Origin of the sequence: Bacillus sp. BR3(2024) (genome assembly GCF_039134555.1) — a bacterium.
Taxonomy (GTDB): Bacteria; Bacillota; Bacilli; order Bacillales; family Bacillaceae_G; genus Bacillus_A; species Bacillus_A cereus.
On the sequence record NZ_CP152438.1, the window covers coordinates 519,042 to 576,712 of the forward strand.

The window sequence follows — 57,671 nt, forward strand, 5'->3', positions numbered from 1 at the left end:
ATGCAATTGGATCAGCTATTAATGCTCTTACCTATATGTCAGCACAATGGCATGATTTAGATTCTCAATATTCAGGAGTACTTAATCATATTGATAAAGCATCCCAAAAGGCAGATCAAAATAAATTTAAATTTTTAAAACCTAACCTGAATGCAGCAAAAGATAGTTGGAAAACATTAAGAGCAGATGCATTTACATTAAAAGAAGGAATAAAAACATTAAAAATGGATCCTGTTTCTTCGAAAAAATAGGGAAGTATACTAAAAAGGTGGAGTTGTATCAAGAGCTTCACCTTTTTTTATTGTAGTTGAGTTGTAAGAGCAAGTTTCATCTTGTTTCAATTATGAAAGGGCTTATTTGAGCCGATTAGTGTATATATAGCTTATTTTGCTATGTACATATTTAATCGACTTGAAGAAGTTCTTTTTGTGTTGCCTTCAAGTTAGGAATCACTTGTATATAGAACATCCGAGGCTAATAGTACACTAAATGAAAAAAGCACATAATTTGTGCTCGTTTTTCTCATGAAACAATAGGGGTTTATTTAAAGGAAACGATCTATGATTGCAATTGTATGGAATATCTAAACATTCAAAAGTTAAATACATCCGAACAAATTAAATTTATGCATAATGGACAAATGGTATTAAGAACATTACAAGACATATGTAATGAGAGAAAATTTACTATCATCGCTTGTACCGTAGTAAAGATATTAAAATAAATAGGCACGAGGGCTTATATTTAGATATTACAACTAAAAAATAATGTGAGTAACTAGCACAGCTATTAAGCTTTTTTCATTTAGAAAAATACTATGGACATTATTAAAGATCATTATTATTAAATTTTTTTGATTAGATCTGACATTGTATTAACACTCATACTACTAATAATAAAATCTATTATAAATATATATCTTATATATTAAAAAGAAATAAAGATAAAACTATTATAGGTTATCAAAAATAGGGGGAAACTCTACTCCCACAAGGGAAAATTTGATGTTAGAACGTAAAAAATCATAAATAGTAAAAAATGTATCCGTAGATTCAATAATTATAAGACTTTCAATTCTACAAAAAAGCAGAAAGAAAATCATATGTTTCTACATGAAATCGGAAAGAAATTGATACAAATTACTTTATATTTATCCAACTATGGAAATAGGCTTCATTTTCTTTATTTTGGTAAATAAGCAGTATTTAACGTTCAATTATCCACATTTTATTCAGAAAATGTAGTTATTTGTTAACATAACTCACTATTTACACATAACTCACATTATTATTGATGATTTTTATTAGATATATACAACAACACTAGTAGTTACAATGATGTCAGAAAAATACTATTCACATTCGAGTATATTTGTCCTCATATCCACTGTTTTTATAATTTTATTTTTGATTTTTTGTAGGTATTATGAGATAGGTTTTATTACATTAGAAGAATACTCCCTAGTACTATGTGGAGAGTTATATAGTGCTAGAAGAGAATTTGTATAGAAGTGCATAAAAAAAGACTTCATTTTACATGAAGTCCTTCTGATTTTGTATTTATAAATAGAGTAGTAGAAAAGGAGTATGAATGAAACAACTACGAATAGCCCTCTACTTTCGATTTTTTCAAAAATAGAGAGCTCATTACTATTATTTTATTTCCATTGCGGTTAGCACCTGATCTGGAGTTGTTATTGTTATTCCAGCACGTACTAAACGTTCGAAGGTACGCATAAACTCTAGTAAATTAAACTGCTTTGGTAGTTCAATAACACGAAGTTTTTCTTGTGGCAGCTTATCAATTGCCTCGATAAACCATTCACGTACATCACTTGGAATCGTGCGTTCTTTATGGCCACGAACTTTTAGTTTTTCACGCATTTCAATTTCTAAAGCGATATATGCATGGAGATTAACGCCCTGATCATATGCATATTTTCTAAATAACGTTTCTTCCTGGTATTTTAGATAATTACGGTGATAAGACTCTTCCGTCACTGGTACCGCAAACTTCTGCTTCAGTAGTGCATGTACATTTCTAAACATCTTCTTAATGTTATGAAGAGAATACATAGAATAATGTAGACCAAAATTAAAGACAGCTTGCTCACGGTCACTATTTCTCTCTTTTGGTATATGCTGCGCAATAAGAGGGTAGATACCTTCTTTTGCCGCTGTATCGAGAATTTGATATTGAGATGTTTGATGCAATAGTTTCTTCAATGTATATACAATTTTCGTTGGATATCCTTCTTTTCGATCAACCATGTCACGTAGTCCGCGGATTACACTGCGAATTTGACGATGACAAGTATGCTTTAATACATGAATGAATTTATTCATGTCTGCAGACAATTCACCAATATTCATCTCTTGTAGGACTGCTTCGATAAATTTCGCTTTTCGAGCATAGGTAACTTTTGGTGTAAATGGATCCCTATGTTGTTCTTCTTCAGCTTCTTTCGAACATAAGAAGTCTGAATGGATAGACAGATATAATGTTGTATATCGTTTTGTATGCTTTACACCTTTTTGCATTTTGCAAATTTTGAATAGGGGATTCCCCGTACATGGTAATGCAGTTGTTAATTCCTCGATAACCGCACGAATCTGATGCGGATATTTTTTATGTAAGAAACGATACATCCCACCGAAGTGAGTTTTGTTTCCTCTTTCGTCCTGCTTGTCCAAAGAACGCTTTAATGTTGTTTCCGTATGTTGTTGCATCGCAATGTCTAAGAATAATTTCTTAGCTGCTACAGATAGTTTAAAGAAAGCCTTTGTAAATACAACAGGACTAATATATACGTATGGATTTGCTTTTTCTGTTTCCTCGTTCATAAAATGAGTTAGTTTGATTGTATATCGGCTATCTAAGCCATTTTCAATAGAGATAATGTTATGTAAGCTTAACTTTTTCAAAGCGATATAGAATTGAGAATGCTGAATGTATGCAAGCTCTTCTTTATATTGCTTGTAATCTTCCCACATCATATGTATGGTTACATTGGGAATAACACCATTTGTATAGCATTTCTTATGTAGATATAAGAACACTTCAAGATCAGCATTCGTGATGCCGTATAATCTATGCTTTCTTCCAGTTTTTTCTGCAAGTGCAGACATTGCGCGACGTGAAAAAGATGGTTTAGCTTTTTCAACAAAGCCTTCTACGTCAGCAATGCGATCTTCGTATGTCATGTGCTGTAGAATATCTTCTAAATAAGTATCTTTATAACTGTAGTACTTCTCTTCAAATGCTTCCACAAGCTTTTGCCAAGATTTGAGTGTTACTAAAACTGCGTTTGTTGTTTCCCCATTTAAGCTACGTTGATTACGTATCACAAATGATTTCCCCATCTTTTTCACCTCCGTTCTACAAATTCAGAAATATATGCCAAAATACTATAAAATATACCAATTTTGATTATAGCAAATCGAAAATTGATGAAAGGTGCTCCTTTAAGAAGAAAAATAGCAACTTGCAACACCTTATAAAGCTAGTTGTATCAAGGGATAAGAGAATTTCATGAATTTTTTTTGTGTTAAGGATACCGCAAACGTGTTGCATGTTGGATGATAAGTGTATGAGTACGTAAGAAATCCTCTAAACCCTTGATATATATGGATTTAGAGGGAATACGCTAAGTGATTTAGGGTGAGGATACCGCAAACGTGTTGCAAGTTAGTGAACGCAATCATTAAAAATGAATTGTAATAATTATCTTTGATATAAAAGGATTTGTTGGCATTTATAGAATGAAAGTAGGGAAAGGATACCGCAAACAGTGTTGCATCTTGTGAGGGAAATAAGGGCATGCATACCGCAAACGTGTTGCATGTTGGGTGATATGTATAAAAGTAAATGGAAAAGTACCTAAACCCTTGATATATAAAGGATTAGAGTGGAAATAGTAGGGTATTTAGGGAAAGGATACCGCAAACATGTTGCATCTTATGTATGTAACTTACTCAAAATATGAGAAAAATAGCTTAAAAACTTTAAAATGACATGATTTTTTTAAAATTACTTAGTTGAGAAATAAATTATACTGTTGCAAGTTGAAAGAAATAGGGAAAGGATACCGCAAACATGTTGCAAGTTGATTGAAAATAGGGAAAAGAAAGAGCAACCGTGTTGCAAGTTGAGAAATATAAGGCAAACAAAGCGCAAAAGAAGTGTAGGAAGTAGAAATAGGGAAAAGAAAGAGCAACTGTGTTGCAAGTTGAAGAATTAAGGAAAACAAGGCGCAAAAGAAGTGTAGGAAGTAGAAATAGGGAAAAGAAAGAGCAACCGTGTTGCAAGTTGAGAAATATAAGGCAAACAAAGCGCAAAAGAAGTGTAGGAAGTAGAAATAGGGAAAAGAAAGAGCAACCGTGTTGCAAGTTGAGAAATATAAGGCAAACAAAGCGCAAAAGAAGTGTAGGAAGTAGAAATAGGGAAAAGAAAGAGTAACCATGTTGCAAGTTGAAGAATTAAGGAAAGCAAGGTGCAAAAGAAATGTAGGAAGTAGAAATAGGGAAAAGAAAGAGCAACCGTGTTGCAAGTTAAAGAGTTAAGGAAAGCAAAGCGCAAAAAGTGTGCAAGTTGAAAGAAATAGGTAAGAGAAAGAGCAACCTGTTGCAAGTTGAAGAATTAAGGAAAGCAAGGCGCAAAAGAGATGTAGGAAGTAGAAATAGGGAAAAGAAAGAGCAGCATGTTGCAAGTTGAGAAATATAAGGCAAACAAAGCGCAAAAGAAGTGTAGGAAGTAGAAATAGGGAAAAGAAAGAGCAACCATGTTGCAAGTTAAAGAGTTAAGGCAAACAAAGCGCAAAGGGAATGTAAGTAGAAATAGGTAAGAGGAAGAACAACCTGTTGCAAGTTGAGAAATATAAGGCAAACAAAGCGCAAAGGGAATGTAAGTAGAAATAGGTAAGAGAAAGAGCAACTGTTGCAAGTTGAGGAGTTAAGGAAAGCAAGGCGCAAAAGAAATGCAGTAAGTAGAAATAGGGAAAGAAAGAAACAAAAATTTGTAAATATCTGTTACAATAAATTAAATATAATAGTGGTTAAGATTTTTATACTGAGAATTATTTTATTGTGATCCATGGTTTAGGGAGGAAAAGAAAGTGGATAACCTATTACAAATGTTTCGAGATGCGTTGTTAATCTCTGAGCCAATTTATAAAACTAACGAGCAAGTATGGAATAAGTGGAATGCATACTTTAAAGATGTTGAAAACAATAATAATAAAGTACTCACATCACCCCATGCTTCTCCATCATTTACTGCATTAGTATCTTGGTTAGAGAAAAAGCAAGAGTCCGGAATTACATTAGTACAAATTTATGCCAAAATTGATTCCTATAAGGAAGAAATATATAAAGAAATTGAAGGATTTATAGACAAAGAATTTCAAAATGTAGCATCTTCAAGTTCCATAATAGTAGAAAATGATCAAAGTATAGAAGAGACAAGCATAGTAAACCATGAGGATTATTATGAGGTAAATAACTCTGCTGTTTATTATAAGCTAAGAGATGGGATTGCAAAAAATCAATTTGAAGAGGACGAATTGAGTAAAGTTTTACAATATCCTATTGAAACAAAATCTTCTACTGGTGTAGCTCAGCTTTCTTCACACAAAGATGAAGACTTAAGACTTACCAATATAGAAGAAGCAGCTCGATGGAATACCCTTGTAGATGACGTAATGAGTAATATGGATGATTTAACGGCAGATTGCTTAGATGCAATCACAATACAGTGGATCAATGAAGCAAAATCTCCAGATGATTTTATCGACTTTTCTTATGAACAAGTTTTAGAAATGTGTAACATTCCAAAAACAGTTGTTAAAAATAAAGAATACTATAGAGCGGAAGATAAAATTAAGATAGCAAAGAGAATTGCAGCTTTAGCAAGTATTTTTATCTATTTAAATGATGATAATGAAGTCGTTGTATTAAATGACCGTGATGATGATGGAGAACGTTTAGAATTAAAGCGTGAAGTTATCAAAAGATTATTTGTATTAGATTCAGTTGTTTTATGGAGACATAGTGTTACTAATGAATACATGGGCATTGAATCTTGTCGTATTAAGCCGGGTAGCTTTTTAACTAATTATTTGTATGGATCAAATAATACAACAGCCCTATTGTCTAAAAAAGCACTTGAATACAATAGTTATAGACACAAATATCATAAAAGATTAATTCGATACTTAACATGGCAATGGAGAATTAGACAAATGTATTCATCATTGAAAAAGCCATATTCTATAGGTGGAGACAAAGGACTACTAGCAGTAATGGATATCCCAAAAGATTGGAAGCCGAATCGTATTAGAGAACAGTTAGAAAATGTTCTAATGGATTTAGAAAATGAAAAAGTAATCTCTCATTGGGAGTATAGTGATCCACTGGATGAACAACAAATTGGGAAACGTAATTGGTTTAAAAATTATTACACTAACTTAGGAATAACGATTTTACCACCTGAAGAAATGCTACAGTCAATGGATAGGGTAATAGGAAAGAAGAGTATAGAGGAACCACAAGAGCAGTTACCCGAAGTAACAGTTGTTAAAGAAATAAAGAAGACTGTAGAATCAGTCGAACAAATAGAGAAAAAGATCCGTGACCAAATACTGAAAGTACACAATGAAAAAAAGGTAAGCATTCGTGAAATAGCAGATGAAATGAGTATTTCTCCATCGACATTATCTAGATTTTGTAATTATAAAACAAAACGTTTATCTAAAAAGGCGTTAGAAAAGTTAACGAAATGGTGTGAAAGACAAGAAATATTAGAAAAGATGTAACATAGACTAAATATTTCTTTTAATAATATTCAAATTAAAAATACACATACATTATGTATGTGTATTTTACTTATTATTACTAATAAGAGTCTGAATTTTCTTTATTTATGGCGGTTTTGGCAGGTGAAGATCCTACCGAAAAGTCATTATAGTTATGCTGTTTAATCCACTGCAATTAAATTTCTTGTCTTATCGATATGGTTCAGTAACATACGATACTCTTCTTCATACATAGTTATACGTTGTAGAAGAGATTGATTCTCTGTTTCTAAATCTTCAATTTGATTTTGTAACTTTGTCAATTCATTCACATCTTTATAAGTTTGTAGAAAGAGAATAATATCATCTAATGTAATAGACAAAGAGTTTTTTTCTATTTGTGATGGGGAGAAGGGAATGTTGTTTCCCATTTTTCGGTCTTGTTTTGCTTGTTGTATTTCTTCTTGGTATTGTTTTCTCACATATGAATTCCAACGAAATCCACAAGCTGCAGGTGTTCTAGCTAGTAGTTTTGCTACTTCTTTGAATGCAGCTAACTGTGTTCCACCGTTACGAATATTCTGAAGTACTGTTGATGCGAGAAGTAAATCGTTATCATCAGTCCAGGAATCTTGTCTTGAGATTACCACGTTTTAACCCCCCTTATATGTTTTATATTATATATATGCAATTACTCAAAATGATAGAAGTTCAATTTCTCTTGAAATAATTGGGAGTCAGTTGGTAGAAGTATGTATGACTTTACATGCAAAATTGCATTTAAGGTTGACTATTCCATGAGGTGTAACTATACTAGTTACAGTAATGCGACTGAATTAATAAAGTTGTTGGTATGAATTGGTTGTATTAATGATGTATAAACAAATATTAAAGAATGAATGGAGTTGAAAATATAGTCCTACATATAAAACGTTTGTATAAAAAGAAATTAGGTAATATACATTTTTTTATAAGTATATATAAATAAAAAAGAGGTGTGCGTTTTGAAAATTTTTAAGGGAATTCTAGTTTCTTCAATTGCATTAACAGCATTTAATGGGGTGGGCGGACTACTCCCAAATGAAAAATCAGAAGTTGCTTATGCAGCTACTTACAATTATTCAAATAAGCAATTGAATTCTACTGTACATAAGCAAGTTACTAAACAATTAATTTTGAAATTTAAAAATGAAGCGAATTTACCATATCAGGATGGAATAGAAAAATTCATTAAAGAAGAAAAACAAGATCCTGAATTAATTGGAATTTTAGCTGAATATCCAAATGTAACTATAAATCGACTTTTTAATTCTTTAAATCCTAAAGAAATTAAAAATCTTGGTAAAGAAATAAAAGATTCCGATCAAATTTCTTCTAATTTGTTAAACTATTATATTGTAGAAACTCAAGATGATATTGATGTACAAGCATTACTTACAAAAATTGAAAAATCATCTCTTGTTGAAACGGCGTATTTACAGGAAGAAGAGGCGCCACCAGCAGAGCGTTTGCCAAATTTATCTGTTAATCCATATGATGAGCCTAGACTTACAAGACAAGGTTACCTTGAACCAGCACCATTAGGGATTAATGCACCTTATGCCTGGAGCATAAAAGGTGGAGATGGAAAAGGAACTACTTTCGTAGATATGGAGTATGGGTGGTTATTTAATCATGAGGATTTAGTGAATCAAAAGATTGAATTAATATCTGGACAGAATAAAAGCGAGCACCATGATCATGGTACCTCAGTCTTAGGAATTGTTTCGGCAGAGGATAATAACATAGGTGGAATTGGAATCGCACCGAAAGCTAAGGTAAAGGTTGTATCCCAGATTAGGGATAACGGAAATTATAATACAGCTGATGCTATTTTAAGTGCGGTTAACAATATGCAAGCTGGAGATATTCTTTTACTAGAGGCACAAGCAACTTACGATGGATATGGAGATAAGAACTATTTTCCTGTGGAAGTAAAACCAGACATATTTGATGCAATTCGTATGGGAACAAATAAGGGAATTATTATTATTGAAGCAGGTGCAAACGGCGGAAATGACTTGGATCAATTTAGAGACCGTAATGGTAAACAAGTTTTAAATCGTAATAGTCCTGATTTTAAAGATTCAGGGGCAATTATGGTTGGGGCAGCTTCTGCAAGGGTTCCTCATAAGCGTTCATATTTCTCTAATTATGGTAGTAGAGTGGATGTGTATGGATGGGGGAATGCAGTAGATACTACAGATGCTAAACCAAGTGAATTTATAACAAATCTATATACATCTAGTTTTGCTGGAACATCTAGTGCATCGCCTATTATTGCTGGTGCTGCAGCATCAATTCAAGGAATTGCAAAAAATAATCAGGGGAGAGTATATACACCAAGACAGCTTAGGGCTATTTTAAGTGATTCTAGCACCGGAACGAAATCCAATGATCCAACTTCTGATAAAATTGGTGTTTTACCTGACTTAAAAGCTATTTTATCTAAACTTGGTTTTTCACCAAACTTAGGTAATGATTCTTCCATTGTATTTCCTGAGGAACAAGAAATAAATAAAGGAAATAAGGGAAATGAAGGATCTACTATTACATTCCCGAAAGAAGATACCGCTAATAGTGAAGAGGACTCTAGCATTATTTTCCCAGAATAATAGAAATACCTCCTATTAAGCATGGGGCAAAATAGTTTACTCAATAAGAACAAAGGATATGAATTCAATAGAAATATGAATTTATATCCTTTTTATTTTAAGCTGTTTTTAATACCTTACAAAAACGTAATGTTAGCGTAATGGAAATGAATTTTGGCAGCCAATAGATTAGGATATAATTTTTGTGAGAAAAGATATGAGGTGAATAATATGAAACGAATAGTGTTTATGTGTAGCGTTTTTGTGATGTTTACTGTGTTGTTATCCGGGTGTAATTTAAATCGTCTTGGTACAGATACATATTATGTGCAAATTACCAAGGATGGTGAAAAATTAAAAGAGAAAAATGTAAATGGAGATACGACTTACGAATATAAATTACTTGGATTTGATAAGGATGGTAAAGAGAAAGAAATGGAGTTTACAGCGTTAAAAAACCTTCGTAAAGAAGCGTTTTTACGTATATATTACTCTGAGAAAAAAGGTGTGAAATCTTGGGAAGAAGTTAAAAAAGACGAACTCCCTACAAAGGTAAAAGAAAAATTAAAGGTGGATTAATATCTTTGTTAGAGCAATATATCCTCAAACTATTAGAATGATATTGTGAAATAGGCTAAAGTTGTTTAGAGTTGTTAAAGTAAGAGGCTGACAGTTATTGTCAGTCTTTTACTTTTGCACGAAGAAAATATAAAAGGCATTTAACAGACAAACGTTGGATTATTAACAATTATTTATGATCCAAAGCCACAATATATCTACCCCTGAACTATAATAATTTTAGGTCAGAAATAAGCTTCTGATTTTGTGAGGAGTTAAGTACTAAAAAAGCTTAATTTTGTTTACGTATTTATAGTCGTTTAAAGGATTTATGATTGGTTATGATATAATAAAATTCAAGTACAATAAGGGGGATTAATTAAATGATTTTTCAAAGCATGATAACAGCTATTATAGAAAAATTACAAGAGACGGTGAATCCCTATTGGATAATTGTGTTTGGATCAACGGCTGAGAACAGAGAACGAGAAGATAGTGATATTGATATAGCTTATGTAAGTGACACAACATTGGGGAACTATGAACGTTTTTTATTAGCACAGGAGTTAGCTAACATTGTTCAGAGAGATGTTGATTTAGTTGATTTATCCGAAGCTTCTACAGTTTTTCAAGCTCAGATTATACATACAGGAAAGACAATATTTTGTTCGGATGAAAAACGTAAGGTTATTTTTGAAATGAAAACCTTAAAAATGTATTCAAAATTGAATGAAGAACGACAGGTAGTATTTGATGATATAAAGAAAAGAGGTTCTATATATGAAGAATGAGGTTATTTTAAATAAAATTTCTACAATAGAGCGTTGTATAAAAAGAATCCAAGATGTGTATGGAAATGATCCTGAAAATTTAGAGGACTTTACAAAACAAGATTCAATAATATTGAATATACAAAGAGCTTGTGAAGCGAGTATTGATTTAGCAATGCATATTGTTGCTGGGAAAAAATTAGGACTACCCCAATCTAGTCGAGAGGCTTTTGATTTATTGGTTACAGCAGGATTACTTAGCGCTGATCTAGCAAATAAGTTAAAGGCGATGGTTGGATTTCGTAATATTGCTGTTCATGATTATCAAAGTGTAAATTTAGATATTGTTCGTCAAATTATTGAAAAACATTTAACTGATTTTAAACTATTTACAAAAGAAGTAATGGGGATATTGGAATTTTAGGCAAAAGAGCAGAATAATAGGGCTAAGAAAGAAAGTAATTCTATGATTCCCAAACCAGCTATTGAAACAATCACTTAATTTCGTAAGAAGAAACGTGGTCATAAGATGAATTTGTTTATGTTGTAGTGAGGCTTTGCATGAGATGTGTGTAGATAAATAGTAGGGAAAATATCCATATACAATTTTATCAACAAATAAGTAAATATTTTCAAAACTAATTTTTATACATATAATGTATACCCAAAACAAAAAAGTTTCCAAAAGGAAACTTTTTTGTTTTGGGTAAATTTATAGCGTTTAATTAATATACAGTTTTTGAAAAAAATGATGACTCATGTCAAATTATCTTCATTTACACGAACATGAACGTAGTATAAAAATGAAGCATATCCAAAATAATTAAAGGGGCTGAAAAAATGATTAAAAAACTTATTATTAGTTCTATTGCTTTAGGTGCAACAATAGGAGTGAGCAAACCTACATTTGCTGCTACAATACATTCTCCATCACAGTTTAAAGAAACTCGAAATGTTCATGTGCAATCCCTATATTCTCCATGGCAGTATTTAGGGCAAACTTCAAGGGAACTTCAAATTAAAAGTAAGGATCCAAAAGTACTAGCTTTTGAACTAGCAAAAGAAGCACCATTTTACGAAGAAGAATTAGTAGACATATGTTCTGAAATTCTAGATGCAAATGTAGATGTTGTATATTGGACAAGTAAGGAATGGGTTAGATTTGAAGAAGGAAATTATGAATTTAAACATGAAATTAAAATTTTTAGAGATAAAGAACGTCAGCAATTAATTACGACACTAGAATCTTAGTTCTTTTACAAAAAAGAAGCTATCTTTAGTATGCTATTCTCCCCTCATAGTAAATAGGAAAAAGAAAACACATTAACCTATTTATTATGGAGGGGATTTTTCTATGGGGTAAATTAGAATTACTTGCTATACAAAATGAAAGGAAAAGGGAGTGGGTTTATACTTAAAAGAAGATATAAAACTGTTAAGAAAGAAATAGACATTTATTATCCAATTGTAAGACGTTAAATGAAATGATTCGAAACTTTAGGTACTAAAGAACTAGAAGAAGAACGTGGGAAAGCAAAAGGGTTATGTTTAGGTAGAATGAAACCTAAAGGTTCGGGTACTAAGACTAAACGATTGGAAGAAGAGGATGGGATGTTAGAAAAATGAAGGAAAGTATGTTGCGAAAGTAAAACTTTTAGGATAATGCACATAAAAAAGACTTCTTCAGCTATCTTAAGTCCGCAAATATATACAATGTTATAATCATCAAAGATTTCAAGAGAAATTAAATAACCTGAGTCCATACAAATATAGACTCAGGTGGCTTAGCTGCGCTTTGAAAATCCTGTCTACCTGAAAGGGCCTTCTCTTTTTATTCTTCAAATAAACAAACTGAAAAAAGATTATTTAGAAGTATTAGTGAATTAACCTCTCTTTAATTCTTATTTCGTGTCTCTTACCTTTAACAAGTACAAACATAACTCATTAATCTATAGCATCTTTAAAATATTTATAAATTTGATGCTATAAAAGCAATAGAATTATGTAATAAGTGAATCAAAAAAACAACCCAAAAAGCAGACATGGTAACCTGATATTTTTCATTCTTTTTTGTATATACCCAATAAGCATAGTTATATAAAAGTCCAATTATCGTTGTACCAACTATATAAGTGATTCCATATGGATGATTTAATCCAAATATAATTGAAGCTATTAAAATGATAAGGTAATCGCGATTTTTAATGTAAGGAATCCAACTTAATAGCCAAAATAAAAATACTTGAAAAATTACTGTTTCATATATAGGTGCCGCTAATACCCCTAATAAAACTTGAAGAATAAGGGGTGCTTCTGTTATTGGGTTTTTTTGTATTTCAGGTAAGAATAGATCTAATGGTATTACGAATAAAAATGATCCTAATAAAATAAGAAAAACAAAAGAAATGGTAGGCAAAGCAAACATAAATCTATTCATTTTTTTTAGCATATATATTTCTCCTATAATCTTTTATTACATCTATACAAAAAGTAATAAATAATTGAGTCTCTTTTTGTTTGATATGCTTTCGTCTACTGTTGATGAAAATCGTTCTTTAATTGGATTCTTGGCTTATATGTAGGTATAGCGATAAAGTAGGGATGTTTTAACACTATATTGTTAACATCAAAATATTAAAGAGCTAAGTGAGATATTAAGGTCATACCAATTTTATGATGAATACAATATCAAGCCCGTTAAGGAAATATGCTGTATAGGGCACGCTTGTACTAATTATTTTACTATATGAATATTTAAGTGCATATAGTTTTGGAGGAGTATGTATTTTTGCATTTTTTAATACAAAAGTTTTTTATTAAAAATTTACTTACTGCGCTAACTCATATGAATTTAAGACAATTGAAGGGTAAAGGCCAAAAGAGTCCAAGTTTAGATTGTACAGGTAAATATTATAATGTTATAGAAAAATAAGGAAAAAAGTTATAAAATAGGAGATTGAATTAAACTTTCAGATTTTATTGTTCTGCAAGATAAAAATAACTAAAGATGAGGCTCTTAAAAATTCTTATCTTTAGTTAAAACTAACAATATTATAAAAAATCTTCGCTGAAGGTACTGCAACAAATCTAATTTGAAAATCTTTAGGAGATAAATATGGAATTTTAAATATTCTTAGTCGTCTATTAAACATTATAGCAATTATTATAGACAAATCCTTTAATATCATCGATTTAGAAGAAATCAGTACAAATAGAAAAGGTGAAGTGGTAGAAGTATTACGTCTTCCTTTTAATAGATTTCCAGGAGCAGCTGGACATATAAAAAATGCAATTGTAAATGAAAAAAATTGGAACGTTTGGTTGAACGATTAGTATGCTATTTTAAAGTTTAAATTAATAACAGAAAGAGAACCTTTTAATATGTTACTACTTTGTTTTTGTATTGTTGAAAATAAGAAAGGAGAAATCAATGAAAAAATATTGGCATAAGCTATCGTTGCTTCAAAAAAATGTATTACTAACGGTATTAGTAATTCTAACGCTTGTAGGAAGTATGGGGTTGTTAAGTTTTAACATGTTTCAAAATAGTATGATGTCTATATTTGAAAGGCAGTCTTTTGAAACAGGAGAGACAATAATAAATCAATTAGATCTAGAAATAGTAAGAGATGTAGCAAAAGACCCCACAGCTCAAAGAGTGAAGAAAGAAAAATTGACGGAGCAATTAGATAAATCTATAAAAGATATGAAAAGTGTTGGACAAACATATGTTACAGGAGCCAAGCTAAGTGAAAAAGCTGAATTACAAATAGTAGCTCTGGATACAGAATTAGCAAATACTGTTTCTGTAAAACCAGGTGAATACTATGAGCAGCCTACTTATTGGATGAAAACATATGATAAAGTAATACAAACAAAACAGGCACAAATGACAGAAGTGTATGAAGATGAATTAGGGTTCTGGGTAACAATTTTAGAGCCAGTTACAGATGAAAATAAAAATATAATTGCAATTGTTGCAGCGGATTTGGAAGCTTCTATTATTCCTCTTACAAAGAAAAACTTTATGATACAAGGTTTACTATTTATTATAATTTCATTAACTATCGCAATTACAATTCAAATATTTATCTCACGAAACTCTCTATTGCCTTTAAAGGATTTACAAGAAGGGTTACGTAAAGTTGGTGAAGGGGATTTAAGTATTAAATTGAATGAAAGATCTGATGATATAGGGATAACTAATATATATTTTAATAACACTATTCAAAAGTTTAATAGGATTATAGATAAAGTAAGGCAGACTGCTGAACAGGTTTCGACATCTTCACAGGAATTGTCGGTAAGTACAAAAGAGAATAGCATAGCCTTTAAAGAAATTGCAAGTGCTATTACAGGATTAAATTTAGGAGCACATTCTCATGAATATGTAGTGCAAAAATGTTTAGAGATTATTCAAGAAATGGAAAGTAAGATGAAAGAAATTAAAGGAGCTGCAAAACAAGTTGGCAATGCTTTGGAAGACATGGAACAGCATTCTGTAGAGGGAAAAGATTTGATTAAGCAAATCGTGAATCAAATGAAAAGAATCCAAGATACAGTTCAGGATGTACCTTCTAGTATTTATGCATTCGAAGCACGATCTAAGGAAATTCATGAAATTCTTACTGTAATTACAACCATTTCTAATCAAACAAATTCATTAGCTTTAAATGCTTCTACTGAATCCTCATGTGCTGGAGAGATGGGGGAAGAATTTTCAGGTGTTGCGGACGAGGTACGTATATTAGCGGAAAGAACCGAGGCATCTGCAAGGGATATAGCTAAATTAATTGGTGAAACCCAGGCTGAAGCAGAGAGAGCTGTAAGATCCATACAGAAGAGTTCAAAGGAAGTAGAATTAGGAATAACACTTGTTCAAAGTAGTGGTGCATTCTTTGAAAAGATTTCAGAATCTGCACAATCTGTTACAAATCAAATTAAAGCGACTTCGAATCATTCAAGTGACATTCTAAAAAATAATCAAACTATTGTTCAGTTTATAAATGAATTATCACACATTGCAAATACATATGTGAATAGCAGTAGTAATGTGGGGACAAGTATGAAAGAGCAAGAACTATATGTACAAGATATTGCAGAGTTAGCAAATTCTTTAAATTGGCTCTCGCAAGAGTTACAGGGGTTAATAGGGGAATTTAAAAGTAAGTAGGATAGAAGAAGGTAAAGGTATAGGGTATGACCTATACCTTTATTTATTCCCACATAAGGGATGAAAGCTTAGGTATATATGTAAAATAGCTAAACGAAAAATTTTTTTGCATATTTTGTTGGAAATAGAGCATGATATTACCAAATTCAACGGAGGTGTTTAAAAAATGCAAATTCGCGAAAATAATAATTCAAACGAAATCTTAATAGCAGCTGCAGCAAGTGCAATTGAACAAATGAAATATGAAATTGCTCAGGAGTTTGGTGTTACACTTGGACCGGATTCAACTGCACGAGCAAATGGTTCAGTAGGTGGAGAAATTACAAAACGTTTAGTTCGTATGGCGCAAGAGCAGCTATCTGGTCAATATAAAATTCACTAAAACTAAAGGTATATCCCATTGAAGGGATATACCTTTTTAATTTGTTTGTAAAGACGATCGTTACATTTTTTATTATTGGTTAAGTTTAGAAACAGCAAATTTAGCTGTAAAATTCATCTTCTTCATGTACGTAGAATTTACACCTGCTTGAAATTGTACAGAAATATTACCGTCTTTTTGCGCTTTAAATACGCGACCATATGGGGAATTAGCATTGAATGTGCCAATTACTTGATTATCCGCATCAAAGACCGTATAAGAAATTGGGAACCCTGAATTTTGTACAAAGACTGTAAGTTCGTCCCCTTTTTTAAGATTAAATGATTCTTTTTGAGACACTTCATAGGAACTCATAGAGTAGTATTTTGTGACTTCTTGAATTTCTAAATTCGTAGTAGCTGCACTCGCTTTTGATGCCTCAGCCCCTGGTAAGTTCATACCTGATAATACTGCAATTCCTAGTGCCCCTGCTAAAATCAATTTTTTCATAATAGTATTTCCTCCTTTAATATATTGTGAGATTTGAAACGAAAGTGAAAATTTCAACCCCTGAAACCATTATAGTTACAATGAGAATTATTTTCAATAAGGGTTAGTATGTAATTTTGCATATATAAAGTATTAACATAAGGTAATCAGTCAAGTTTTGAAGTATTCTTAACAGAAGGGAAGGAAAAAATTAAAAAATCATGAATGATATTGTAACCGAACTATATATCTTTTGAGCATATTCCGTCTGCATCAAGTGAATATATTATTAATTTTATTTTTATTTGTTTTTTATTATAAAACATTTTAAGGTTGATAAAGTTTCATTTAATGGAATTATTAAACAAAAATGATAAATTATATGTTATGATGAAAAGGCAATAAAGTACATCATCCTGACTTTATTGTGTATGTTTAGCCTATGTATGTCGTTTGTATTAGAAATAAGAAGTCTCCTTAAAAAGAGACTTCTTATTTTTTGTATGGAGGGGTTATTATAGATGATGGATTATTATCAATTTTTTTTAATTACCATGGCAGGCATTGCCTTATTTTTTTATATACAACATGCTGGAAAACCAACGAAAAGAAACAAATGGAAGTTTTTAATTATAGTATTTTTATTTTATCTTTTGAATTATTTATTTCTTAAATTTTTATAAATAAATATAGGAGGGGATACGTATTGAATTCTAAAATATAAGAAAAAGGAAGGGATAATCCTTCCTTTCATCATCCAGTATGCCCATGTGAATATTTAATAACATTTATGGTACTTTGAGAGCCTGTTGAAGAATTTGATCCAAAAGTTACTGTTACAACAATTAAAATACCTAGTAAGCTAACCGCTAATTTTTTCATTTTAATGCTCCTTTTTTAAAGTTTTTTTCACTGGCTTTACTAGCTTCATAAAAATAATAGCTGGCTTTTTTATGATTATTTTCTTTGTAAAATTGGGTTGCTAACTTTTCAGTATATTCATTTATATACTCATATAGTTCTTCTCGTTCAAAATAAGAAATTCCTTCTAAAACAGCTTTTTCTAAATCATTAGCACAGCTATGTAGATTTATTTTTTCTAAAATATTAAAGTGATGAATATAACCTTTAATTCCCAATTGAGTAGAGAGTTGAAGGCCCTTTTTTATTAATTCTTGAGCAATTTCATGTTCTCCTAATTTATAATGCTCTCTAGCTTCAATGAATACAGCTTTATAATCGCTGGGTAGTTTCTGATTAACTTCGGATAAATATCGTAATGCTACTTCAGATAGATTCTGCGTAGCGTACATAAACCCTAGATTGTGACGGACAATTAAAATATTGTATTCTAAATTTTCTTTTTGGAATGTATCCATAGCAGAGATAAAGTGTTCCTCAGCTAATTCCCATTCTTTTAAATGAGTGCATGCTAATCCATATAAGTTATTACAGAAGGCAACTTTTAATTCATATCCAGGATGCTTTGAAAATATATCTTTCGCCTTCATTACATGATTAATACATAAAATTGATCTATGTGTATGACAATAGAAAATGGCTAACTCATAATGGAATTCAGCATGTTCAATCTCATCAGGTATGGTTTCTAACAAGTATTCGGCTTTATCGTAATGTATTTTTGCAAGGCTATGATTGCCAGTAACATTGGAATGAATGGCTTTAAAGAAGTGATAATAGTATGAAAGGAAATCGTCTGTAGGAGTTTTGTAAGCATCACTTTGTTTAAAGCTATCTTTAGAAATACTTAAGCTATCAATTAAATATTGATGTCTAAAATCTAGTAGTGAGTAGTATAATAATATCGTTTGATTTTCTTCTATATTATGGATTTTGTTTTCAATTTCTTGTTTAAGTAATTGAGCGGCGTCTACATGCCTAGCCCTAATTTCTTGATACCATTCATTTAATAAATGAGTTATTTGCTCGTTCCCCTGTATATGAACATTCATTGTTCAATTTCATCCTCTCCAAAGATATTATTCAGCAATTAGTATCATATCAAAATTTTACTCTATTAAAATATGTTCTAACTCATTTTTCAATATAAAACAGAAAATTCGGAAATAAGAAAGGTTAAATGTATATAAACAAATCCAGTAGAGAGAATATATTATTTAGGATAATTTACAATAACTTTAACAGTAAGTATAATGAAAAATTTGTACTTCAAGTAGAAGGGGGTTATGGGACCCCATTAGCTAAATTACTTTTATAAAGGTGTTCACAGGAAATGGAAAAAATTTAATGAATGAATTACAGAAGAGATTATTTATAAGATAACATGGCTTGGTCCTAATGGAGAGAAGGTTAAAATCGTTCGAATATATATAATTTGCGTATTACTTGCACAAAGCGATAAAACAAATAGTAAATAATAGTCTATAGGTTGTATGTACAGTCGAAAATTATGTTGATTGTAGAGGAGAAACACATGAAGTTTTTTGAGGTTTGTTTGGGTTAATTACTACTTGAAAAAAGGAACAGCTAGCAAAAGCTAACTGCTCTATTCATGGAAATAGGATTATATACAGTATTGACGGAACATTTATTTTAAATTCAATTTATCTAAAGTAAACATCTCAACTGAATTGAACTACTCACCACTTAACGTCCTAACGGACTGTTTGAAGTGGGAGATTCCTGCGAACACCGATGTATCCATCAGTTATCTTAGCAGGCTCTACCCGCAGTCCCTACGGTGAGAATATAAGTATCTTGTACGCTGACTCACCACACTACCTACTTTAGCTTGGTTTTCGCAATTTTGAGAAGCGTGGGGCGATAGAACGTTGAAGAGCAATCTGTACAAGTAAATGATAGCAAATATGTTGGCTTATGCTAATCGACATTCATCTCCCACCTAAAATTGGTGTTTCACACCTTCACATTTTTGAGGAAGGAGTCTTCTGTCGGAAAACAATAAAGGCTGGACCTAATACAGAACCTAACTAACCTAATACATTAAAAGAGGTATATGTTAAGTTTTATAATTTAGAAGATAGCAAACGTCAAAATACCAAATACTAAGCATCCAAAATGTTTGTAAAGATTTAATCGTTTTTCTATAATCAATTACAAGCTTTTTTTGCTGTTTGTATGATTACATTCACTAACTGGTTTAGTAGCATGTCCTTGTTTATCTGTACACCAAGATTGAGATTGAAATGCCAGAAACATACCTACCCATCTCTTTTCTTCTTCAAATTGAATAAGGATGCCGCCATCTTGCCAAATTCCATCGTCACCTTTCCAATTAGAGCTATTGCCTTGATTCATATGAATATCATGAATACCTCTACCTGGTGAAAAACCAAAATATTTATCCTTATTTTTTTCATTTTTGAATTTTTCCCCGTAAGCGTATACAGTAGCATTCTTCTCTTTAGCTTCATTAATATATCGATTCACTTTCTCATTTAAATCATTATCTGGTCCATTTTCTGTTGCAGGAAGGGGAATCATTTTTGTTGGATCAAACAGGTTACCACGAACATAATCTAATGCAATGTCTTGGTTATCGTTGGTGACTTGTGTAAATCCTTCTTCTAATGTTGGAATAATTGTGATTTGTTCTGAGTTGAAATCTTCACTTACATAGTATAAAACCTCTGAGGGACTATCTTGAGAGGCAACGTTGATGGCAATTCGATAATCATTACCAGCAGCTTTAATATGTACTTCGTAATGAGGTGTACGATCCTTTGAATTTACGGGTCTCACATCAAAAACTTTACCTTTTAATACTCCATATTTAAACAAGGGCATGACTTTTAAAACCTCCAGTTTAATTTAATATCGTTGTAAAGTTATGATTTGTTAATGATATCTATTTTATGTATTAATTGAGAGTGATTTTAAATTGGTAGTTTATGAAAATATTCTTATATATCTATAAATGTTTCTTATGTATAGTTTAGTTTTTTAGATAAATAATACATTTGATTTGTGTTTTATTATATAAAAAGGAGATGATTTATATGGATATCGGTAAAATAAATGTAGAAGAATTACAAAGAAAGCTAGCTGAGGCTAATGCAACCTGGGAAGCAGAAGAAACACATTTATCATTACTTACAAGTCAAGAACAACAAAATTGGTTAGGGCTTACACCTCCAACGAATGCACCAAGTATTACGGAAATTGAACAAAAGATACCTTCCATTTTAGAATCCATCCAAACTGAGACTTTAGGAGCAGTAAATTTACCTCCTGTCTTTGACTTGCGAAATATAAATGGGAAAAATTTTGTAACATCAATAAAAAATCAAAAAGATTGTGGCTCATGCGTTTCTTTTGGAACAATAGCCACTGTAGAAGCGAGCTTACGCATGCAACACAATGATCCAAATCTTCAAGTCGATTTTAGTGAGGCTCATTTGTTTTTCTGTCATGGACAAGCTGAAGGTAGAAATTGTAGTACTGGATGGTGGCCTCCAAGTGCTTATGAGGCTTTAAAAACCAAAGGAGTTGTTGATGAATCTTGCTATCCATATGATGAAGGGCTAACAAAAAAAGATTGTAGTGGATTATGTACGGATTCAAATAATCGCCTTACAAAAATTAAAAATTATACAGAATTGACGGGGAACCCTGCAAAAATTAAGGAGTGGTTATCTACTAAAGGACCAGTAAGCGCAGCTATAATTGTTTACCAAGATTTTTTAAGTTATAGAAAAGGCGTATACAAACATGTCACAGGTAATCAGGTTGGAGGACATTGTATATCGATAGTTGGCTATGATGATAGCCAAGGCTGCTGGATCTGTAAAAATAGTTGGAACAACACTTGGGGTGAACAAGGTTTCTTCCGTATAGCATATGGAGAATGTGGAATAGATCATTGGTGTAACCATGGTGTGGATGCTATTTAAGACCTTTATATTACGAGGAGAATACTTATAAATAGTTAAATGCAGCTATATTGGATTATTTTGTTGCCAATTGAAGTGAGAAAGTATTATACAAGTACGTTTTTAGTCATAGGATAATTATAATACATTTAAGTTATATACATCCATCCAAAACGTATCTTAGTTATTAGTGAGGATGGATGTATATAGCAAGGAGGTGTTGAATTATGATATTAACCAAACAAGATTCTGGACGTACTGTTACTATGAGTATAGGAGATACTTTTTCTATACAATTAAAGGAAAATCCAACAACAGGATATCGATGGGCATTAGAAGAAATAGAAGATATTAAATTAGTACAAGATGATTTTAAGTCAAGTAATAATGGTATAGGTTCATCTGGTTTAAGAATTTTTCAACTTCGTACCACTAAGGATGGGGTATATGAGATTTATATAAAAAATTGGCAAGAATGGTCAGGGGAAGCCTCAATTGTTGATCGGTTTTATATTACAATTCATGTATCTTAAGTATAAATGAATTGTATATTTCTATATTGAATTGTGTTTCAATCACTTATGTTAATCAGTATAATTTTTTATTTAGTATTGAAAATAAACTGTCAGAAATGGCGGTCTCATTCGAATTCTTTCACTACATAATACTGTCAGTACTTGTCTCAACAATCTTGTAGCTTTTAACGTCTATTATTTTGTCGGCCCTTTAAAACGTAATTAATATAAAACCAATCCCCTCGTTATGAAAAGGAGAAATCATCTTCATAGTACAACTCTATAACAAATTTATTTCGAAAGAAATAAGTGTCACTAACAACCGCTGTTATATCATGAATATTACGTATTACATTGTTAAATTTTGCATAGAGAACAGGAACAGTTCCAGTTCTCTATATGATGTAAATATTACTTTCCAATGGGATAAGATGAGATCTTTGGTTATTAATTCAATGGCTTGTTTAAGCACAACTTTATCCCAATTGATTCGTACTCAACATTCAAAAGGGTGAGATTTAATAATTAGTATATTGCTGTTCCTCTTTAAGGAAATAATTCCATAGTTTCAGCACCTAACACGTGGGGAAATTCTTTATATAGCACCATGATTGGGTTTATGCTTTTTTCTATTTGTTATAAGAAGTTCTAAGAATCTTTCACACCTGTAAGTTTTATTTATCTTTTTACCTACTTACCATAAGATAGATGGAGATATGTACAAAGATCATTGTAAATAGATAAAACTCATTTATTTCTAGACTAATCTATTCTGGATCCACAGGTATATTAGTAGTCTATAAAGCTAAAGGTTAGATATAGAAAGGGAGTCATATCTCAATGCTTCAAATGAAAGTATTACATTGAAGATAAGGAGTACAATGATTAACTATTTAAAAGCAGAAAAGGAGAAAGGCGAACGATAGGAAAAAGTATGATTATAATATTGATAATAATAACCCTATTATGTAATATATAGTTATATTGTTAGTTTATTTGATTCCGTTTATTCCCACACCTTATGTGTTGTGGTAGAGGTGTAGAAACAAGTTTTGTTCTTGTTTTGATTTTGAAAGGGCTTCTTTGAGCCGATTAGTGTATATAGCTTATTTTGCTATGCACAATTAATCGACTTAAAGAAGTCCTTTTTTGTTTAAGTGAATATATGTAGAAGAGATTGAGTCAGAGAGAAAGATCGTTGTTTAGAAGAAATGTGTAATAAAGGATAGAGCATATAACAAAAAGAGTTATATGAAATTATAGTAAGTTAAATCTCTTATAGAGATTTCAAAAATACTGAAGTAATAAACGCAGTTAAAGGGAAAGGTCTCAAATTTTTAAAGGGACACAATAATGTATCTATATGTATCTATAGAAGAGGAGAATAAAAATTGAAACCAACTAGAGAAAAGTACGTAATTAATGGGGAGTATACAATAGAACGTAAGCTTTTACATAATGAAATCATTAAATTATTTCTAAATGATCAACCGCAGCAAGAGCAAGAACCTGAGGCTATATTACTTGGTGGTGGTTCTGCTGCTGGAAAAAGCTCAATTGGAGAGTTAGTAAGTAAGGGATATAAACATCAGAAACAAAACATGGTTTGGATAGATCCTGATAAGATCAAAGAAAAAATACCAGAATATCAAGAGTTAATAAAATCCGGAAATATTGAGTTAATGAAACAAGCAGCTTTTTTAGTTCATGATGAAAGTAGTGATATTACCATGAAACTTTTAAAAATCTGCATGAAAAGAAAAATAAACTTTATGTATGATGGTACAATGAAAAATGAAGTAAAATACAAAAAGTTAATTCAACAATTAAGACTAGCAGGTTTTAGTATTAAAGCAATTATTGTAGATGTTCCAATAAAGGTTGCCTTAGAGCGATCCAATTTGCGTTTTAAAGTAACAGGAAGATTGGTACCCCAAAATATAATTGAAGAAAGCCATATGAAAGTAGCGACTACTTTTTCTAAAATTAAAGATTTAATAGATTGCTATACTTTATATGATAATACCGGGAAGGAACCAGAAGTTTTTGCTTTTAAAGAATCAAAACGAGTAAAAGAAATTATTGTTGATGAATATCGAAATAATCAATTTATCGAGAAATCAGCTCTTGTTTTTTAGTGAATATATATCTTATAAATTTTATAAGATGATTAATAGATATTATCCTGACATTTTATTATATTATTGATATAATAAATACAGGAGGCGATATAAATGGAACTTAAAGACCTTATGAATTATATTGAAGAAAACAAAGAAGAACATTTTCATGATTTAATCGCTAAAAATGAACGGGAAATTGTAAAAAAAGAAGAAGAAGAGAAATAAAAAATTTAAAATAGAAGAGTTGGCCTTTTGGGTCAACTCTTTTGTTTTTATAAATGGATATAAAGTTGGATTTCTCAATTGTTGAGTAAAAGGAATTGCAGAATTTTTCTGTAGAGAAGGTTGTTTGGTATTGAAAATGAAACAGACAATTTGCTAATCATAGGAGAGTTTTTTAGTATTATATTAAATAGAAAATAGCGTAATGAGTTAACGCTTTAGGAGAGAGTATATGAATCATTTTATTGTTATGCAGGGGCATACATATCAAGAGGAAAAAGGATTAGAAATCATTTGGTCACCTAAAAAGGATAGAGGCGGTAATGTACCACATTCATGGAAAAGAATGATGGATGTAAAAGAGGGGGATCGAATTTTTCATTATGTAAAAGGGAATATTGTAGCAGTTAGTATAGCTGAAGAAGATTGTAAGGAATCGAATAAACCATCGATTATGAAAAGCCATGATCAATGGAATGATGAAGGCTATTTGGTATCTTTAAAATATCATGAGTTAGAAAAACCAATTAATATACGTGAGAAATTTGAAGAGATATCGCACCTGTTGCCAATTAAATATTCACCTTTTCAATCAGATGCAAAGGGAAACCAAGGTTATTTATATCCATGTAATGAAGAATTAGCCCTTAAATTAATGGAACTAATTGGTGATTCAAACATTTATAAAATCAATGATGAGCAATTAGAGTTGGCAGTTGATCCGGTAAGAAGGACAGAAAATAATACATTAATTCCGGTTATAGCTGAGACGGAATCCGAAGTAAAAGCGAAAATCCGAATTGGACAGCAAAAATTTAGAGAGGAATTAATGGAGATTTGGAACGGAAAATGTGCATTATGCGGAATAAATTTACCAGAATTGTTAAGAGCAAGTCATTCTAAGCCATGGAAAGATAGTACAAGTATGGAACGCTTAGATCCGTATAACGGTGTACTACTGTGCTGTAATCATGATGCTCTTTATGATAAAGGTTTTATCACATTTGATGGCCAGGGACGACTGCATATTTCCTCATTAATAGTGGAAACAGATTATTTGAAATTTGGATTAATACCAAAAGCTAAGATAGGAATTCAACCGGAGAATAAATTATACTTTAAGTGGCATAAGAGGAATATTTTTAAAGGAAAATAGTATAATTTTTAACTTCAAGGACAGGAAGAACATAAGAGAGACGAATTGTGTTATCCAGTAAAGGGGAATGGTACATGTATAACTGTAATCAATGTGGAACAGAAATGATTATGCAATTACCTGTGAATGCTTAGTCATTCAAGAATCCCATCCGTTACACCGTAAGGTATAGGACTTGCGGCTTTAGCCGTGGGAGTGTCAAAAGACAATTAGAGGACTATATGAAGGGAATTCGATCAAAATTAAATGTTAAATATGAAGATAATTATATTTGAATTAAGGTTAATTAGATGGAATTCCAGATGTAATGAATTTTGTTTTAAAGAGATAATAAGTAATTGAGAGGAGATTAATAGTGATGGAAGATTTGCAAAAGGCAGTAATAAAATTTCGAGATGAGAGAAATTGGGGGCAATTTCATAATGCGAAGGATCTAGCAATTTCCTTAAATTTAGAAGCATCAGAGTTACTTGAGACTTTCCAATGGAAGTCTAGTGAAGAAGCAACAGAGACGAAAATGCAGGAAATAAAAGAAGAAATGGCCGATGTAATGATTTATTTACTTATGCTAAGTGATAAATTAGATATCGATCTAGAAGAAGTAGTACATGCTAAGTTGGAAAAGAATGCAGAGAAATATCCTGTAGAAAAAGCATTTGGAAGTAATAAAAAATATAACGAACTGTAAAGCGATAATCGTTTTACAGTTTTTTAAAATGGTTATGAGAAAGCAGATGGTTGAGATCATGATTTGGATGTACGGATTGTATTTCAAAAGTATGAAATACACACATCCTTAAGTATTCTTAAAATTAAAAAGTAGGGAGTTATTCAAATGCTATCATTTGCAGCAAAATTATCTTCATTTTACATAATTAAAAAGAAGCGAAAAGAGTTTGAGCAAGGTTATATTAGAGACCCTAAAATAGATGGAATACCAGTAGTTTATATTCAACGAGATAAAAAGAATTTATATGTAGGTAAATCCACAGATATTTATGGCCGTTTCATTGCACATTTAAATGATGAAGATAAAACATTCAAGGAAGTTATTGTGATAAAGAGTGATTTATTTAATGAAAGCTCAATTAAACATATTGAAACATTATTAATTGAATATTTATTAGCGGATGAAAAATTTAACTTACTAAATAAAGTCAGAGGACAAAAAATTCATTCCTATAATGGAATTGAAAATGTTGAAAATATGTTTGGAGAAATTTGGGCTCAGTTAATGAAAGAAGGTATAGCTAGTGAGAATTTAGGTGAGATACATAATAAATTTATTTATAAATATTCACCATTTAAAGAGTTATCGGCAAATCAAATTGAGGTTTGCAAAGACATTTTTAATACGATGATTACTACATCAAATAGTCGACATTTGATTACAGGGGACCCGGGTACCGGTAAAACAATTGTATTAACAAACATCTTATATGCGCTTGCTTATGACAGTGAAACTGGTAAAGCGAGAGAGGGATTGAATTATGAGGATATAGCACTTGTTGTTCCACAAAATCACTCATTAAATTTATATAAGAGCTTGATGAACAAACTAGGTCTACAAAGTATTACAGTATTGTCACCTTCACAATTTATTAAGCAGGCAAAAAGTAGGGGCGCAAAATATAAATATGTTTTTGTGGACGAAGCTCATCGTCTGAAACAATATTTTGGTAAACAAGCACGTGATTTAAAACATTTAGTCACCGATAATGGTTATACAACTGAGTTGGAGTTAATAGAAACATTTGCGTACCATTTAACAATAGTTTATGATCCATACCAAACAATTCGACCAGCAGATATAGATACAGATGCATTCCAGAAACTTATAAAGAATTATAGAAAGCATCTTTTACATAAACAATTTCGTTTAAAGTCTGGAGATCAATATTTAGCATGGCTTCGTAAATATTTACAAATAGCAAATAATGTTGGAGTGTATGAAGAAGGGTTATTGCGGGGCTATGACTTTAAGGTAATGGGCTCTATTACAGAATTAAATGAATCTATGAAAATGTTAAATGAAAAACATGAATTATGTCGTGTAGTCGCAGGTTATTCTTGGGAATGGATTACACAAAAGGATAAAAATCACTATGATATAAAAGATCCCGTTACAGGTGAGACATTCAAATGGAACTCAAAGGTAAAAGGTTGGATTAACTTTGAGAATAGTATAGAGGAAATAGGATGTATACATACTACACAAGGTGCGGATTTAAATTATGTTGGAGTGATTTTAGGAGCTGAAATTGATTGTGATTACGCAGGTGAAGAAAAGGGAGACTATGATTTAAATAAGGCTAAGATTGTAGTGAATCCAAAAGAATATAAAGATCGAAACGGTCTTCCAATTAAGGGAACAGATATAAATAATGAGGAGTTAACATCCTATATTAAACGTATTTATTATGTATTATTATCTCGCGGAATAAATGGATGTTATGTCTATGCAGTAAATCAAAATATGCAAAGATATTTAAAGGAGATAGCAAAAGTAAGTCAATAATTATGAAAAGGGGTTACCTTTAATGTGGTAGTCCCTGCCAATTAGATAGCATTTAATAAGTATTTAAAGAGCCTTACTACACATAAATTGTAGTAAGGCTCTTATTATCTCTATAGAAATAAGGATTAGAAAATAACTTATCCCCTCGGAAGAAAAAAGACTTTATTTTAACTTCCCTATTGATAGGTTAACACGATAATTCCCATATTTTAATAGTCGACCTAGAAAGTTATCCAATTCTTCATTAGAAGAAAAATGTGTTTTTAATAAATAACATCCTTCACCACTTACACGATGTACTTCAGATATTTCTTCTTCTTTTTGAAAGAAATCCATAAATTCTTGATGATTAGCTGATGTGACAAACAAAGTAACAAATGCAGTCACGGTTTGTCCTAGTTTGATTCGGTTTATAGCGATTGTATATTGTTCAATAATCCCTAAATCCTCTAATCTCCTAATTCGATTTCCTACAGCCTGCCCAGTCATATGTATTTTTTGACCTAGTTCTTTCCATTGTATTCTTGAGTTTTCTCCTAATAATTTCAGTATCTCAAAATCTGTTTGATCAATAATATAAACCAATCCTTTCATCGTGAAAGTAGAAAAGCAGAAAGTGTTTCGCCAACTTATTCAGCTTATCGATACAATTCACTATACTAAGTTTATCCTCTTACATCGCATTGTTTATTAGTTATATTTACTTATAACACAGAGGACGCAACAAAAAAATACATCTAGATTTAAAGGAGGTTACAAATATGTTATTACAAGATATTTTATCGTTCAATGAAAAATTTGTAGAAAATAAGAAATACGCCCCCCGTGAAGCAACAAAAATGCCTAAGAAACGTATGGTTGTTGTTTCTTGCATGGATGCTCGTTTAATTGAGCTACTTCCAAAAGCTTTAGATATACACGATGGAGATGCAAAAGTTATCAGAAATGCAGGTGGTAAGATTGCTTCTCCTTTCGATAGTGTTATGCAAAGTGTTGTAGCATCAGTATATGATCTAAATGCAGATGAAATCTTTCTTATCGGACACCATAGATGTGGTGCAAGCCAAACTAATCCCAAAGGAACACTTCAAAAAATATTAGATCGTGGAGTAGCTTCACCAGAAATTTTAGCAGCAATTGAATATGCTGGTGTTGACCTTGAAAAATGGCTATTTGGATTCGATGATATCTGTGATTCGACTCAAGCTAATGTTGATTTAGTAAGAAATCATCCACTTATTCCAAAAGATGTTCCTGTACATGGTTTAGTTATTGATCCTCACACAGGTAAATTAGATGTAGTAGTTGATGGATATAAAACATTAAATGGTATGAAACATTAATCATTACTTAAATGAAGGGAAGTTATTAAATATGAATAGACAAGAAGCTACGCAAAAAATTATGGAAGCAAAAATCGCAAAAGGTTTAACATGGGAAGAAATTTCAAAAGTAAGTGAAAACTCTGAGACTTGGGTTGTAACAGCATTATTAGGGCAGGCTACAATGACACGTCCGGAGGCAGAAAAAATCGGTAAACTATTAGAATTAGATGAAGAAGTAGTTCAGGCATTAACAGTAGTTCCACTTAGAGGTCAAGTAATGCAAATGCCTCCTACAGACCCAATCTTATATCGATTATATGAAATGATGTTACAATACGCCCCAACTCTTAGAGAATTAATATTAGAAAAAGCTGGAGAAGGTGTAATGAGTGCAATCAACTTCAATCTAGGTGTGGATACACAAGAAGATCCAAAAGGTGGCGATCCTCGTATCGTTATTACACTAAACGGGAAATTCTTACCGTTCCGTACTTGGTAATTAATTAAAAATCTATCTATATAATTAAAATGATTTTATAGAGTTACAAAATCCATCCTTTTTAATTTAACTGTATAGAAAGGATGGATTTTTACTATGAGATTCTTTTTCGATAAAGGAGAATAATATGAATAAAAAATACTTTAATACAAGCTTTAATATTCTACAGTGGTTTGTTTTTTTATTAGCAAATGCAATTGCATTGCCTATCATTATTGGTGGCATATTCCATTTATCAGTAGAAGATATTTCAACATTAATGCAGCGAACTTTTTTAGTCGTGGGAATAAGTTCATTTATACAAGCATGGTTTGGGCATCGCTATCCCATAGCGGATGGTCCAGCCGGTTCATGGGTAAGTATATTTGTCATACTGGGACAAGTTGCTATGTATCAGGGACAAAGTGCAAAAGACGTGTTGCAACTTTTAGAAGGTGGGTTAATTATTGCAGGTATATTACTCTTCGTTCTTGGTATAACAGGGCTTGTTCATCGAATTTTACGTTTATTTACTCCTTTAGTTACAGGGACATTTCTTTTAATTTTAGCACTTCAACTTAGTGGTGTGTTACTAAAAGGAATGATGGGATTACAAGGATCTGCAACTCATCCTGATTATCCAACAGCTATTATTGCGCTCTTTGTTTTTGCCCTTATTACTTTCTTATCAATTAAAGGGACAGGATGGATGAAAAGGTACGCTGTGTTACTTGGAATTTCATGTGGTTGGCTTTTGTATACTCTTTTAGGAGAATCATCTTATATGCTTACACATACAACGCTAGTTAAGTTACCAGAGATATTTGCTTGGGGCACACCTAGATTGGATATTGGAATGACCCTAACTGCAACTTTATTTACATTTCTTTTAGTTGCAAATACAATTGCTGCTATTTCAGCTGTAAAACAAGTAGCTCCCTTATCTAAAGAAAATGAAAAGCAAACATTGAACCGTGGTGTATGGGTCGGAGGTATATCACATATTATCTCGTCGTTGTTTTCTACAATTGGTATTGTACCATTACCTGCATCAGCAGGATTTATTCAATTAACAGGACAAAGAAAGTTGAAGTCGTTCCTTATAGCAAGTCTTATATTAGCAGGAATTTCTTTTGTTCCCTCAATCGTAAGCTTTATATCCTTGCTTCCAGGCCCTATTGCAAATGCTGCACTTTTAGCAACATTTGTCCAAGTAATAGGCATTTCATTTCAATCGATTTTAAGCGAAGAATTAAATCAACGCCGATTAACTATATTAGGAATTACATTATTAATCAGTTTAGGAATAATGTTTCTTCCAGAAAGCGCATTTAGTGGCATTCCTTCTTCCTTACAATATGTTTTAAGGAATGGATTGCTCGTGGGTACCGTGATTGTCATTCTATTGGAACAGTTTTGGAAAGAATAAAGTATTTATATGCTTTTTTATTTGGAAGAAAATAAAGAATGAAAATCAGCATTTGGAAATATTTTAAAATATCTTGATATAAACCTATGTATTTTGTAATATATAGGTATATTGTTAGTTTATTTGATTCCGTTCATTCCCACACCTTATGTGTTGTGGTTGAGTTGTAGAAGTAAGTTTTTTTCTTACTTTAATTTTGAAAGGGCTTCTTTGAGCCGATTAGTGTAATTAGCTTATTTTGCTATGCACAATTAATCGACTTGAGGAGGCCTTTTTTGTTTAGGTTTAAACAGGTATAAATATATATTTCTGTATAAAACAACAGATTAAGATAGGAAGTTTATATAGGGGGAGAAGAATACATATGAGTAATTGATTTGTTTATCAGGGAAATTGGAGGGATATGTAGTTTTTTTACGTTAAATGTATACACGGATACATGAAACTGTGATTGTAAAATAGATACATAATAGATTTACGAATCGCAGCAAAAATAATTATATAGAAGTTTTGTAGACGACATAAATGTACTCATTATAAGAAGGATGAATAGAATTTTACTGTGAATTTTTAAAAAAACGTATCAATTGATACGTTTTTTGTTGTAATTCTAGTAAATATGAGGTACGATTTGAAAGGGGAAAGAATTTTAATGCATATTAGCTTTCAAAATAGGGAGACAAAAAAGCACACTAATTTTACAATCGGGGAGATTGAGCAGTACATATTAGAGTTTAAAAAATTAATTAAAAATAATCGATTTACGGTTTCTCGAAATGAAAAAAGGAAAGAGAATAGTGAATTTTTAGAGGCTAATAATATTAACGCTAGTAAAGTGAAAGAGATTCTTCTTAATATAGGAGTACGTGATTTTTGTTATGCAGTTGATAATAAAAATCCAAATTTTGCTCATGAAAAATTGTATATCTTTTGTCCACAATATGAGTTAGATAATTGGGGACAAAAGAAGTCGGTAGATATATATATTAAGATGAATCTAATTGAAAATAAGGACAGGAACAAATACATGATAGTTGTTTCTTTCCATAAAAGGAATAAACCAGTCACTTATCTTTTTAGGTAAAGATAAGTGACTAATGGTTTTAAAATGAGGGAGGATTTTTATGTTGGTTTTATGTGAGTTTTGTCGAGATATGGTAAAGTATTCTACTAAAGATGTTCAAAAAGTGACAGTCATTAGAGGGAAGCAATATCATTACGTAGGTAAAGAAGCAAATTGCGAGGAGTGTAAATCTGAAATATTTGTTCATAACATTCATGATTATAATTTAGAACAATTAGATCATGCCTATAGACAACAGGAACAGTTAGTTACTATTTCTGAAATAAGAGAGGTTTTAGAAAAATATAAGATTGGAAAACGTCCATTGTCTTTACTTTTAGGTTGGGGAGAAGTTACCCTAACAAGGTATGTAAATGGAGATATTCCGACAAAGCAGTACTCGGATATATTGAAAAGATTAGGTAGAGATCAATGTTTTATGCTAGATATTTTGGAAAGAAATAAAGATTTAATTACTCAAAAAGCATATAGAGTCTCTAAAGAAGCAATCGCAAAGCTACAGGAAAATGATGATATTCCTTCTACGCAGACTACGAAAATTGAGGAAGTTGCTAACTATTTGCTATATAAAAATGATGATATTACTCCTTTAGCTCTTCAAAAGCTGTTATACTATGCGCAAGGATTTTGTAAGGTGTTTACTGGGACATATTTATTTGAAGATGATTGTGAAGTAGGAAGTCATGGCCCGGTATATCGAGTTATTTTTAATAAATATAAAGTATATCAGTACGACAATCTTGAAGTTAATTATGATAGTACAAATCAATTAACTCAAATAGAAAAGGAAATATTAGACTGTGTAATCAATACTTTAGGTTGTTATAGTGGGAAGAGTTTAGAAAAAATGATTCTATTTGACTTACCACGGGAAGTTGCGCATCTAGAATTAGAAGATAATGATCCCGGTAAACCTATTATGGAAAAAGAAGAGATAGATAATTGCTTTAATACAATGAAACAGGCATATAATTTAGTTACAATTTCTGATATAAAGAAATATGGCATAAAAGCATTTGAAAATATAAACAATTCAATGTTGTAACTATATCATTTTTAATATGATTGATATATACATTTTATTTACTGTTAATCAGACCTCTGTAAAGGTATTAAAAGATAGTACTAATTACAGAATATTAGGAGTGCAGAATATAAACACTTTTAACACGATGTAAATGTGCATATTAAATAAAAAGTAAAGAGAATTGATACATTATATGGTAAAATGATATATGTGAATACGCCTTATGAAGTAAATTTTATGCTTTGGACCTTTAGCTCAGCTGGTTAGAGCAAACGGCTCATAACCGTTCGGTCGTAGGTTCGAGTCCTACAAGGTCCACTTATAAACAAGGAGAAAGCACTCAAATGAGTGCTTTCTCCTTGTTTATAATAAATAAAGGGGATTGTGACATGAAAATAATTGATTTAGAGACAGAAAGAAAAAAGAAGGGGAAATTAATGGTAACTATTCCAATTATAGAACTAATATATGGAGAAAAAGGGGAAATTGAATTTAAAGTAGTGGGAAAAAAAGTTGTTCCACAATCCATGTTAGAGATGTATAAAATCTAGAAATTTAGACGAGTTATGTTTTAAGCTGAATAAAAATAAAGGGATGCCCTAGATATATAGTACTAGGACATCTCTTTTTGTTTTAACGAGATTTAATTTATTATGATTTGTAGGGTACTTATTGCATGTATATACTTATTACTTAATCCTAACCTACATCGTTTTAAAATTAGGCTATCGTATTAATTTGTAAGAAAGGATGAACGTGGTCCAGCAAGACATGCATCTATACGATCTACTTGACCTTTTGTAAACATAACCATAGTATCATCATCAACGTAATCCATATAGTTCATAAACATATCGCCATCAGGTCCATTGTCACAAGAAGTATGTGGAAATGTTATTACAGGACGACCAGGTGCACCTTGTGAACTACCAACATTATCTCCTCCTTGATTAGGCGTATCATCAACTCGATCAGTGCCATTGCATGCATTTGCATCATCACCCCAAATATGGAATAAATTGAACCAATGGCCAATTTCATGAGTAGCTGTACGTCCTAAATGGAAAGGTTTTGCAGCAGTACCTGTAGTACCAAATGCAGTGTATGTGATAACAACACCATCTGTTTTAGGTGGCCCACCAGGGAATTGCGCGTATCCTAAAAGGCCGTCCTCTAATTGACATACCCATAAATTTAAATATTTGTCAGTTGGCCATGCATCTGCTCCATCTGTACTTTGTGATTTGACAGAATTATCATCTGCTGAAAAAGCTTGTTTAGTTGTATGGGTACGAGTAATACCATTTGTTTGATTTCCGTCAGGGTCTTTTGTAGCAAGAAAGAATTCAACTCTAGCATCACTTACAGAATCTTTAAATGCAGAAGGTACATTTGCTACATCAGAGTTCGTTGCTCGAAAATCACGATTTAAAACATCAATTTGACTATTAACTTGTTTCTCAGAGATGTTTTGTTCCTCAGTATTCCATACAACATGAACTACTACAGGAATTTTGACAACTGGTCTTTCTGATGATGCTAAGCGTGCATTATTTAGAAATTCATTCGTTATACTTTCAATTTTAACACGTGCATTTTTATATTCTTCAGATTCATTTAGTAATTTATGATGAAGCTCAATAGTTGCGCATCTACGCACAGTAGGTGTATTTGTTCTTTCTGATGAGTTAGTTTGATTTTGCATTTTAATTTCTCCTTTTTAGTTGATATTGTGTAAGTTTCAGTCATTGTTTCAGGTAATGTTTGATTCGAAAATTATTGTGTAAGCGTTTATTGTTTTTTATTTTTAATAAATTCTTCAGTCATTTTCTCAATTTTTTCTCGTTCTTTTCGATATTCTTCAGATTCCTTCAATAATTTTTCATGCATACTCATAGTTCCACAATTACGTCTGGTAGGGGGAGTTTGTTTAGAATCGTTTGTTGAGTTATTGAAACTTTCTTGATGGGTAAAGTTGTTCATGAGAATTCTCTCTTTCATTCTAAATTTGTAACTTGGGAAGCAATAAAAGCTAAATTCATTCGTAAAATATCGAGAGCAAGCGGATAATGGATATGCTCAAGAGTATCGTTTGCGGTATGGTCATTAGGATTCAAAGAGTCTTCGCCCTCTATTGTTAAAACAGCAGGGATCCCCTTATTAAGAAAAGATACATGGTCGCTATCAAATGGATTTAGAGATACCTTAACATCGAGATTTGTATATAAAGATGCTACATTTTTCAATCCATTAATGAGCTTTTCAGATAAGGGTGAACCTTCAATTAATACTGCTGGTGTGGAAGTGTTTAATTTTCCTATCATATCCATATTAATAACTGCTCGAATGCGATTTTTATCTGGAGTAGTTAGGTTCTCAACATATTGTTTACTACCTAATAATCCTTGTTCTTCTCCTCCAAAAAGGATAAAGCGCAGATCATGTTGTACGGGAATATCTTTGAATACACGAGCAATTTCCAAAACTCCTGCACTACCACTGCCATTATCATCGGCCCCAGGAGCATTAGATGAAGGCCCTCCACTATGGTTAACAGAATCAAGATGTGCAGTAATAATAATTAAGTGTTTCTCTTCATCAGGATTTGTGCCCATTTTATTTGCGATAACATTTTGGCTATTTTCATTGTTTACGCGTATTGTTTCGCTACTAGTTGTATATCCCATTTCATTTAATATCTCACGAGTCCATGTTGCGGCTTCTTCATAAAAAGAGCTAGTAGAAAACCTTGTTGGATATGAAACTAAATGGGTTAAATATGATTGGAACTGATTTTCGCTTACTTGATTGACTAGTGATTGTATAGAATTTACAGTTGTAGAATGATTACGAAAACTGCCGGAAACAAGTAATTCGTTTTCAGGATCATTAGTACTATCAGGGAAAATAGGTGTTTTCATTCTTATAGTTTCACCACCTTAATTATATTTTTGCTTAGAAAGCAGTATTTCAAATATAACTTGTGAACGCACTCATTTGTTTATACAAGTATTAACTGGAAAATTTGCATCTAACATGGTTAATTATTTTTTGATATATATATGAAATTACATGAAATTTTTGGATATAAATAACATTTGGAAGTGTTGTTTAAATCTTAGATAATCCTCAAAATTTTCAGGGTTAGAGAAATATAAATATCTTATTTTAAAAATGTATTAGAATAAAAAAAGAATATTAGATTTTTGTAATGTAAAGAACGAGAATTTTAAAAACTAATTTGATAAAGATATTGAGTTGTATTAATTTTATAATAATTAAACGAAGTACAGTTATAGATGGCTGGAGAGTTTCTAAAAACCAACTTTTGATCTTATGTGGAACGATTACAAGAAATGAAAAAAGGAGTAGTTCATATTATAAGATTATTTATAGACTAATTATGCTCCATAAGACGATTAAATGCTGCATTTGCTTGAATCATACCAGCACCGGTATCTGAGTCCCAACCAGGTTCCTCTAAGTTTTTTTGCTGTATCCATTAGCAATTTTTTAGCTTTATTCTGTGTTAAATCAGGATTAGCTTGTTTAAGAAGCGCAACAACTCCAGCAGCAACCGGACAAGCAGCGGAAGTACCAGTATCGTTGTGATGATAACCAGTAAAGTGAGTAGGTGCACAGAAATCAGGTTAATGTTCATCAAAATTAGCTGGACCCTAAGCGCTATATCCTGCGCGAACATCATTAATATTAGCAGCACTTACTGTCATTACTAATGGATGTCCATTAATTCCATTTATACTCTTTCCGGGGCCATTCGTTCTACAATAATTAGGATTTCTACTTCCACAAGGATCTCCACAGTTACCGGCTGAAAATAATACTAATATGCCTGTTTGAGTTATCAGTGACCTCTGGAACTGCGCCTATCCCCCCCATGAGTTGGAAAGTATTTGAGGAGTCCCATTGCGACGAAGCTGTTGAATTGCCCAATCATAAGCTTCAATTACTACATCTAGAAAAGATTCTTCTATTCTTTCTTTTTCGAAGATACGAATATCGAAAAGTTTTGCGTTTGGTGCAATACCAAGTGTATCAGTAGATGTCATATTTCCATGACATGCTTTTTTATCTGTATAAGTTCCCCATTCTTCTGGGAACCCTCCAATCACTCGTTTAACTAAAGGAAGTGTCCGATTATTCGGATTTTTTAGTTCTGCAGCTGATAAATTTTCTTCTTCGGCATAATAAAAGGCATTCCTTATGGAGTGCTTTTATTACGTGAATAATTGTAATAGTACTTCCGGTCAGTCCGGTAGCACCAATAGTACCCGTTGAACCTGTGTGACCAGAAGGGAATTGAAAAGGTTGCATAGGTGGAAGCGTGGGTCCAATCGAATCGGGATTAAGTACTGCAAAAGATAAAAACTTGTCCAATATAATTCACCTCTAAAAGTTCTTATTATTAATAGAAAATACAATGATAGAGCAAAGTGAAATGGACAAGCGATTTTATTTTGAAAATTACACCAAATAGTTATTTAACTAAAAGAAACCCCATTTATCTCTGGGGTTTCTAAGGGGAATCGGTAAGTAATGGCATTCGACTAATTGTTTTAACCTTACTAGAAGCTCTCGAGTTGTACAGTGCTAGGCATTTACAAAGTTTTCAATATCCTCCAGTACAGAAATTGTGACAATGACGTCTAAAGGGGATGCTGAATTGACGTGAAGATGGAATTCTACTCCACCCGAACTACCTGGTCCACCTTCGGGATCATGCGGGCCGATATTTGTTACAAAGACATTAGCTTCACCTAAGTGGGGGCGACCAGCAGAACCAAAAACCCCTCCGGAGAATCGCCATTCTGCAGCAGTGATTACAACTGCAGAGTTTTGTCTAATAGGGGGCCAGTTAAAGTTTCTCCGTACTCTGCCTTGTACGCCTCGGTAGAGAACACGAATTGAGCGAGCCATGCTCTATTCCTCCTTTATTCGTTAGGGTCTTGTCAACATTTCGGAATTTTTGTTCTAAAATGCTTGATGCAGTTACTTTCTTTTTATGTCAAGGTTTGTATACTTCAAAGCAAATGTTCCCTAAATGTTATTTGTTCCCTAACTATTCATTAAAAAATGTACTCTTAAAATCATATTTAATATATGAACCGATAAGAACTATTATTTAGAGAAATACCAGTGTATTTAACATCAGTCACAAAACAAATGGAAAGCACTGTGAAATCTAGTGTGTTAGCAATGAAATGCAATTATTAGGAAGGCTTTTATTCAGGATATTTTTCTTCCAACAATCCTGTCGGGCATCCTTTTAGTTTTTACCGTTGGCTACCGATTCAAAATCATTATGATGCATTTCAATTAAAAACAGATTTGGAGAGACACGGCATTCGGGTTTTTCATTCCGAGCGTTTTATTACCGCACAAACCATGTCTAATCAGTATTTACGAGTTGCTCTATCCTCTACAAACTCATTAGAAGAGTTGAAAATAGGGCTAGAAATACTAAAACAATATCTTGCTAGTTTAAAAAGAATACAGCAGACATTTACTTAAAATAAAGGAAAATGCTATTTAACAGTAAAAATGTAGTAAAAACTCTTCTATAGGCAAGAAGAGTTTTTTTGTGAGTCTATAGCGTTCTGGGGAGAATTAGTATTTTTATCATTAAAAACAATAAATAAATATATATAAATATAATGAATTCGTGTTATTATGATTACGTTGGAAAATAAAGTATATTTTCATTCGTAATCATAATTAGGAGAAGAAGGGGAAATAGCATGAAAATGAAAAAAATGATTTTAACAGGTGTAGTACTTGCAGCAACAACTTTAACATCTTTATCAAATGTACAGGCAGATACAACATTTAAAGATGTTCCAGCAAATCACTGGTCTACAAAAGCAATTTATGATTTAACAAATCGTAAAGTAGTGCAAGGGTACGGAAATAATATCTTTGGCTTTGGTGACAATGTAACTCGTGGGCAAGTTGCTCGAATGATTTATATGTACCTAAAACCAGCAGATGCAGATGCTAGCTTCAAAAATCCGTTTACTGATATTAAAGGACATTTGTTTGAAAAAGAAATCTTAGCACTTGCTAAAGCAGGATTTGTAAATGGATTTGGTGATGGAAAGTATGGTCCAGATGATATTTTAACTCGTGAACAAATGGCACAAGCACTTACAAATGCTTTTAAATTTAAGGCAACGAAAACAACAAAATTTGCAGATGTTGATAAAAATTCTTGGTCTTACGGTGCAATTAGTGCATTAGAGGAAAATGGGGTTACAATTGGTACTGGAGGTAATATGTATTCTCCAAAAATGTTTGTAACACGTGAAGCGTATAGTCAGTTCTTATATAACTCTATTAATGCAGTTGAAAAAGAAACAAAACCAGAGCCAAAGCCAGAGACAAAACCAGAGACAAAACCAGGGGTAACGCCAATAGGTATTCCCAATGCGTTAGTGACAGATGATTTTTTCTTTGATAGATATTCAATTGAAATTTCATCTGTAAGAGAGCGATCTATTTCTAAACAAGGTCAAAATCTTGTTACTGAAGTAAATAAGAAGTATAATGCGAATTTCAGATATAGATATGTAGCATCAGAAATTGATCTATATACTCCTAATTTGCCAAGAATGATTGACTCTCATGGTTCATTTTCGTTTGTTGGGAAGGATGAAGATAACTTCTATTTCATGTTTGTCGTTGACAAATCAACTGTTGAGTTAGCGAAAAACTGGATGCATATGATAAATCCGAATTTCACTCTTGATAAAGAGATTGATAGATTAGTAAATCCAAATCCAGAATTAAAAAAAGAAATTGATAGTTTTGTAAAAAATGATAAGGATTATATCAATCGTTTTGAAAAAGATAATCATAGCGTAGAATTAAATGTAAGTCCTCTACAGTGGGTAAAACCTGGGGAGTCTGTAGTTACTCTACATCCAGATTACTATGTATTAGGAATTTCTGTACAAGGAAAGTAATATTTAAGTAGTGTATTGATTTTCGTACAGTGAAGGATAGACAATATTAGGGCCTATTGATTTTTTGAAACAGACCTACTGTTATTGAAGTGCACCCCAATTGTTAGACACATAATTAACAATTAGAGGTGCATTTTTTTATTTGCTTTAACTGTATAGATTTTTTAAACAATAGATACTATTTCATTTCTTTTGCTTTAAAGATGGAGCACTCTCTTTTTCTCGTCAGCGTTTGAACCAACAATTAAAACATCTTAATTCCTTTAGCAAGGCTTGTAAAATTCCAAAAGTTCAACAGGAATATTATTTTTGTATGCTATACATGCTTTTGTATCACCACGCTGAATGGTCTTTTGGTCAATTAACAAAAGCGCAGCAAACGTATTTGCCTCTATCTCTAATTTATCAACGGAAAAGAATGTATTCTTACGCAGAAAAGGTGTATTTGCATGAGTATGTAGAACCGCGTGTCCTAATTCATGGGCACAAACAGTTCTCTGCATAGATGGAGATAAATTAGTATTAATAACAATGAAACGATTTCTTTTTTCATATTTATAAAAACCATTTATTTCTTCATGTAAATCCCATGTTAGTACATGTATTTTTAAGTAATCTGCAAGCTCATAGGGGTTTTTCGTGTTGTATTTGGTGCAAAGTTGTTGGACTAGATCTCTAATGACGAATTTCAATGTTTTCCCTCCTAAGCTTGCATCAGTTATCGTCTGGATTACGATATTTCTTAGGCACGTATTTTTTATTGATTACTTTTGTTTGTTTTACAATGTACTCCATCGCATCTAATAATGACTCTACCGCTTCTTGACTCATAGGTTCACCAGAGAACATTAAGCCATCTTCGCCTTGTAGATCTTTCTTTATTTCTTCCATTCTTTTTGCTATATCTTTCTCATCTTTTGGCGTTACTTGTTCGTTTGGTTCGCCTGTAACAGATCGACCAAGTAAATAGTCAGCTGAAACTGAAAAGCAATCAGCTAATTTAGTTAAAACATCATGTGGAGGGAACCTCTCTTCTGATTCGTAGTAACCTATCATTCTTTGGGATACGCCGATTTTTTCTGCCAGTTGTTTTTGAGTTAAATTCTCTTTTTTTCGTAAGGATTTTATTCTAAGTCCTATCACATCGTTCACCTCTCTAATTGAACTAATTGTTCTCTTTGAATTCATTTTAGCACAAAAAGTTCTTTTATGCATTGACAAAGAACAATTAGTTCTTTAATCTGTATTTAGAACTAATTGTTCTTATGGAGGTGTGATAATGGGAAATAAAATGTACGATCCGAAAAAAAACTTATATAAAGAAATTGCTAGCTATTGCGGAGTAACTGAACGCTATATTCGAATGATTGATCAAAAAGAAAGAACGCCATCAATGGAGACAGCTAGGAAGATTGCACAGTTTTTTGATAAGAGTGTAGATGATATTTTTTTTAGTAATAAATCGAACTTTAAGTTCTTTTTAACCGCACTTTGGTTTAAAAAGTGTGGAAAGTAGATTTTGTCATGGAGAAGTTAAGAGTTGCAATAAGTAAGTAAAAAAGGTTTGAAAATATGAGAGGTAGATAATATGGGGATTTTCCGAGTAAAAAAAGATAATAATTATTCCGTTATTAATAATACCGGTCTAAAGGATAAGAGGCTTTCTTGGAAGGCGAAAGGAATATTAGCTTACATACTTACACTTCCAGATGATTGGGTGTTTTATAGAGAAGAATTATCGCAACATGCAAAAGACGGTATTAATAGCTTAAGAGCTGGAATGCAGGAATTAAAAGAGTACGGATATATTAGAAGATTTCCTGTTAGAGATGAAAAAAACAAAATTGTTAGATGGGAGACAATTATTTACGAAATCCCAGTGGATGATTATCCACCAGTGGAAAACCCACCTGCTGGAAAACCTGTTGCTGGTAACCTACCGGTGGATAATCACAAGCTACTAAATACTAATATACAAAGTACGAAAGAACTAAATACTAATATACAAAATATAAATCATATTCATGATAATAAACAAAGTTTACTCTCAAAAAACTTAACAAATGAAGATTTTAAAATAAGTCATCAATTTTTGATGAAGAATAGAATTTCATTAAGTGAAATAGCAATTATAGAGCTTGGTGCATTTTGTGAATCACTAGGTAGTGAACTAATTGGGGAAGCAGTAAATAGATCAATTGATGAAAATGTACCAAAGTGGAGATATGTACGTGGGATTCTTAAAAATTGGGAAGCCAAAAAGGTAAAAACACTCAAGGATGTAGCTATGCTAGATGCACAGTTTGATCTTGGTAAGAATAAAAAACAATTTGGGTCAGGGAATACCAATCGAAATGAAATGGTACCAGAATGGTTACATGAAAAAGAAGATATTCCAGAAGAGCAGCCTATAAAAAATAATGAGTTAACTATTGAAGAAGAGCGTGAGAGATTAAAAACTTTATTAAAAAAATATAAATCATAATTAATATTTATAAATTTTATTAAATTGATAATAAAGGTTAGCTTATCTTTGGTGTTGAACTACTCACCACTTAACGTCCTAACGGACTGTTTAATGATAGCAAATATGTTGGCTTATGCCAACCGACATTTATCTCCTACCTAAAATTGGTGTTTCACACCTTCACATTTTTGAGGAAGGAGTCTTCTGTCGGAAAACGATAAAAATAAAAGCAGGATTTAAATAAAGAAAAGTAGGGGGATTATTATATGTTTGACTGGCTCAAAGATTATCAGAAACTAGAAGAAGAAATTGCATATTTAGAATATAACTTAGACAAATCAAAAGCAGAATTAAAGCGCTGGACTAGTGGGGACTTACAAAATGTACGATTAACTGCTGAATCCGAAGGGGCTAAAGTAGAAGATCGGATTGAAGCGATTGAATATGAATTAGGACATAAGATCAATGAAGTATTTGATTTAAAGATTTTAATTAATAAGTTTACAGGATTAGATCATCAAATTCTCAAAATGAAGTATGTTGATGGAATGACTTTAGAACAAATAGCGTTTGAATTACATTATAGTACAGGCTATATTCGCCGAAAACATGCTGAAATAAGAAAGATTGTCAAGTTTGTAGATGGGTTTTAATGTTACCTTTTTGTAGGATACATGCAGTGTACAGAAAGTATTGAAAAAGTGATTTATAGTAGTAATATAAGATTTCGACGAAAGGGCAACTATTTTTATGGTTGCTCTTTTTGTTGTGAAAGAAGGTGGGCAACATGAAGTAATTTTAAAAAATTTTTTCATTTAAGTGTTAGATGTACTTAGTAGATTAAGAGTTTTATAGAAAAAAATAATAGGAAAATAAGGAGAGATTTAGTAATGAGTATATTAGCTGCTTCAGTTAAAACAAAAAATCTGCCACAGCAAGTGTTACGTTGGCAATCAATGGTAGAAAGCGAATGTTCTGCACAAGGTGTACCTGAGTTAGTTCCTTACGTGCTTGGAATTATTATGGTGGAGAGTGGAGGAAACTCTGAGACAACACCTGATATTATGCAGTCTAGTGAATCACAAGGTTGGGCGATGAATACAATTAAAAATCCTAAAGATTCAATTTATTATGGAGTAAAGCATCTAAAAGGAGCTTTTGATGATGCAAAGAAAAATGGTATTACAGATTTAAGTGCCATTGTTCAATCGTATAATTTTGGACGAGCTTACCTTCGCTGGTTAGCTTCTAACAATAAACAGCATTCATTACCGGTGGCAGATCTGTATTCTAAAACAGTTGTTGCTCCATCACTTGGAAATACGACTGGTGTTATGGTGAAATATAGTCAACCTATTGCTGTTGCATATAATGGTGGCTATCGATATAAAAATGGAGGGAATTTCTTCTACTCTGAAATTGTTAAACAATATGTAGATTTTGATGAAGCTGGTAATAACAATAAACCAATACAACCGGTGGGCTTGGGGATTGCTGTAAATAAATATCCGAATAACGGTGGTATTAATCTATATAGCCAACCACAAGGTGGACATTTTACAAGAGTAATTTATGATAAAACACCGTACCTTATTATAGATGCAGCATGGTTTGAAAATCCTATGATTTGTCTCGGAAACGAGGCATGGGCTGCTCTGGAACATTTCGATGTGCAATGGTTCAGTGCTTATTCAAAATATCCACCAGGTGGCGGTATTAACACGTATGATGGTCCTAACGGAAATTATACAGGTTTTGTAGATGGGTCTGTTCCATATAGACTTTTAGGACGAAAAGATGGTTATTTGGCGATTGGAAATAATGCATGGGTAAAAGAAGAACATTTTGATGTTAGATAATAACGGGGAGCTTTTCGTTCGGTTAATCTTAAGATTTGAAAAGCTAAAATACATCCAAAAAATAATAAATATAGACAGTGAACGAAGGTGCTCATTCAAGCACCTTTTTTATATTGTGTAAAAATAGAAAGGAAGACTAATATGGCAAAATTTATTTATCCTACAGATACAACAAGAGTAACAAGTGGTTTTAGAGGAAGTAGACCAGATCATCATGGGGTAGACCTTGCTGAAGCGGGCTATCATCCGATTTATGCAGCAGCTAGCGGGCAGGTTAGCCGTTCTTATCTTTCATCTAGTTATGGTGAATGTATTATGATTGTGCATACTATTGATGGAGTTACATGGGAAACTGTATACGCTCATATGCGTAGTGGTTCTCGAACAGTAAAAGTAGGCGATTATGTTACACAAGGACAAACTATTGGGGTTATGGGGAACACAGGGGAGTCTAGTGGCCAACACTTACATTTTGAATTGCATAAAGGGCGCTGGGATGCTAGTAAGAGTAATGCTGTGAATCCACTAGATTATTTGGGGAAAGGTGACAGTGGCAACAATACTGATAAACCGATACAACCAGTAGGTCTTGGAATTGCTGTAAATAAATATCCAAATAATGGGGGTGTTAATCTATATAGCCAACCACAAGGTGGACATTTTACGAGAGTAATTTATGATAAAACACCGTACCTTATCATAGATGCAGCATGGTTTGAAAATCCTATGATTTGTCTCGGAAACGAGGCATGGGCTGCTCTGGAACATTTCGATGTGCAATGGTTCAGTGCTTATTCAAAATATCCACCAGGTGGCGGTATTAATACGTATGATGGTCCTAACGGAAATTATACAGGTTTTGTAGATGGGTCTGTTCCGTATAGACTTTTAGGACGAAAAGATGGTTACCTGGGTATTGGAAATAATGCATGGGTAAAAGAAGAACATTTTAATGTGAGATAGTATTTTGAAATCTATAAATATCAAATTAAATGGAAGAAGCAGTGTGATACTTTTTTATGAATTCGTTTAAAACGATGGTGTAGGAGTGTAGAGAGGAATTAAAGGAAGAGCAACTGATAAACAGTTGCTCTTTTTCTTTTTTAGCAGGTGAAGACAAGGAATTTATTAGAGAAAATGCTGGCCGTATGGAGATTAGGTTACTAGATGTACTAAATAATGCAGTGAGAATTTTAAGTAATAAAAACGAGAGAATAAAAAGGAGATGTTCAGTAATGGAGATTAGAAAAAAATTAGTGGATTCAAGTAAATATGCTATAAAATGTCCCAATGCAATGAAGCCAGAATTCATCACAGTACATAATACGTACAATGATGCATCAGCTGAAAATGAAATTTCTTATATGATTGGAAATAATAATGCAGTTTCGTTCCATGTTGCAGTAGATGACAAAGAAGCAGTACAAGGTATTCCGTTTGATCGTAATGCTTGGCATGCTGGTGATGGTAACGGAAATGGTAATCGTAAATCCATCGGAGTGGAAATTTGCTATTCTTTAAGCGGTGGGGATAGATATTATAAGGCGGAAGATAATGCAGCAATTGTTATAGCTCAGTTAATGAAACAATTCAACATTCCAATTAGTAATGTACGTACACATAAATCGTGGAGTGGGAAACATTGTCCACACCGTATGCTTGACGAGGGAAGATTGGATCAATTCATTGAGAAGGTAAATAAAGCATTTAACAACAATAATAATAAACCAATACAGCCAGTAGGTCTGGGGATTGCTGTAAATAAATATCCGAATAATGGAGGGATTAATCTATATAGCCAACCGCAAGGAGGATATTTTACGAGGGTAATTTATGATAAAACACCGTATCTTATTATAGATGCAGCGTGGTATGAAAATCCTATGATTTGTCTAGGAAACGAGGCATGGGCTGCTCTGGAACATTTCGAAGTACAATGGTTCAGTGCTTATTCAAAATATCCACCAGGCGGTGGTATTAACACATATGATGGTCCTAACGGGAATTATACAGGTTTTGTAGATGGATCTATTCCATATAGAGTTTTTGGACGACTAAATGGTTATATTGATATTGGAAATAATACATGGGTAAAAGAAGAAAATTTTGATGTGAGATAAGATTAAAGAATTAGAGTCACCAAAGAAATGATCATTCAAGATTTTAGATTAGTAATTTATATATTGGTTTGCCAAAGGTGATATGATTTAAATAAAAATCAGTAATGGTGAGCTTGTCTTATTAACGCCATGGAATGGTACATGTAAGTAGCTTTTTATTCCTGAAGTATAAGCAGTAAATAAACGATTGATCAAGTTAATAAAGACATTGTATTAACAAAAAAGAATAAAATTATAGAGTAGAAGGTATAAAAAGACGATTTCTAAAGTGCAATTAACAACTGAAGAATTAACAAAAATAACAACTGAGAAGAAAGAGAAAACATAGGCTGGTTTGTTTTCGGTTGTTTACAAGGAGAAATAACAAAATAACAAATCAAACTCCAATCCAAACACAGAATACAAATTCAGGAAACAATCAATTACAGAACCAAATTATTAATCAAATTAAACCATACCAGCCCTAGAGAAGTTAGTTATGCAATTCATTCAAAATCCGGCTCCAAATAAAGATATGACACCAGGTAATGATATATAATTTATGAAAGTTAATAACTTTGTAAATATTTTATTGAATGCAGGAAATTTTATTGAAGTATATGTATACAGCTGATAAACAAAAAAATAATGAGATGTAAAGCAAAGCGTATGTAATGTAGGCTTTTTTATGTTGAATTAAATAAGAAGTGGGAAAGAGGTGGCAAAATGGATAGTTTACAAGAGGTGAAAGGTGATATTCAGGAAATAAGGCAAGATATTAAGGATATACGATTAGAGATTAGAAGTTTAGAAATGCGGACGACAGGTAATGAAAAGGACATTATTAATATTAATAAGCAATTAGACAAAATCAGTGCTAATACAACTTGGATCCTACGCCTTATTATTGGTGGACTAATTGGAGCTGCTCTTACCTTCTTTTTGAAAGGAGGAGGTATGTAATGATTGAAATTACGGCAATGATTGGAGTTGTTGTAGGAATTTCTCAAATTGTAAAAACAACGGGACTGCAAACAAAATATATTCCGTTATTTAATTTAACACTTGGCATTACGCTAGGTGTTTTATTTTTGTCTCAAGATATTAAAGTGAATTTATTTCAAGGAATGATTATTGGATTGTCAGCTAGTGGATTATTTGACCATACAAAGATTGTAAAAAAGGATGCCGATAGAAAATGAAAAAGAAATACAAGCATATTTTATCCATAGTTGTTGCAATGATTTTAGTAGTATCAATTGGAACAAACGCACTTGCTGATAAAACGCTACTTATTCCTGATTTACCAAAACAACCATACCGTTATGGTGTTGGAGCTTATGAAGGTGTTGTGGCACATTCTACAGCTACCCCAGAGGCGCCAGCAATTAATATTCAAAAATATGAGTCTCGTACATGGCGTTCAGCGTTTGTTCACTACGCAGTGGATTGGGATGGAAAAATTCAAATTGCATCTACAAAACATCAGGCATGGGGGGCAGGTCCAGCAGCAAATGCTAGATTTGTTCATGTTGAATTGTGTGAGACAAGTGATCCATTGAAATTTAAACGTTCATATGAAAAATATATAGAATTAATTGGGGAAATCTTGCGAGAACGAAATATTCATCCCTCTAAAGGATTATGGACACATAGGGATATTACTTATAAATTAGGTGGGACAGACCATGAAGATCCACTGGATTATCTTCGTAGTCATGGCGTATCTGAGGCTAAGTTTCGAGCAGACGTGTTAAAGGTTTATAACGGGAGCACGATTACAGTGGATACCAAACCACAAAAAATAAATGAAATATCTGGTACAGTAGAGTCGAATGGTATTGCATATATTGAAGGATACAATGTAAATCTCCGCTCTGGACCATCAACAGAAAATAGTGTTATTCGTAAGCTACAAAAAGGTGAGGATTATAAAGTATGGGGTAAATTAGGAAACTGGTTACTTCTTGGTGGTAACCAATGGATTTATTATGATTCCTCATATATTCGTTGCCAAGGCAATGAACCTGCTACAGTAATTGGTAAAAAAGTTATTTCAAAAGTAAATAATTTACGCTTCTATGATTCTCCATCTTGGCAGGATAAAGATGTTGCTGGTATTGTAAATATGGGTTTAGGATTTATTATTGATGCAAAGGTAATTGTAAATAATTCACCACAATATAGAGTGCATAATAGTAAAGGTAAAACATATTATATAACAGCAAACGAAGCCTATGTGTATGTGAAGTGAAAGAGAGGATCTGCTCTACTATGGGGCGATCCTCTTTTTTTTATTATGTATAAATTAGGTTTAATGGTGAAAAGAGGAGGCTATGAATGATATTTATTTGGAAAAATATTCTTGATAGAAACATAATATAGTGTTATATTTAAATTTAATGATGTAATATTGGAAATGAATTTGTATATGATATAGATTTACTTAAAGATGTCAATTTTGAGAAAACAGAAGGTAAGGTATTAGGTAAAGAGATATAGTTTTTATAGGGGCTTTAATCCTGTATTATAATTTAGGAGAAATATATTAAGTAAGGAGTTTTTTTATGCCGAAATGGGCTAAGTGGATTGCCATGTTTGTTATTTTTCTCTGTAGTATTTTAATTATCGACGCTCTTGTTGGTAGCAAAAAAGGTATAAAAGCCATTACAGCAGCAGTTGAGGAATTAACCGCAGATAAAAAAAATATAGGAAATCAAAAAGAAGTAAAGCAAAGAGCCGAAACAAGTGATTACAAACATTTAGACAAGCAGCATTATGCATGGGTAATGGACGATTATTTAAAGGATCTATCTGATGTGGCGACCCAATTTAGCATGTTAGAGGCTGATGCAGAAATTAAGGGTACTATAAACAAATCATGGGTTTCAGATGTAGGCGATGTTTTCTATAAAATGTCTTATCTCATCTCAAGTATACGATATGTAGAACCCCCAACAGAATTAAAGGGTCTACATTCATCTATTTTAAAGGCGATGGATAACTTGCAATTTGTTATAGACAACTATGGAGATGCTGCGAGCCAAACAGATTTAGCGAAATTAGGTAAATGTTTAAAATCATTAAGAGTTGCTAGGAATACAATAGACGAGGCGCGTAGCGAATTATCTACTTATGAATAATTATCATAAAAACCAATTAGTAGTACATAACATTCTCAAAAGTATATATGAAGTTTAACGTTTTCTTTGCGGTTAAGGAAACAGTAATCTCAAAGGTTTCAATTCTAATGCTTGGTACATGAAAGAGGATAACAAGAAAGGAATGGAAGGCGAAATATCAAAGCTGTTGAGTTCATGGACAAGGCTGACATGAAGAAAGCGATATTTTAAAAGAAAATGAGGGAATACGAGGAAATAAAATCATTAAAATGATATAAATAGATTTTATGCTTTTAGTATTTGACAATGCAACCACAGTCATTAGAGAGGATATAGTAGTCTGGGTAATAACAAAACCAAAACTTACGTTAAGTATTAGCGGACTTGAACTACTCACCACTTAACGTCCTAACGGACGTTTGAAGTGGGAGATTCCTGCGAACACCGATGTATCCACCAGTTATCTTAGCAGGCTCTACCCGCAGTCCCTACGGTGAGAACATAAGTATCTTGTACGCTGACTCACCACACTATCTACTTTAGCTTGGTTTTCGCAATTTTGAGAAGCGTGGGGCGATAGAACGTTGAAGATTTTACGGTTGCAACGTTTTTCTGCAACCAACCTCATATCTTCAGTTTTCGAAGAGCAATCTGTACAAGTAAATGATAGCAAATATGTTGGCTTATGCCAACCGACATTCATCTTCCACCTAAAATTGGTGTTTCACACCTTCACATTTTTGAGGAAGGAGTCTTCTGTCGGAAAACGATAAAAGACTGATTTTGAATGTTATGATGTCCACTAATGCTTATAGCGTGATTTGGTTCTATTGCTATACAAAGGCCATCATCACCATACTGAATAAAGTGAATAAAATATAGATTTGATTTATAAGTCGGAGGAGGGCACCTTAGGGTGTCTTTTTATTTTGGATTTTTTTAGAAAATATTTGAAATATAATACAACGAATTATATTATTGTTTGTATATGATTTTAAATAATTCTGAAATTTGACAGGGGGAAATAACAATGAAATTAGGAAAATTAGCATTAATTGGAGCGTTAACATTTAGTGGGTTTACTGCAGTAGAAATGAGTAAGCCTACCTCGCAAGCAGCTGCAGCTTACTCAGATCCACTTAATGATGATTGGGGATTCAAAACCATTATGGATTTACAAAATTCAGAGGAAAGTACATACCAACCTGATTGGAAGATTGGGAATTTAATAACTGGTGATACATTTTACTTAACACAGCACTTTGGTAGGGAACATTTTGGTGCGCAAATGAAAATTTACAAAATCCACACAAATGGTACCCTAGAACGATTCCAAACAATAGAACCAGAATTTATTCCTGGAACAGAAATTTGGCAAACACCTATCACAGATAGCTATACAAGTGGTAATTATGTCGCTGTAATTAAATATCGTGGTGAATTCACGTATTCAAATCAATTTACAATCAATTAAGGATGTAAACACATTAGAAAAAGGCACCTTAGGTGTCTTTTTTATGCATAAAAAATCCTCATCTTCCTATAGAAAAGATAAGGCCTTTATATATTATTTATTATCCGATTCATCAGTTTTATTATAAACACATTTAGCTTCTCCAAAAAGACCACCGGTGTCCCATTCTCCACCATAATGAGCACACTTTAAAGGTGTACGATCGTTTCGCATACTTGGATTTTCAGGTGATTTATAGCCATCATTTACAATACTACCAACAATAAATATCCCTCCAATTACAAATACCACAGCAACGATTAATAGTATCTTCCCATTAGGACCAGTAACAATGTCGTTTACAACTTCTTTTGCTTCTTGTTGAGTTTCACCTTTTGAAAATAATGAAAGAATAATAGATATGATAAATATGAAAAATAGCACAATTATAAATATCATTATTTATGCCTCCCTACTATTTGTATACTTTTAATTTCCTTATACGTTTTAAGCTAAGGTATTTGAAATCATAATGATAATAAATATATCCCTCCGATTAAAAGTGCCGCAGCAACAATTAATATTATTACTCCATCCGGACTATTAAGAATTTCTTTTATATGTTTTTTTGCTATTTGCTTAGTTTCTCCACTTGAAAAGAGATAAACAATGGAATGGAGAATTAGTAAGAAAAATGCTGTAATTTACTCTAACATGGCTTATGTACCTCCTAATATATATGTACCTTTAATTATCCAGTAATTTTCTTGCACCTTGTATCAGCCTGAGTAACCGGAATGCTTAGATCAATAAAAGCCAAATGATAAAAATTACTCCTATAACTGCTAAAGTTCCAAAAAAACCTACCAACATTTTCCCCTCAGGACCATTAATAAGCTCTTTTAAAACTTCTTTTGCTATTCGCTGACCTTTACCACTTAAAACTATCGAAAGAATAAAGAATATTACTACTAATACAAATGAAGAAATTATTAACTCCATGACTTATGTACCTCCCTAATATATGTGCGTTATTAATTAACCAATAATTTCCTTATGCATTATATCAGCTAAGGTACATAAAGATATAGCTAATTATTTATATAAATTATTTTATTGATCGGCATCGCATTACTATAGGATTGCTCAAGTCGGAAGAAGGCACCTTAGGGTGTCTTTTCTTTTGTCCATTACTCATTGATTTTTTATGTTCATTTGTTATAATTATTACTACAGTAGTATTACAGTAATACCTTGGGTATATAATAAAAGAAGAGATGCTCGATACATCTCTTCTGGTAACTGTTGCCGTAAGGCGGGTAGTTACTAAATAAAGTTAGTTTCTTTTTCTAGAACTTCCCTTTTGCTTCCGACGGCGTAGGGAGGTTCTTTTACGTTTTTTGCTAATATTATTCACCAGTTTGTTTCCATAACCGGTAACAAGAATTGTCAAAAATACTTTCAACAAATCCTGTAGCAAAGAAAGTAAATATTCCATCATAGGAGTCACCTCCTTTCCCTCTACATAAAAAAAGAGAAAGGATAGCAACCAACCACCCTACGTCATACAGTTAAATCTATTTTATCATAATAGTACAATCTTACCAATATAAACAAGACCACCATTATTGATAGTCTTTTTAGGTAGATTTAGAACAATTAATTACAACATGTTTATAGTGTGATTAATATATAATAATTTCGCCTTATGACCTTTATCATAAACTGAACTATTACATGGGATATATTTTTTGTACCACGCTTTGTTAATGCATTTAACCTTCGTAGGTGTTGAAGGTTTAGAATTATTGTTTAGTATAGTCATATCATTAGAACATCCTGCGGTATTTAGACAGAATGTAACTAATAAACACGATAGTAATAATTTATTCATATAATCACTTCTAATTCTTTATTAGTTAACATTTTTTCATGAAATACGTTCTTTACTAATTTTACATTACATTAAAGTTCAGGAAATATTCTTCTACTCATAAATTGTTACATTTGCTCTAGGGGAACTCTATTAATAATAAAAGTCATTCTAGTCGAAGAAAGGCATCTTATTACTGATAAAGGTAAAACTGTTAGTTATCTAATTCTCCCAGTAATTATGTATTTGAAGTATGTAATACAGGAACTAATAGCAGAAAATGAACTGAAAGGTGCATAAATAGGGGTAATCTGGAAATAGATCGTTTGATTATTTATTGTACTATAGTTTTTCTGCAAAAAAAAGGTATTTGCAGAGACTAGATTATTAAAATTACAATGTAGGGAGCTGGGGAGGGAGTTAAAACAGGGTGATAAAAAAAGAGTTTTAGAAAATATACATGTGACAATTTTGAGTGTCATAGTTGTATTAATGTTGTTTTGTATATTAAGTTAAAATACTATAATAAATTTTATTTCTTCAATTTATAAAGAAATTTCACCTTCATTAGCTAATAATGTAGGGTCAATCCATATGGAAAATATGTTTAAACCTTTCCCTGAACATGGCCATGTTTAAAAGATTGATATAAACATGGAAAAAAACGTCTTGAATTGGGCGTTTTTTTAAGTTTATACTTTCAAATTCAAGAAGTCTAAACCTAGTGTGATTAAAATGAAAACATCCTCATAAAACTTAGTTTTAGTCATTGGTTTAATATGAATTATATTTATAATAATATAAAATGTTAGCAGGTAATAAATGAATTCCCTACACTCAGTATCAAACGTCTAATTCTTGTAGTAGAGTTAACTTCTCATGCTCATCAAGTTAACAAAATAAAATCCTATCTAAAATGAAATAATGCATATGTAGGTACAGTTGGCTTTAATTTAATTGTAATTAATATTATAATAAATAAATATAAAATGAAACACTATGGGTGAATGAATATGAAATGTGTATACGTTTGTAATAGCTGTTTGTGACAAATTCATATTAAATTTATCAAAAAGAAAGAGGAAAATGAGTGATGAAAATCAGTTCAAGCATAAATAACAGGCTTTATCCTTTAAATACTAGAGTTTTAAAGGGAACAGGTCCAAGTACTACAGCTTCACATTTGGTGAACAATAATCAAAAATACATTTCTGAAAATAAGACTGGGAATAATCAACTTTCTGAAAAAAATATAGAACAATATATTAATAACAAATATAATTCAATTAACTCACAAGGTCTCTCTATATTTGAATTTCTTAAAATGTTATTGGATAAAGGTGTACCTATGTCGATAATAACAGAAATATTAGTGGGATTTCTAGAGGGGCACAATAAGAAGATTGAAGAATCGGAGAAAGAAGTAGAAAAAGGATTAGAGAAAGGATTAGAAGAAGGAATAGAAGAAGGAATAGTGAATGCTCAAAAACAATAATAATTTTTAGTGAAGAGTAGTTCTATGAAAACATAGAGAATAAATTTTATGATCTTGTTTTCGGGGTATAACTTTTCTTGATATATAAGTTATAAAAATTTTAATTTCTATTCATCTATTTTTTGATTTAATAAAAATACAAATGAGACGCCACTGTTTAGCAGCATCTCATTTAGCTATATTATTTTTTCTAAATTAACTCATTATTAGCTAGCAGAATGAATTCTTTTAATAATACAACGCCTTCTTCCACTTTAACTTCTATTTTCCAGTACTTAAATGAGATAGTCTTCTATTATGAGAATCTACTCCCAAATTTTTAATTTCCATCAATTTTTGAAAATAAAGCAATTTGTAATCCTATCTTAAAAACCTCAGCCATTACTTTTATTTAACTATATATAATTCCTTAGATTTTTGATAAGTATCCAAATAGAATGTTTGAAGAGACATTAAGACTGATATTTTTAGCCATAACATTTCAATTAATATAAAAAGAATTTATCTTTTATATTTTATTTGTATTTTTTTAAAGTGCCTTCATAATTAGCAACGATAGAATACAGAGTACTATTTTGAGAAACTAGATAGAGTATTCCTTGATAAGTGCCATCATCATATGAAAAAGATTTAGGTATTTTTATTACATTTGGACCGAAAGGGGAGTTCGGGAATATTTTAACACAGTTTTTTACGTATTCATTTGTTTCTACATTCTGCGTTACATTTTTACAGTTTCCGAAGTATTGATCATGTTCATCAGCATGTGATGAGATTCCTCCTATAACTAATCCACCTAATGTTAATGCACTTACCACAAATTTTTTAAACATATAATATAATCCTCCTTTTTTAAATTGAATATCACATTTTATTCTACATTTTTATCTCATTGTTAATTTATAGTTCTTACGATACCCTGTGGGTAATAAACCATAAATTCAATTATTTTGCGTTTAACTATAAAAAGAAAGCAAAAACTCTCGTATCATAATTGTTGGCGAGACAAATCACAAGAGGAGTTTTCGCTATGTCGCATCTACTAGGGGTCACCATATCAAAAAAGAAAATTGTACGTTTAGATACAAAATAAATACAATTTAACCGATACCCTGTATGTTAAGAAACAGGGTATCAATCCCCAAAAACATATTTAATAGTATCTTTTTTAGAATCGCTCAAGTAATATTTTATTAGAGTCGAATTTCTTAGTTTTACAAATACAATTTATATTTGGAAGCCATTCTTTTTCATGGGTTATTTCCAATGTTAAATAGTTAATTGATAATTTTTTTCCACTAGATGCCAAAGGGTGTTTTAAAGAATAATTAATAATTTCAGTGCAAATAAGATTGGCTATTAAACTAATGTATGGACCTATGGCAGTAGTAATTGTTTTAGATTCTAACTCTAATAATTTTTCTTTTTTTAAGGAATTTTTTCCTAATAAATCGTGATAAAAACATTCTAAACAAGGTGTCTGATTAGGAATGCTAGTTAAAATTTGACCTGTCACACACCCTAATCCACCTGCTATAAGAGGAATATTCCTTATCTGTGAAAATAAATTAGACCATAATTGAATATATATAGGGGGGGAATCTGCTGCACAAACTAAGATATCAATGTCCTCAGGGAATATCTCTAATAAATCTTCTACACTATTTATGCGTTTTGTGAAGCCTTTTATAGAAATCTCGTCATTGAAATCTTTGATATTATTTATAGCTGATTTCACTTTATATTCACCTATATTAGATAATTTATATAAAAATTGCCTATTCAAATTTTTATATTCAATTTTATCAGGATCTACTACATAAATAGTATTTACCCCTAATCCTGCCAATTGTAACAATAAATTACTTCCCAGTCCCCCAAGACCAATAATCCCAATTTTTAATTCTTGTAATTCTTTTAAAATGTTCCCTGCTGAATTATCCATAGAAGAAAAGTTTGAAAAGAAATGAAGATTTGTTAAATGTCGATTATTATCTATAATAGGATTAGGTAAGCACTGTTCTATATGACCGTAATTATTTAATTCTTTGATAGTATCCCATACATCTTGTTTGGTTAATGAAGGGAATTTAGAGTGTAATATTTTAAAAATTTCTGTCACGCTCTTATTTCCATCTAATAAATTAAGAAGTTCTTTAAGAAAACCATCGCTATCTTTCAATACACTCATAAAATTTCGATCTTTGCCAATAATAATTTCTGTATCACTTATATAAGTGACAGGATGTATATCTTTTATTTTATAAAACATGATAAAAACCACCTCAATATATAAGATTTAAAAAAGGTGCTTTAAGAATTAAATTCTAAAACACCTTTTTTAAATCTTATGTTCCTCCAGTAGTACCTCCAAAAATCCAATCCCAAATACCTGATCTTTGATCAATTCTTTCAATATCGATTTTATTCATGTGAACTATTCACCTGCCTTTATGTAAATAATACCATTTTTTACTTTATCTTTCAATAGAGAATTTTCTATATATTTTTATAATTTAAAAATATATAGATTGAATATAAGCATTCAATCATTAGAAGATAAGTTGGCGAAAGCACAGCGTGTTCTTTTTAGAAGAATGAAAGGATCTTCTTGCTGGAATAAACAACGAGTAAAGGTAGCTAGAATTTATGAATACATATCAAATGCTAGAAAAGATTACTTGGACAAAATTTCAACTGAAATCATCAAAAACTACGATGTTATCGGTATAGAGGATTTGCAAGTATCGAATATGTTAAAGAATCATAAGTTGGCAAAAGCAATTAGTGAGGTA

Annotated in this window: 54 protein-coding genes, 1 tRNA gene and 5 pseudogenes (2 of these 60 cut by a window edge); 38 read left to right on the forward strand and 22 right to left on the reverse strand. The window is 31.8% G+C overall.

Features of this window, described 5'->3' with window-relative positions; genetic code table 11:
* On the forward strand, nt 1-251 hold the end of the coding sequence (locus V7S45_RS29900; protein ID WP_001063467.1) for an HBL/NHE enterotoxin family protein. It extends 883 nt beyond the left edge of the window; 251 of the gene's 1,134 nt are visible here — the last part of the coding sequence; the start codon falls outside the window, past its left edge; its stop codon occupies nt 249-251.
* 1,401 nt (nt 252-1,652) lie between these two features.
* On the opposite strand, the gene V7S45_RS29905 is transcribed toward V7S45_RS29900, so the two are convergent.
* Nucleotides 1,653-3,362 carry a hypothetical protein gene (locus V7S45_RS29905; protein ID WP_342762047.1) on the reverse strand — a complete coding sequence of 570 codons (1,710 nt, stop codon included), beginning with the start codon at nt 3,360-3,362 and terminating at the stop codon, nt 1,653-1,655.
* A 1,751-nt stretch (nt 3,363-5,113) separates the two neighbouring features.
* On the opposite strand from V7S45_RS29905, the gene V7S45_RS29910 reads away from it, so the two are divergent.
* Complete coding sequence (locus V7S45_RS29910) at nt 5,114-6,811, forward strand: hypothetical protein (protein ID WP_088346544.1); 1,698 nt, start codon at nt 5,114-5,116, stop codon at nt 6,809-6,811.
* Between the two features lie 161 nt (nt 6,812-6,972).
* Here V7S45_RS29910 and V7S45_RS29915 read toward each other — a convergent pair whose 3' ends face one another.
* Nucleotides 6,973-7,440, reverse strand: a complete 468-nt coding sequence (locus tag V7S45_RS29915; RefSeq protein ID WP_000237075.1) for an RsfA family transcriptional regulator — start codon at nt 7,438-7,440, stop codon at nt 6,973-6,975.
* Nucleotides 7,441-7,794: 354 nt separating this feature from the next.
* Between V7S45_RS29915 and V7S45_RS29920 the strand changes: the two genes are divergently transcribed.
* From V7S45_RS29920 to V7S45_RS29940, 5 genes are all read left to right on the forward strand, one after another.
* Complete coding sequence (locus tag V7S45_RS29920) at nt 7,795-9,444, forward strand: S8 family peptidase (protein WP_242278745.1); 1,650 nt, start codon at nt 7,795-7,797, stop codon at nt 9,442-9,444.
* A 210-nt stretch (nt 9,445-9,654) separates the two neighbouring features.
* Nucleotides 9,655-10,002: a YxeA family protein gene (locus V7S45_RS29925; protein WP_025688475.1), complete on the forward strand. Its 348-nt coding sequence runs from the start codon at nt 9,655-9,657 to the stop codon at nt 10,000-10,002.
* A gap of 362 nt (nt 10,003-10,364) precedes the next feature.
* Nucleotides 10,365-10,772 (forward strand): nucleotidyltransferase domain-containing protein, encoded by a 408-nt coding sequence (locus V7S45_RS29930; protein WP_000577229.1) that lies wholly within the window; start codon nt 10,365-10,367, stop codon nt 10,770-10,772.
* Complete coding sequence (locus V7S45_RS29935; protein WP_000787540.1) at nt 10,762-11,175, forward strand: DUF86 domain-containing protein; 414 nt, start codon at nt 10,762-10,764, stop codon at nt 11,173-11,175. The genes V7S45_RS29930 and V7S45_RS29935 overlap by 11 nt, the downstream gene beginning before the upstream one ends.
* 416 nt (nt 11,176-11,591) lie before the next feature.
* On the forward strand, nt 11,592-12,002 hold the full coding sequence (locus V7S45_RS29940) for a hypothetical protein (RefSeq protein ID WP_000592191.1): 411 nt from the start codon (nt 11,592-11,594) through the stop codon (nt 12,000-12,002).
* 718 nt (nt 12,003-12,720) lie between these two features.
* Here V7S45_RS29940 and V7S45_RS29945 read toward each other — a convergent pair.
* Nucleotides 12,721-13,200: a CPBP family intramembrane glutamic endopeptidase gene (locus tag V7S45_RS29945; RefSeq protein ID WP_088346538.1), complete on the reverse strand. Its 480-nt coding sequence runs from the start codon at nt 13,198-13,200 to the stop codon at nt 12,721-12,723.
* 981 nt (nt 13,201-14,181) lie between these two features.
* Between V7S45_RS29945 and V7S45_RS29950 the strand changes: the two genes are divergently transcribed.
* Nucleotides 14,182-15,924: a methyl-accepting chemotaxis protein gene (locus tag V7S45_RS29950; protein ID WP_088346536.1), complete on the forward strand. Its 1,743-nt coding sequence runs from the start codon at nt 14,182-14,184 to the stop codon at nt 15,922-15,924.
* Between the two features lie 166 nt (nt 15,925-16,090).
* Nucleotides 16,091-16,306 carry an alpha/beta-type small acid-soluble spore protein gene (locus V7S45_RS29955; protein ID WP_001167047.1) on the forward strand — a complete coding sequence of 72 codons (216 nt, stop codon included), beginning with the start codon at nt 16,091-16,093 and terminating at the stop codon, nt 16,304-16,306.
* Nucleotides 16,307-16,378: 72 nt separating this feature from the next.
* Here V7S45_RS29955 and V7S45_RS29960 read toward each other — a convergent pair whose 3' ends face one another.
* The 4 genes from V7S45_RS29960 to V7S45_RS29975 all read right to left on the reverse strand — a co-directional run bounded on the left by V7S45_RS29960 (nt 16,379) and on the right by V7S45_RS29975 (nt 20,563).
* Nucleotides 16,379-16,795, reverse strand: a complete 417-nt coding sequence (locus V7S45_RS29960; RefSeq protein WP_089607965.1) for a hypothetical protein — start codon at nt 16,793-16,795, stop codon at nt 16,379-16,381.
* Between the two features lie 732 nt (nt 16,796-17,527).
* Complete coding sequence (locus tag V7S45_RS29965) at nt 17,528-17,656, reverse strand: hypothetical protein (protein WP_000732002.1); 129 nt, start codon at nt 17,654-17,656, stop codon at nt 17,528-17,530.
* Nucleotides 17,653-18,747, reverse strand: a complete 1,095-nt coding sequence (locus V7S45_RS29970) for a Rap family tetratricopeptide repeat protein (RefSeq protein ID WP_342762048.1) — start codon at nt 18,745-18,747, stop codon at nt 17,653-17,655. The genes V7S45_RS29965 and V7S45_RS29970 overlap by 4 nt, the downstream gene beginning before the upstream one ends.
* A 1,123-nt stretch (nt 18,748-19,870) precedes the next feature.
* A complete protein-coding gene (locus V7S45_RS29975; protein ID WP_001127956.1) occupies nt 19,871-20,563 on the reverse strand; it encodes a YukJ family protein in 693 nt (230 codons plus the stop codon).
* 212 nt (nt 20,564-20,775) lie between these two features.
* Here V7S45_RS29975 and V7S45_RS29980 point away from each other — a divergent pair, with 212 nt between their 5' ends.
* The 7 genes and pseudogenes from V7S45_RS29980 (at nt 20,776) to V7S45_RS30010 (ending at nt 28,182) form a co-directional block, all read left to right on the forward strand.
* Nucleotides 20,776-21,669 carry a C1 family peptidase gene (locus V7S45_RS29980; RefSeq protein WP_088346532.1) on the forward strand — a complete coding sequence of 298 codons (894 nt, stop codon included), beginning with the start codon at nt 20,776-20,778 and terminating at the stop codon, nt 21,667-21,669.
* A gap of 206 nt (nt 21,670-21,875) precedes the next feature.
* Entirely contained in the window at nt 21,876-22,181 is a 306-nt protein-coding gene (locus tag V7S45_RS29985) for a protease inhibitor I42 family protein (protein WP_242278743.1), read from the forward strand.
* 1,373 nt (nt 22,182-23,554) lie between these two features.
* Nucleotides 23,555-24,301 (forward strand): zeta toxin family protein, encoded by a 747-nt coding sequence (locus V7S45_RS29990; RefSeq protein WP_025687705.1) that lies wholly within the window; start codon nt 23,555-23,557, stop codon nt 24,299-24,301.
* A 439-nt stretch (nt 24,302-24,740) separates the two neighbouring features.
* On the forward strand, nt 24,741-25,664 hold the full coding sequence (locus V7S45_RS29995) for an HNH endonuclease (RefSeq protein ID WP_025687284.1): 924 nt from the start codon (nt 24,741-24,743) through the stop codon (nt 25,662-25,664).
* A gap of 74 nt (nt 25,665-25,738) precedes the next feature.
* A pseudogene (locus V7S45_RS30000) lies at nt 25,739-25,939 on the forward strand (hypothetical protein).
* Between the two features lie 83 nt (nt 25,940-26,022).
* Nucleotides 26,023-26,352: a nucleotide pyrophosphohydrolase gene (locus tag V7S45_RS30005; protein WP_000389841.1), complete on the forward strand. Its 330-nt coding sequence runs from the start codon at nt 26,023-26,025 to the stop codon at nt 26,350-26,352.
* Between the two features lie 147 nt (nt 26,353-26,499).
* The gene (locus V7S45_RS30010) at nt 26,500-28,182 is read left to right on the forward strand and encodes a DNA/RNA helicase domain-containing protein (protein ID WP_025687282.1); all 1,683 of its coding nucleotides are present in this window, start codon (nt 26,500-26,502) and stop codon (nt 28,180-28,182) included.
* A gap of 162 nt (nt 28,183-28,344) precedes the next feature.
* On the opposite strand, the gene V7S45_RS30015 is transcribed toward V7S45_RS30010, so the two are convergent.
* Nucleotides 28,345-28,776, reverse strand: a complete 432-nt coding sequence (locus V7S45_RS30015; protein WP_000677474.1) for an Lrp/AsnC family transcriptional regulator — start codon at nt 28,774-28,776, stop codon at nt 28,345-28,347.
* A 167-nt stretch (nt 28,777-28,943) separates the two neighbouring features.
* Here V7S45_RS30015 and V7S45_RS30020 point away from each other — a divergent pair, with 167 nt between their 5' ends.
* The 7 genes from V7S45_RS30020 to V7S45_RS30050 all read left to right on the forward strand — a co-directional run bounded on the left by V7S45_RS30020 (nt 28,944) and on the right by V7S45_RS30050 (nt 34,076).
* Nucleotides 28,944-29,525: a carbonic anhydrase gene (locus V7S45_RS30020; RefSeq protein WP_000926479.1), complete on the forward strand. Its 582-nt coding sequence runs from the start codon at nt 28,944-28,946 to the stop codon at nt 29,523-29,525.
* Nucleotides 29,526-29,556: 31 nt separating this feature from the next.
* The gene (gene cynS / locus V7S45_RS30025) at nt 29,557-30,006 is read left to right on the forward strand and encodes a cyanase (protein WP_001081567.1); all 450 of its coding nucleotides are present in this window, start codon (nt 29,557-29,559) and stop codon (nt 30,004-30,006) included.
* Between the two features lie 127 nt (nt 30,007-30,133).
* On the forward strand, nt 30,134-31,414 hold the full coding sequence (locus V7S45_RS30030; RefSeq protein ID WP_025687281.1) for a purine/pyrimidine permease: 1,281 nt from the start codon (nt 30,134-30,136) through the stop codon (nt 31,412-31,414).
* A 652-nt stretch (nt 31,415-32,066) separates the two neighbouring features.
* A complete protein-coding gene (locus V7S45_RS30035) occupies nt 32,067-32,498 on the forward strand; it encodes a hypothetical protein (protein ID WP_000548171.1) in 432 nt (143 codons plus the stop codon).
* Between the two features lie 40 nt (nt 32,499-32,538).
* Nucleotides 32,539-33,543: a type II toxin-antitoxin system antitoxin SocA domain-containing protein gene (locus V7S45_RS30040; protein ID WP_025687280.1), complete on the forward strand. Its 1,005-nt coding sequence runs from the start codon at nt 32,539-32,541 to the stop codon at nt 33,541-33,543.
* 226 nt (nt 33,544-33,769) lie between these two features.
* Nucleotides 33,770-33,843 (forward strand) — tRNA-Ile (locus V7S45_RS30045).
* 71 nt (nt 33,844-33,914) lie between these two features.
* Nucleotides 33,915-34,076, forward strand: a complete 162-nt coding sequence (locus V7S45_RS30050) for a hypothetical protein (protein ID WP_161508230.1) — start codon at nt 33,915-33,917, stop codon at nt 34,074-34,076.
* Between the two features lie 182 nt (nt 34,077-34,258).
* On the opposite strand, the gene V7S45_RS30055 is transcribed toward V7S45_RS30050, so the two are convergent.
* The 7 genes and pseudogenes from V7S45_RS30055 to V7S45_RS30085 all read right to left on the reverse strand — a co-directional run bounded on the left by V7S45_RS30055 (nt 34,259) and on the right by V7S45_RS30085 (nt 38,463).
* Entirely contained in the window at nt 34,259-35,230 is a 972-nt protein-coding gene (locus tag V7S45_RS30055; protein ID WP_025687279.1) for a zinc metalloprotease, read from the reverse strand.
* Nucleotides 35,231-35,316: 86 nt separating this feature from the next.
* On the reverse strand, nt 35,317-35,508 hold the full coding sequence (locus V7S45_RS30060) for a hypothetical protein (protein WP_025687278.1): 192 nt from the start codon (nt 35,506-35,508) through the stop codon (nt 35,317-35,319).
* A 14-nt stretch (nt 35,509-35,522) separates the two neighbouring features.
* Complete coding sequence (locus V7S45_RS30065) at nt 35,523-36,446, reverse strand: M28 family metallopeptidase (protein WP_342762049.1); 924 nt, start codon at nt 36,444-36,446, stop codon at nt 35,523-35,525.
* A 498-nt stretch (nt 36,447-36,944) separates the two neighbouring features.
* Nucleotides 36,945-37,097, reverse strand: a pseudogene (locus V7S45_RS30070) (S8 family serine peptidase); the annotation flags it as partial.
* A gap of 315 nt (nt 37,098-37,412) precedes the next feature.
* Nucleotides 37,413-37,658 carry a hypothetical protein gene (locus V7S45_RS30075; RefSeq protein ID WP_025687820.1) on the reverse strand — a complete coding sequence of 82 codons (246 nt, stop codon included), beginning with the start codon at nt 37,656-37,658 and terminating at the stop codon, nt 37,413-37,415.
* A gap of 124 nt (nt 37,659-37,782) precedes the next feature.
* Nucleotides 37,783-37,923: pseudogene (locus V7S45_RS30080) on the reverse strand (exosporium leader peptide-containing protein); the annotation flags it as partial.
* 213 nt (nt 37,924-38,136) lie between these two features.
* Nucleotides 38,137-38,463: a hypothetical protein gene (locus V7S45_RS30085; protein ID WP_016078275.1), complete on the reverse strand. Its 327-nt coding sequence runs from the start codon at nt 38,461-38,463 to the stop codon at nt 38,137-38,139.
* A 306-nt stretch (nt 38,464-38,769) separates the two neighbouring features.
* Here V7S45_RS30085 and V7S45_RS30090 point away from each other — a divergent pair.
* Nucleotides 38,770-39,057 (forward strand): annotated as a pseudogene (locus tag V7S45_RS30090) (hypothetical protein); the annotation flags it as partial.
* Between the two features lie 227 nt (nt 39,058-39,284).
* Nucleotides 39,285-40,508, forward strand: coding sequence for an S-layer homology domain-containing protein (locus tag V7S45_RS30095; protein ID WP_025689474.1), 1,224 nt, complete (start codon nt 39,285-39,287; stop codon nt 40,506-40,508).
* A gap of 263 nt (nt 40,509-40,771) precedes the next feature.
* Here V7S45_RS30095 and V7S45_RS30100 read toward each other — a convergent pair whose 3' ends face one another.
* Nucleotides 40,772-41,200, reverse strand: a complete 429-nt coding sequence (locus tag V7S45_RS30100) for an ImmA/IrrE family metallo-endopeptidase (protein ID WP_000673778.1) — start codon at nt 41,198-41,200, stop codon at nt 40,772-40,774.
* Between the two features lie 22 nt (nt 41,201-41,222).
* Nucleotides 41,223-41,651 (reverse strand): helix-turn-helix transcriptional regulator, encoded by a 429-nt coding sequence (locus V7S45_RS30105; RefSeq protein WP_000579788.1) that lies wholly within the window; start codon nt 41,649-41,651, stop codon nt 41,223-41,225.
* Between the two features lie 136 nt (nt 41,652-41,787).
* On the opposite strand from V7S45_RS30105, the gene V7S45_RS30110 reads away from it, so the two are divergent.
* From V7S45_RS30110 to V7S45_RS30160, 11 genes are all read left to right on the forward strand, one after another.
* Nucleotides 41,788-42,024, forward strand: a complete 237-nt coding sequence (locus V7S45_RS30110) for a helix-turn-helix transcriptional regulator (protein WP_000527101.1) — start codon at nt 41,788-41,790, stop codon at nt 42,022-42,024.
* A gap of 72 nt (nt 42,025-42,096) precedes the next feature.
* Complete coding sequence (locus V7S45_RS30115; RefSeq protein WP_267378973.1) at nt 42,097-42,993, forward strand: DnaD domain protein; 897 nt, start codon at nt 42,097-42,099, stop codon at nt 42,991-42,993.
* A 248-nt stretch (nt 42,994-43,241) separates the two neighbouring features.
* A complete protein-coding gene (locus V7S45_RS30120; RefSeq protein WP_000460736.1) occupies nt 43,242-43,628 on the forward strand; it encodes a DUF1492 domain-containing protein in 387 nt (128 codons plus the stop codon).
* Between the two features lie 237 nt (nt 43,629-43,865).
* On the forward strand, nt 43,866-44,834 hold the full coding sequence (locus V7S45_RS30125) for a lysozyme family protein (RefSeq protein WP_000025077.1): 969 nt from the start codon (nt 43,866-43,868) through the stop codon (nt 44,832-44,834).
* Nucleotides 44,835-44,975: 141 nt separating this feature from the next.
* Complete coding sequence (locus V7S45_RS30130) at nt 44,976-45,797, forward strand: M23 family metallopeptidase (RefSeq protein ID WP_001051379.1); 822 nt, start codon at nt 44,976-44,978, stop codon at nt 45,795-45,797.
* A 272-nt stretch (nt 45,798-46,069) separates the two neighbouring features.
* Nucleotides 46,070-46,954 (forward strand): N-acetylmuramoyl-L-alanine amidase family protein, encoded by an 885-nt coding sequence (locus V7S45_RS30135; protein ID WP_267378970.1) that lies wholly within the window; start codon nt 46,070-46,072, stop codon nt 46,952-46,954.
* Between the two features lie 705 nt (nt 46,955-47,659).
* Complete coding sequence (locus V7S45_RS30140; RefSeq protein WP_000377824.1) at nt 47,660-47,896, forward strand: hemolysin XhlA family protein; 237 nt, start codon at nt 47,660-47,662, stop codon at nt 47,894-47,896.
* Nucleotides 47,896-48,135 (forward strand): hypothetical protein, encoded by a 240-nt coding sequence (locus V7S45_RS30145; RefSeq protein ID WP_025686992.1) that lies wholly within the window; start codon nt 47,896-47,898, stop codon nt 48,133-48,135. The genes V7S45_RS30140 and V7S45_RS30145 overlap by 1 nt, the downstream gene beginning before the upstream one ends.
* On the forward strand, nt 48,132-49,187 hold the full coding sequence (locus tag V7S45_RS30150; protein ID WP_025686991.1) for an N-acetylmuramoyl-L-alanine amidase: 1,056 nt from the start codon (nt 48,132-48,134) through the stop codon (nt 49,185-49,187). The genes V7S45_RS30145 and V7S45_RS30150 overlap by 4 nt, the downstream gene beginning before the upstream one ends.
* A gap of 313 nt (nt 49,188-49,500) precedes the next feature.
* Nucleotides 49,501-50,076, forward strand: coding sequence for a hypothetical protein (locus V7S45_RS30155; RefSeq protein WP_025686990.1), 576 nt, complete (start codon nt 49,501-49,503; stop codon nt 50,074-50,076).
* A gap of 1,009 nt (nt 50,077-51,085) precedes the next feature.
* The gene (locus tag V7S45_RS30160) at nt 51,086-51,529 is read left to right on the forward strand and encodes a DUF5065 family protein (RefSeq protein WP_025686989.1); all 444 of its coding nucleotides are present in this window, start codon (nt 51,086-51,088) and stop codon (nt 51,527-51,529) included.
* 93 nt (nt 51,530-51,622) lie between these two features.
* On the opposite strand, the gene V7S45_RS30165 is transcribed toward V7S45_RS30160, so the two are convergent.
* The 3 genes from V7S45_RS30165 to V7S45_RS30175 form a co-directional block, all read right to left on the reverse strand.
* Nucleotides 51,623-51,967, reverse strand: coding sequence for a hypothetical protein (locus V7S45_RS30165; protein ID WP_025686988.1), 345 nt, complete (start codon nt 51,965-51,967; stop codon nt 51,623-51,625).
* A gap of 342 nt (nt 51,968-52,309) precedes the next feature.
* A complete protein-coding gene (locus V7S45_RS30170) occupies nt 52,310-52,510 on the reverse strand; it encodes a hypothetical protein (protein WP_342762050.1) in 201 nt (66 codons plus the stop codon).
* 334 nt (nt 52,511-52,844) lie between these two features.
* Nucleotides 52,845-53,009: a hypothetical protein gene (locus V7S45_RS30175; RefSeq protein ID WP_164876757.1), complete on the reverse strand. Its 165-nt coding sequence runs from the start codon at nt 53,007-53,009 to the stop codon at nt 52,845-52,847.
* Between the two features lie 1,465 nt (nt 53,010-54,474).
* Here V7S45_RS30175 and V7S45_RS30180 point away from each other — a divergent pair.
* Nucleotides 54,475-54,876, forward strand: coding sequence for a hypothetical protein (locus tag V7S45_RS30180; protein WP_342762162.1), 402 nt, complete (start codon nt 54,475-54,477; stop codon nt 54,874-54,876).
* Nucleotides 54,877-55,391: 515 nt separating this feature from the next.
* On the opposite strand, the gene V7S45_RS30185 is transcribed toward V7S45_RS30180, so the two are convergent.
* Both V7S45_RS30185 and V7S45_RS30190 read right to left on the reverse strand, forming a co-directional pair.
* Complete coding sequence (locus tag V7S45_RS30185) at nt 55,392-55,709, reverse strand: hypothetical protein (protein WP_025690336.1); 318 nt, start codon at nt 55,707-55,709, stop codon at nt 55,392-55,394.
* Nucleotides 55,710-56,044: 335 nt separating this feature from the next.
* The gene (locus V7S45_RS30190) at nt 56,045-57,148 is read right to left on the reverse strand and encodes a ThiF family adenylyltransferase (protein ID WP_342762051.1); all 1,104 of its coding nucleotides are present in this window, start codon (nt 57,146-57,148) and stop codon (nt 56,045-56,047) included.
* 277 nt (nt 57,149-57,425) lie between these two features.
* Here V7S45_RS30190 and V7S45_RS30195 point away from each other — a divergent pair.
* Nucleotides 57,426-57,671, forward strand: a pseudogene (locus tag V7S45_RS30195) (RNA-guided endonuclease TnpB family protein) (its annotated part continues 261 nt past the right edge of the window); the annotation flags it as partial.

Excerpts from the sequence above, each read along its gene's own strand:
- V7S45_RS29995 (WP_025687284.1), top strand. The coding sequence starts at position 24,741 with ATGAATCATTTTATTGTTATGCAGGGGCATACATATCAAGAGGAAAAA.
- V7S45_RS30065 (WP_342762049.1), bottom strand. The coding sequence starts at position 36,446 with ATGAAAACACCTATTTTCCCTGATAGTACTAATGATCCTGAAAACGAA.
- V7S45_RS29950 (WP_088346536.1), top strand. The coding sequence starts at position 14,182 with ATGAAAAAATATTGGCATAAGCTATCGTTGCTTCAAAAAAATGTATTA.
- V7S45_RS30155 (WP_025686990.1), top strand. The coding sequence starts at position 49,501 with ATGCCGAAATGGGCTAAGTGGATTGCCATGTTTGTTATTTTTCTCTGT.
- V7S45_RS29980 (WP_088346532.1), top strand. The coding sequence starts at position 20,776 with ATGGATATCGGTAAAATAAATGTAGAAGAATTACAAAGAAAGCTAGCT.
- V7S45_RS30145 (WP_025686992.1), top strand. The coding sequence starts at position 47,896 with ATGATTGAAATTACGGCAATGATTGGAGTTGTTGTAGGAATTTCTCAA.
- V7S45_RS30170 (WP_342762050.1), bottom strand. The coding sequence starts at position 52,510 with ATGGAGTTAATAATTTCTTCATTTGTATTAGTAGTAATATTCTTTATT.
- V7S45_RS30030 (WP_025687281.1), top strand. The coding sequence starts at position 30,134 with ATGAATAAAAAATACTTTAATACAAGCTTTAATATTCTACAGTGGTTT.
- V7S45_RS30110 (WP_000527101.1), top strand. The coding sequence starts at position 41,788 with ATGGGAAATAAAATGTACGATCCGAAAAAAAACTTATATAAAGAAATT.
- V7S45_RS29940 (WP_000592191.1), top strand. The coding sequence starts at position 11,592 with ATGATTAAAAAACTTATTATTAGTTCTATTGCTTTAGGTGCAACAATA.
- V7S45_RS30165 (WP_025686988.1), bottom strand. The coding sequence starts at position 51,967 with ATGATATTTATAATTGTGCTATTTTTCATATTTATCATATCTATTATT.
- V7S45_RS30125 (WP_000025077.1), top strand. The coding sequence starts at position 43,866 with ATGAGTATATTAGCTGCTTCAGTTAAAACAAAAAATCTGCCACAGCAA.
- V7S45_RS29930 (WP_000577229.1), top strand. The coding sequence starts at position 10,365 with ATGATTTTTCAAAGCATGATAACAGCTATTATAGAAAAATTACAAGAG.
- V7S45_RS30050 (WP_161508230.1), top strand. The coding sequence starts at position 33,915 with ATGAAAATAATTGATTTAGAGACAGAAAGAAAAAAGAAGGGGAAATTA.
- V7S45_RS30130 (WP_001051379.1), top strand. The coding sequence starts at position 44,976 with ATGGCAAAATTTATTTATCCTACAGATACAACAAGAGTAACAAGTGGT.
- cynS (WP_001081567.1), top strand. The coding sequence starts at position 29,557 with ATGAATAGACAAGAAGCTACGCAAAAAATTATGGAAGCAAAAATCGCA.
- V7S45_RS29935 (WP_000787540.1), top strand. The coding sequence starts at position 10,762 with ATGAAGAATGAGGTTATTTTAAATAAAATTTCTACAATAGAGCGTTGT.
- V7S45_RS29975 (WP_001127956.1), bottom strand. The coding sequence starts at position 20,563 with ATGCCCTTGTTTAAATATGGAGTATTAAAAGGTAAAGTTTTTGATGTG.
- V7S45_RS30015 (WP_000677474.1), bottom strand. The coding sequence starts at position 28,776 with ATGAAAGGATTGGTTTATATTATTGATCAAACAGATTTTGAGATACTG.
- V7S45_RS30060 (WP_025687278.1), bottom strand. The coding sequence starts at position 35,508 with ATGAACAACTTTACCCATCAAGAAAGTTTCAATAACTCAACAAACGAT.
- V7S45_RS30095 (WP_025689474.1), top strand. The coding sequence starts at position 39,285 with ATGAAAATGAAAAAAATGATTTTAACAGGTGTAGTACTTGCAGCAACA.
- V7S45_RS30180 (WP_342762162.1), top strand. The coding sequence starts at position 54,475 with ATGAAAATCAGTTCAAGCATAAATAACAGGCTTTATCCTTTAAATACT.
- V7S45_RS30055 (WP_025687279.1), bottom strand. The coding sequence starts at position 35,230 with ATGCAAAATCAAACTAACTCATCAGAAAGAACAAATACACCTACTGTG.
- V7S45_RS30035 (WP_000548171.1), top strand. The coding sequence starts at position 32,067 with ATGCATATTAGCTTTCAAAATAGGGAGACAAAAAAGCACACTAATTTT.
- V7S45_RS30175 (WP_164876757.1), bottom strand. The coding sequence starts at position 53,009 with ATGATGGAATATTTACTTTCTTTGCTACAGGATTTGTTGAAAGTATTT.
- V7S45_RS29925 (WP_025688475.1), top strand. The coding sequence starts at position 9,655 with ATGAAACGAATAGTGTTTATGTGTAGCGTTTTTGTGATGTTTACTGTG.
- V7S45_RS29945 (WP_088346538.1), bottom strand. The coding sequence starts at position 13,200 with ATGCTAAAAAAAATGAATAGATTTATGTTTGCTTTGCCTACCATTTCT.
- V7S45_RS29985 (WP_242278743.1), top strand. The coding sequence starts at position 21,876 with ATGATATTAACCAAACAAGATTCTGGACGTACTGTTACTATGAGTATA.
- V7S45_RS30160 (WP_025686989.1), top strand. The coding sequence starts at position 51,086 with ATGAAATTAGGAAAATTAGCATTAATTGGAGCGTTAACATTTAGTGGG.
- V7S45_RS30005 (WP_000389841.1), top strand. The coding sequence starts at position 26,023 with ATGGAAGATTTGCAAAAGGCAGTAATAAAATTTCGAGATGAGAGAAAT.
- V7S45_RS30185 (WP_025690336.1), bottom strand. The coding sequence starts at position 55,709 with ATGTTTAAAAAATTTGTGGTAAGTGCATTAACATTAGGTGGATTAGTT.
- V7S45_RS30135 (WP_267378970.1), top strand. The coding sequence starts at position 46,070 with ATGGAGATTAGAAAAAAATTAGTGGATTCAAGTAAATATGCTATAAAA.
- V7S45_RS30085 (WP_016078275.1), bottom strand. The coding sequence starts at position 38,463 with ATGGCTCGCTCAATTCGTGTTCTCTACCGAGGCGTACAAGGCAGAGTA.
- V7S45_RS29955 (WP_001167047.1), top strand. The coding sequence starts at position 16,091 with ATGCAAATTCGCGAAAATAATAATTCAAACGAAATCTTAATAGCAGCT.
- V7S45_RS30040 (WP_025687280.1), top strand. The coding sequence starts at position 32,539 with ATGTTGGTTTTATGTGAGTTTTGTCGAGATATGGTAAAGTATTCTACT.
- V7S45_RS29970 (WP_342762048.1), bottom strand. The coding sequence starts at position 18,747 with ATGAATGTTCATATACAGGGGAACGAGCAAATAACTCATTTATTAAAT.
- V7S45_RS30115 (WP_267378973.1), top strand. The coding sequence starts at position 42,097 with ATGGGGATTTTCCGAGTAAAAAAAGATAATAATTATTCCGTTATTAAT.
- V7S45_RS30190 (WP_342762051.1), bottom strand. The coding sequence starts at position 57,148 with ATGTTTTATAAAATAAAAGATATACATCCTGTCACTTATATAAGTGAT.
- V7S45_RS30120 (WP_000460736.1), top strand. The coding sequence starts at position 43,242 with ATGTTTGACTGGCTCAAAGATTATCAGAAACTAGAAGAAGAAATTGCA.
- V7S45_RS29960 (WP_089607965.1), bottom strand. The coding sequence starts at position 16,795 with ATGAAAAAATTGATTTTAGCAGGGGCACTAGGAATTGCAGTATTATCA.
- V7S45_RS29905 (WP_342762047.1), bottom strand. The coding sequence starts at position 3,362 with ATGGGGAAATCATTTGTGATACGTAATCAACGTAGCTTAAATGGGGAA.
- V7S45_RS30140 (WP_000377824.1), top strand. The coding sequence starts at position 47,660 with ATGGATAGTTTACAAGAGGTGAAAGGTGATATTCAGGAAATAAGGCAA.
- V7S45_RS29965 (WP_000732002.1), bottom strand. The coding sequence starts at position 17,656 with ATGAAAAAATTAGCGGTTAGCTTACTAGGTATTTTAATTGTTGTAACA.
- V7S45_RS30020 (WP_000926479.1), top strand. The coding sequence starts at position 28,944 with ATGTTATTACAAGATATTTTATCGTTCAATGAAAAATTTGTAGAAAAT.
- V7S45_RS30150 (WP_025686991.1), top strand. The coding sequence starts at position 48,132 with ATGAAAAAGAAATACAAGCATATTTTATCCATAGTTGTTGCAATGATT.
- V7S45_RS30010 (WP_025687282.1), top strand. The coding sequence starts at position 26,500 with ATGCTATCATTTGCAGCAAAATTATCTTCATTTTACATAATTAAAAAG.